Genomic DNA, 57,671 nt, shown 5'->3' on the forward strand with positions numbered 1-57,671 from the left:
GGCGCTGGCCTCCTCGGCGGCGGTCGAGCAGATGGACAGGCGCACCCTGGAAATCGACCGGGTGACGGCGATCATGGGCGAGATTGCCTCCAGGATCAACCTCCTGTCGCTGAACGCGGCGATCGAGGCGGCGCGCGCGGGCGAATTCGGGCGCGGCTTCGCGGTCGTGGCGGACGAGGTCCGCAAGCTCGCGGACCAGTCTTCGAGCTCGACCAAGGAGATCGCCAGGACGGTCGAGCATATCCGCGCCGGCTCGCGGGAGACGCGGGAAGCGATGAGCCGGGTGCTGGACGAGGTCCGGTCCGGTTCGGAGCTCGCGGGCGTCGCGGGGCAATCGTTCCGCGAAATCGCGTCATTGACGGAAAACGTGTCCTTCAAGGTGCAGGAAGTGTCGGGCGTGACGGAGGAAATCAGCGCCAGCGCGGAACAGATCCTGAGCTCGGTGCGCGAGACGGTGTCGATTACCGAAGTGTCGCTTGCGGGAACGAAGGAGATCGCGGTTTGCTCCGACGAGCAGCTCGCCGCGATGGAAGAGTCGCTTCAATCCGCGCGGCAAATGCAGGAGCAGGCCCAGCGGCTGCGGCAGGAGCTGGATTCGCTCGCGGATTGACGAGACGAAGGAGGGAAAAAGCAATGGATTTGGAGCGGCTTGGCGAGCTGTTCGAAGAGCTCGAGCGATTGACCGGCGTGCGGGACATCGCCTGCCACCGGATCGAAGGAGGCCGCCTGCATCCCGTCCTCAAGACGAAAACCGACAAGCTCGGCGTCGAAAAGTGGAAAAGCGTACATGCGGAAAGCCCGGTCTACGTCGAGCGCGACCGGCTGCTTTCCGATCTCGTCCGCGATCCCCGGCCGATTGCCGTGCAGGATGTCAAGAACGATCCGCGGTCGGCGTCGGAGTTTTTCCTATTCGGCATCGACAGCATTTTGATTTTGCCGGTAACGGAGGAAGCGGTCGTCAAAAGCATCGTCCTGGTCGCGTCCATCGGAGAGCTGCATGAATTCACGGGAGAAGAGATCGGTCAGGCGCAGCGGCTGGTAGAAGGATACAGAGAGATATTTCAAGCTTAACGGAGGAGAGTGGGCTCAGATGAAAATCGCGGAAGCCATACTTCGCTATCTGAAAGCAAGCCAAGTCGAGTATCTGTTCGGCATCCCGGCGGGAATTATCGGACCGCTGTACGACTCCCTGATCGATGTCGGCATCGCGCCGATCATCACCAAAAACGAAGCCGGAGCCGCTTATATGGCGGCCCGTTACGCGAGCGTTACCGGCAAGCTTGCGGTATGCGCGGGCGCCGGCGCGGTCGGCGTGAGCAACATGATGAACGGAATCGCCGACGCGAGCCGAGCCAAGGCCCCGATGCTGATTGTCGCGGGCTATATCAACCGCTGGCAGATGGGCAAGGGAGCCATCCAGGAGCTGGACGGCGAGCATATGGTCCAAGCGGTCACGAAGTACAGCGCGACCGTGCTGAACGAAGCCGACGTGCTCGCCGAGCTTGACAAGGCGGTTCGCATTGCGCTCACGCCGCCGTGCGGGCCGGTTTATCTCTCTGTCCCGATCGACGTGCAGCGGGCGGAGGCCGAATGGCCGCTGCCGGAGCCCGCCGATCTTGCCGAGCTGCAGGCGGTAAGGCCCGATCCGGCCGATCTGGAACGGGCGGCCGGGCTGATCGGCCGTTCCGCGGAAGGCCTCATCATGGTCGGCCGCGGGGGCCGGGGCTTCGGCGAGGAAATCATGCGGCTCAGCGAGCGCTTGCAATGGCCGATCATCACGACGCCCGCCGGCAAAGGAGTCGTGCCCGCGGATTTCCCGCTGAACCTGGGCAATTACGGTTTTTCCAGCACGGATGCGGCGTTCGCGCACGTGAATTCTTCTTCCCCTTCCTGCGTGCTTATTTTGGGGACAAGTCTCGGGGAAGCCTCCACCTGCAACTTCAACGAGGCGCTCGTGGCCGGAAGAACGGTGATCCACGTCGACCGCGACCCGAGGGAGCTCGGCAAGGTGTTCAAAACCGATGCGGCGATTCGCGGGGATTTAAAGGAGGTGCTGCCCTACTTCATCGGCAACTGCCGCGGCGCTCGGGCGCCTTATCGCAAGCCGGAGCCGGTCAACGAGCCGTACGCGCAAAATCACACCGGACTTTCGCTCCGCCTTTTTCTCGAGGCGCTGCCCCGCTATATGCCGGCCAATACGCGCTACGCGTGCGATATCGGAGAATTTACGAATTTCGTGCTGAAGTATTTGGAAATTCCGTCGGGCGGCGATTTCGAAATCAATCTGGATTACGGAGCCATGGGGTCGGCGATCGCCGGCGCGGCGGGACTCGCCGCTGCCGAACCGGGCCGTCCGGTGGCGGCGCTGGCGGGAGACGGCTGCTTCTTCATGAACGGCATGGAGATTTTTACCGCCAAGGAGTATCGGCTGCCGGTCGTCTACTTCATCATCAACAACGCCATGCTGTCGTATGTCGAGAGAGGGCAGAAATTCCTGTATAACCGGACGATTCCCGACTACAAGCAGGAGCGGATCTCGATCGCCGACATGATGCGGGCGGCCGGGGTTCGGGCGATGGCGGTGGACAAGCTGGAGGACTTGCGCGGCATTCCGGATTTCGTAAGCGGGCTCGACGGGCCCTGCGTCATCGAAGTCGTGACGGACGGCAGCGAGCCGGCTCCGATTTTGGACAGGCTGAAGGCGCTCGTGAAGTAACGTCGGGCCGCCGGCCTTTTACTTGTTTTAGTTTACGATCATTTACTTCATGCGGAGGGAAAACGTCATGGGAAGCTTTAACATCGAAATGGATCACGCGAACAAAGTGATGAAAGCGGAGGTGGAGGGCACCTTCACGCCGGAGGACGGAATGAAGTCGGTGGAAGCCTATCAACAGAGCATTTCCGCGATTTCCGTTCCGGAGTACGACATCGAGATCGATTGCACAAAGCTTAATGTCAGCGCTCCCGATGCGCTGCCGATTTTGGAGGGCTGCTTCCAAATGTACAAAAGGGACGGCTTTAAAAAGGTGACGCTGCGGCTCGCCAAAAACCCGATCCTGAAAATGCAGCTGTCGCGCATCGCCCGCTCGGTCCAATTGGCCAATTGGGAAATTATCGAGGTTTAAACGACAAATCGAATAGAGAGAAGGAGTGGAGCCGATGGGAGCCGTTCGAATTCGCGAAGTTCGGGTTTATCATCCGTCCAACGAAGTGGACAACGAATATTATATTGAACGCTTCAGGCAAAAAGGAACCGAGGTTGCGGGGCTGCTCCGGGCGCTCGGCCGGAACAAGAGGTTCGTCATCGACAATCCGGCGGAAAACTCGCTGACGATGGCGGTCGAAGCGGCCAAAAGCGCCCTGCAAGGCGCAGGGCTGTCCGCCCGCGATCTGGACCTCATCATCTTCACTTCCCAGACGCCCGAATATTTGCTGCCCAGCAACGCGCTCAAGCTGCACAGCGCGCTGGGGGGAGACCTGAACACGATCTGCTACGACATCAACGCGAATTGCGCAGGCATGCTCGTCGGCGTGGAGCAGGCGAGCCGCTACATGATGGGCAACCCCCGCATCGAGCGCGCGCTGATCGTCGGCGCCGACCACTTTTCCGCGCATACTCCGGAGGAGCCGGTCTATCACTCCAATTTCGCGGATTCGGCAGCCGCCGTCATCCTGGAGGCCGCGGAGGGGACGCGCGGCTTCATCGATTCCGTTTACCAAACCGACACGTCCGTCATCGACAACTCGCTGTTCCCCGCGCGCGGGCTCTCCAATTTGTACCGGGAGGAACTTACGGCCAAAGACGCGCAGGTCAAGTTTACTCCGTTCGACGATTCGGTTTGCGTCGATTCCGCGGTCGATTCGCTGCGGATTTTGCTCGATCGCAACGGCATCGCCAAGGAGGACGTAGGGGGCTATCTGTTCTCGCAATTTTCGCTCGGCAACGTGAAGCTGGTGACGGAGCGGCTCGGCATCGAAGAGGACAAGGTCACCTATATCGGCGACGTGTATGGCTATACGGCCGCCAACAGCCCGTTCGTGGCGCTGTACGAGGCGTTGAAGGCAGGCAGAATCAGCCGGGGCGACTATCTCGTGTTTTGGACGGTAGGCGCGGGCTGGCAAAACGTATCGATGCTGATGCAGTATTGAACCGAGACTTGTGAATGTCGAAGCCCGGGGGCGACCCCGGGCTTTTTGTAATTCCAATCAAGCTGCTGTTTTGGCGGCTTGCAAGGACCTCGCGCTCCTTCGCCGCGAATGCGAAGCCCTTTTCGACCTGTTATAATAGAGCCGATCCATTTCATCGAATTCAAAATAAGGAGTCTGCAACATGTCGCTGGAAATCGAGCGGAAGTTTTTGCTGGCGGAAGCGCCGGACAAGCTGGCCGGGCAAGGCGCGATTCGGGTCCGGTCGAAGCAGCGGATCGAGCAAACCTATTTGGCGCTGGACGAAGCGCAGGAAATTCGGGTTCGCCGGATCACGGATTTGACGACGGGGCAAATCGCGTATACGCATACGTTCAAGAACGGAAACGGCCTGTCCCGGGAAGAAGTGGAATATTCGATTTCCGAAGGCCTTTATTCGCAGCTGATCGCCGCTTTCGGCTTTATTCCTCTGACGAAGACGAGGCTTACGGCCGAGTGGGACGACCGAATCGTCGAAATCGACATTTACGATCAATTGGAGCTTTCCGTCCTGGAGGTCGAATTCGCGACCGAAGAGGAAGCGATCGGCTTTGCGGCGCCGGAATGGTTCGGACCCGACATCAGTTTGGAGAAAAAATACAGCAACAAGACGGTATGGAAAAAGCTTCAGGAAGGGGCAGGCCGGCCGATACCCGAAGCGCCGGGGAAAATGCGCGAAAAACGCTAATCCGGGAAGCAAGGACGGGGGAACGGATAACGTCCGCTTCTTTTTTTTGTCTGAAGAGACAAAGTATCTGCAAAAAGATTGCATTACAATGAAGAAAGTCGGTTGAATCGACGCATGCAGGCGATCCGAATTGCCGGGAGGGAACGACGGAGTGGATGCTGCGCGCCTGGTCAGAACGTTAAATAACCTCAATCGCTTCGGTTATGCGGACGCGGGAATGACCCGTCTGGCCTACTCCCCCGTCGAACGGCAAGCCGTCGCGTATTTTTCCGGGCTTTGCGAGCGGGAAGGGATGACGGTCCGATACGACCCGTGCGGGAATTTGATCGCCCGCAGGGAAGGTCGTCATCCGGAATTGCCGGTCGTGGCCATGGGCTCCCACCTGGACACGGTCGTTCGGGGCGGCCGATACGACGGCGTCCTGGGGGTCGCGGCGGCGCTTGAAGTCGTCCGCAGCCTGAACGATCGCCGCTTGACGACGGATCATCCCGTCGAAATCATCGTGTTCGCCTGCGAGGAGTCCTCCAGGTTCGGCGTGTCCACGATCGGGAGCAAGGCGATGGCCGGCTTGCTGGACAAATCGTCGCTCGCCGTCTTGAAGGATCGGGCCGGGCTTACGCTGGCCGAGGCAATTTCGCAATGCGGGCTCGATTTCGACGGCATCGGGCGATGCGCCCGCGGCAAAGAGGAGATTAAGGCGTTTTTCGAGCTGCATATCGAGCAGGGGCCGATCCTGGAAAATGAAGGAAAGCCGATCGGCATCGTCACCGGAATCGCGGCTCCAACGCGATATGAGGTAACCGTATGGGGACGCGCCTCGCATTCCGGGACGACTCCTATGAACGGCCGCCGGGACGCGTTCCTTGGCGCGGCCGAAATTTCGCTCGGGCTCGAAGCGGCGGCGAAAACGGACGTCGCCTACGGCACCGTGGCGACGGTCGGAGCGTGCGAGGTCAAGCCGGGCGCGATGAACGTCATCCCCGATACGGCGGAGTTGAAGCTCGAAATACGAGGCACGTCCGTCGAATCGAAAAGCAGGGTGTCCGAACGCTTGTTTGAAGTGATCCGAAAGATCGAAAAAACGAGAGGACTCGCAATAACGGTTAAGGAATTGAGCGACGAGCTTCCGACGGCGCTGGACGGCGAAACGACGGAGTCTCTGTGCCGTCTGTGCGAGCGGGAGGGGGTTTCCTATCTGCGGATGACAAGCGGCGCGGGCCACGACGCGATGAACATGGCGCGGCTGTGTCCGACCGGGCTTGTGTTCGTTCCTTCCCATGCGGGCATCAGCCATTGCCGGGACGAATATACCTCGGCGGAGCAGATCGTTTCCGGCGCTTCGTTGCTGGAGCTGGCGGTGCGAAAATGGGCGTGCTCCTCCTGATGAAAAAGAATGGCAAAGGCATCTGAACAATCCTTCAAGGTTGAAGTATAATGATAAATTATAGAACAAGGAGAGAGACGAATGGAAAAAAATGAAAAAGTGAAGGTCCTTTTCAACCTGTTCGAGCTGGTCAACTTTTATTACGAGTCCAGGGACAAGCCGAGCGGCGTCAATTTTTTCGAGGAACTGGACCAATACTGCAAATTGCTTGACATTGACTTTGATGAATTCAAAAAGCAGTTCGGAATCAATACCGGGATCAATTAACCGAACCCGGTTCAGGGCTGCCGATACGAAAACCGAAGGGGCTGTCCCAAAGGTCGAAATTGACCCGAGGGACGCCCCTTTTTGTCTTCTGTCGCGTAAAGTCTACTGGATTTAAAGATATTTTTTTCCATTTATATTTGTGGCTGCCGACAATGACGCCCGGGAAAGCATTCCTTTATGATTGAAATTAGTTAGATTACCTAACGTTAGGAGTGATTTCCATGAAAGGAAGGCCGGAAACGCAAAACTATACGAGCATCCGAAGCGTGACCAAAGGAATTTTGAAGACGGAATACGGCCCGTTCTCCCTGTACTGCTTTTCGATCGCAAACGAATTCGAGAACGGAAGCGCCGCGGAGCATTTGGCGCTGGTGTACGGCGATGAGAAGGAATTGGCGGGACCCGTTCATTACCGCCTGAACTCGGCCTGCATCACGAGCGAAGCCTTTCATTGCATGCGCTGCGATTGCAAATGGCAGCTCGATACCGCGATGGAGCTGATCGCCCGGCAAGGGAAGGGCATTATCACGTACCACGCTTCCCATGAAGGAAGGGGCTTCGGCCTGGCGGCCAAGCTGGAGTCCTATAATTTGATGGACCGGGGGGTCCGCTCGTCGGACGCTTATATTCGAATGGGTTTGGGTTCGGAAGACCGCCGGGACTTTCGGGCGGCGGTGACGATTCTGCGGTATTTCGGCGTAAAGGAGGTCGTAATGCTCGGCAATAACAAGAAGAAAGCGGATGCCCTCAAAAACGCGGGAATCCGGGTGAGCGAAAGATGCTCGCTCATTTATGACGGCAACCTGGAGGAAGTGAAAACTTATTTAAAAGTGAAAGCGAACGACCCCGAGCAGGATCTGTTGAGGGCCGTGCTCTAAGGGAGGAGGGAGTTTGAAGACGATTTTGATTACCGGCGCCAGCGGCGATATCGCCGCGGCTTTAATCTCCTCCCTGAACCCGAGGGAAAACCGAATCATCGGTTTGGACCGGCAGCCTTCCGCCGCCGCCCGGGACATCGAGCTGCATTTATGCGACCTGTCCGATCCGGCGCAGCTTGGCGATTGCCTGAAACGGGCGCGCGAAGAATGGCTTGCCGACGTGGAGGCCGTCGTTCATTTGGCCGGCGTGTATCCGAACCTTCCTCTAGGCTCCTATCCGCCCGAACTGTGGGAAAAGGTGCACGCCGTCAACGTGGATTCGCTGTTCCGGATCGTACAGGCCATCCTGGCTTGCGAAACGACGTCCTTGCGCAATATCGTGATTACCTCGTCTACCGCCGCCAAGTCCGGCAGCCGGGACCCCGCGTACGCATCCTCGAAAGCGGCGCTGCTCGGATTGGCCAAAAGCTTCAGCGTGTCGTTGGCAGAGCGAAGGATAAGAGTGAACACGGTGCTTCCGGGAATTATCGAGACGTCCATGTCCGACGTTCAATCGCCCGAAAGAAAACAGTTCCATATCCAGCGAACGTTGGCCAAAACGATCGGCACCCCGGAGGAGGTAGCGAATGTCATCGATTTTTTGCTCAGCGACAAATCATCCTATTTATGGGGAACGACGATCGAAGTGAACGGAGGAATGACATGACGAACGGGCTGTTGATCGCAATTTGCGGGCTGGACGGAGCGGGTAAAACGACGCAAATCCAATTGCTGGACCGCTGGTTCAAGCAAAGCGGCGAAAGGACCTTGGTGACCCGGCAGCCGACGGACTATTATCGCAAGGACCCCAGGGTTCGCGATTACCTGGACGACGGCAAGTGTCCCGACATTAAAGCGATCGCGCTGCTTTCCGCGGCCGACCGTTTGTGGCAGATGTCCGCGGAGATCGAACCGGCGTTGCGGGAAGGCGTCCATGTGATTTCGGATCGGTATATTTTCAGCTCGTATTCGGTGTTTTTGGCTCGGGGGCTGGATTATTCCTACTTGCAGCGGCTTTACGGCGACATTCGAATGCCGGATTTGACGGTTTTCCTGGATCTCGAGCCGGAAGTTTCCTTGCAGCGGGTGATGAGCCGGGACGGCAAGGAAAACATGAAGTACGAAGAGCGCGGGAGCGAAACGTTCAAGAAAATCCGCTCGAACTTTTACGCGGTGCTTCCGCAGGATTCGCTTATCGTCGACGCATCGAAGCGGCCGGAAGAAATCCATTCGGAAATCGCGCAGCGGCTTGGTCAAATTCGCGAGGCGGGAGTGATGCAAAGATGAAATTGAACGCGTTCATGGAAGGCGTTGCCCGTACGGAGGCATTGGAAAAGCCCGAAAAGCGGGAGCTTTTGTGCGAATGGGTGAGGGAGCGGATCGATTTGCGCGTGGTTCGCGGGTGGCTCGACGAGCTGGTCGAAACCGGCGACCCGGAAACGGTGGGCGACCTCGCGTCGCTCATGGAGCTTCATCCGTTGGGCTTCGAAAAATACGTCATTTGGAAATCGGAATGGAACGGTCCTCGCATGAGACTGCATTATTGGCCGGAAAACAAGTGGCCCTTCGAAAGCATCCACGATCACCGGTTTCATTTTTGCTCGGCCATCCTGTGCGGCAGCTATACCCACGAAAAATACGAAGTCAAAAAAACGGTGGGAGATCAAGTCGAGCTTGAGCTTACGGAAAAAACGCTGATGCGGGCGGGCGACGTTTACTACTTTCCCGCCGGTTCCTTTCATCGGGTCCTCCCCAGCGAAGAATTGACCTTGTCGTTAATCATCCGCAGCGGCGCCGTGCTTCCCTTTTCCAGGGTCATCGATCCGGAAACGAAAATACTCAGGCATGCGCACGGCGCGCAGCATAAATTCGTCCGCAAGCTCGAGCATTTGACGAAAGCGATCTCGCCATTGGTCGAAGCCGACAGCCGGTAGCAAGCGAGGGCTAAAAATGAACCAAGCAACGTTCACGTTCAAACCGCCGAAGGAAACGGATCGCGTCTGCCTGATCGGGTCGTTTAACCAATGGGATCCGGAAAAGGGGCAAATGAAGAAGACGGACGGCAATACGTTCGTGAAAGTGTTGTATTTGCAGGACGGCGACTATCCGTATTTATTCATGACGGACGAAAGCGAGTATTACACGGACCCGGACAACCGGCACAAGGAAAGGAACGAATACGGCGCCTACAATTCCGTATTGCGTCTGGGACGGAGGCCTCCCGATGTCGTTCATCGGCTGGATCGATGGGCGAACGGGGAAGTCGTCTTCAAGGTGAAAATCGCAAGCTCCGGCGGCTGTCCGGCTTCGCTGCGTCTTGTCGCCAACGAAACGGCGGCCTATGAGACGACCGCCTTTCTTGCGGACGAAGAGTGGAGCTATTACCTTTTTCGATTGCGCGATGAAGCGGTCGCACGGTCGGCGTTTACGTATTATTTCCTGTTGGACGGCGAGAAATATGCGGTGGCCGACGGCGTCTCCTCAAGGAAGCCCGAGCCGGACAAACGGTACGTCTACGATCCCGGGCGGCTTGGAAGTTCCCGGGTGCCGGCCTGGTTGACCCGGGCGGTTTTTTATCACATCTTTCCCGACCGCTTCGCCAACGGAAATCTTGAGAACGATCCGGAGCAAACGGAGAGGTGGGGAGAAAGGCCGACGTTGACGAATTATTTCGGCGGCGACCTTCAAGGAGTGATCGACCGGCTCGATTATTTGTCCGGGCTTGGCGTCGACACTCTCTATCTCAATCCCGTTTTTGCATCCCCTTCCAATCACGGGTACGATATTTCGGATTTTTACCGGATCGCGCCCCGTCTCGGCGATGAAAACCTGTGGCGGCAATTGGTTGCCGAAGCCCGCAAAAGGCGGATGCGGATCGTTCTTGACATGGTCTACAACCACACGAGCACCGAATTTTTCGCTTTTCAAGACGTCATGGAGAAGGGGGAGCGCTCCCGTTTTGCCGATTGGTATTATATCGAAAAATATCCCGTTGTCGTTAAGCCTAATCCCGATTATTCCTGTTGGTTCGATTACAAGCATATGCCGAAGCTGAATCTGGATAATCCGGATACGAAAGCTTATTTGCAGGAAGCGACCGCCTACTGGCTGCGCCAAGGGATTTCAGGCTTTCGGGTGGATACGGTCAAGGATATTCCGCACGCATTTTGCAAGGAAATGCGGTCTGTCGTCAAAGCCGTCAATCCGGAAGCCTGCCTGATCGGGGAAGTATGGGAGTCGGGTGAGCCGTGGCTTCGGGGGATGAGTTCGACGGCGTTACCAATTATGTTTTCTGGGGGGCCGCCACCGATTTTTTTGCAAAGCGCGCAATCCCGCTTGAAGTCTTGATCGAAAACCTGAAACGGCAACTGTTCGAATATCCGTTTCCCCATTTGCTTGCGCAGGTCAACCTGTTGAGCTCGCACGATACGGTTCGCTTTTTGTCGGCCGTCGGCGGAAACAAGGCGGTATATTCGCAGGCTTATGCGTTCCTGTTCGCTTATCCGGGAGTGCCGCTCATTTACTATGGCGACGAAATCGGCCTCGAAGGCGGCGCCGATCCCGACAATCGAAGATGCATGATCTGGGACGGCCCCCTGCACGATGAAGGGATAAAAAGCCGTTTCGCCCGGCTGATCGCGCTGCGAAAGCAATATCGTCCGCTTCGGGAGGGGAACGCCGTCTTTCTGGAAGAGCTGGCCGCCAGCCGCATATTGGCCCTGAAAAGGGAGATCCGCGACGAAGAAGTTTATTTCTTTGCCAACGTTTCCGACAACCCGATAACGGTCGATTTGTCTTCCTGCGTCCCGGCGGACAGAAGAACAAGCTTGATCTATCCTTGCGAACGGGAAAATCCGGCCGCCCTCGCGCTCCAAGCGCGCGACTTCGCGTTCGTTTTCGCGAAGCGGCAACCTGAAAGGGGTGTTTTGCTTGAGAATAGAGGACAAATTTTTGATTGAAACGTCAAAGCTGCATCCGAACGAAGCGGATATCCGGGGGATGTGCGCGTCTTCGCTCGACTGGACCTATATTCTGGACCAGGCGTACAGGCACAATACGCTTCCCCTGCTGCATCACCACGTTCAAAACGTCGATTCCGTCGCCGGCCATGTAAAGCTCCTGCTCGCGTCCCACTATCAATTAAAGCAAATTATCGGGGAAAAGAAGATGGACGAGTTCGTCGCCGTGTTGCGGGCTTTTCACGAGCGGGGGATCCGGGCGATCGTCCTCAAGGGAGTTTATCTGGCGGCTTCGGTGTACCGCCATGCGGCGCTACGACCTTTCGGAGATATGGATATCCTCGTGCGAAAGGAAGACGCGGACAGCGTTTTTCGCGTCCTGAAGGCGATGGATTACACCCAAAGCGAATTCGACCGCGATACCGGGGAACAAAAGCCGTTGGGACAGGAGCGGCTGGAGGGATACGAACATGAGCTGCAGCATTACGGCGAATTCAGAAAACGATCGGCGTCGAAACCGGTCGTCAGCTTCAGCATCGACGTTCATCATCGGCTGAATACGATCTTCGACGACTTCTCCTACCCGATCGAGGAGGTCGTCGCAAGAGCGACCCGGGACACGATCGGGGACGTTCCCGTCTACCGGCTGAGCAACGAGGATTTTCTGACCCACTTATGCAGCCACCTGTACTGGCATACGCAATCGCTGCGGGATATTCTGGACGGAAAAGACGCGCAGCTGCTTGCCTACTCCGACATCCGGTCCTTCATTCAAACGCATGACATCGACTGGACGCTCCTTTTCGACCGGGCCGCCGCGACGAAGCTGGACAAAGCGCTGTACTACACGCTGCATCACGGGCAGCAAATCTATGGCGACATCGTTCCGGACGCCCTGTATGAAACCTGGAACCAGGATTACCTGTCCGACATCTCCCGCTCCATTCACGATCGCTGGATTACGAGAAATTCGAAAATCAAAATCGGGAAGTGGAATCAGGATTTTATTGCCCGGCTGTTCAATCCCGAGCGATCGTCGTTCGCCCTGAGTTCGTTTTATGAAGATTATCTGGAACCGATCCTTCATCGCGGCGCGGTTTTAAAAGTCGTTGAGATGGGCGATCCCGACCGGACGTAAACGGGAAAAGGGTGGCGCATGATACGGGCGGAGCATTTGACGAAGGAATACAAGCGCTATATCCGGAAGGAAGGGTTTTTATCCGGCCTCCGGAGCTTGATAAGCGCGGAGCATGAGGTGAAGCGGGCGGTAGACGATATCGGCTTCGAAATCGGAGAGGGAGAGACGGTCGGCTTTATCGGACCGAACGGAGCCGGGAAATCGACCACCGTTAAAATGCTGACCGGAATTCTCGTGCCGACGAGCGGTCTTGTCGAAGTGAACGGAATCGTGCCGTACAAAGACAGAATCGCCAACGCCCGCCAGATCGGCGTCGTTTTCGGCCAAAAGACGCAGCTTTGGTGGGATGTCCCCGTCATTGAAAGCCTGCGATTGCTGCGGGATATTTACAAAGTTCCGGAGCGGCGGTTCAAACAAAACCTGGAGCTGTTTTCCGAGTTGCTGGCGCTCGATGAATTTATGCAAACGCCCGTTCGCCAGTTAAGCCTGGGGCAGCGGATGAAGGCCGATTTGGCGGCGGCGCTGCTGCACGACCCGAGCCTGCTGTTCCTCGACGAACCTACGATCGGCGTCGATATCGTCGCCAAGGAGAAGCTGCGCGCGTTCATCAAGGAAATCAACCGGGAGCGGAAAGTGACCGTGCTGCTGACGACCCACGACATGGACGATATCGAAAAGCTGTGTTCCCGGATTATGATCATCGATCGCGGACAGGTCATTTACGACGGCAGCGTAGACCGGATCAAAAGCCGATTCGGAACGGGCCGGACGCTCGTCGTCGAATTCGAGAACCCGGTTCCCGATTTTGACGTGCCGAACGCCGAACTGGTCCGCAGCGAAGGGAGGCGAAAATGGTTTCGTTTTAACCGTTCCGCCACGTCTCCGTCCGCGCTGATCGCGCAGCTCGGAGCCCGTCATCCCGTCGTCGACCTGACGATCGAAGAGCCGGAGATCGAGGATCTGATCGGCCGAATTTATCGGAGCGGGACCGCAAAATCCGGGGTGATTTGATGAGGCTGTTCCGGTCGTTTTCGCGGCAGGCCTTTCATAATACGGCGGTCTACCGTTTCGATTTTTGGCTGCAGCTCGTCGCCGCTTGCCTGATGATGTACAGCGTCCATTGGGTCTGGAATACCCTGTATGCCCAGAGTCCGCAAGCCTTCGGAGTCAGCCTGCGGCAAATGATCGCGTACGGGATTCTGGGGATGGCGCTCGAAACCGTCTTCGCGCCCGGGCGCGGACCGCAAACGTATATGGCCGAGCAGGTTAAAACGGGATCGATCGATACGGATCTGTCGAAGCCTCTCGATTTCCATTTTCATATGCTGGCCCGCAATTTCGGCGAAACCCTGTTTCGGTTTTGCGCCCTGGTCGTGCCTTCTCTGCTCGTCGGAGCCGCATTTCTCGGATTGCAGCCTCCGCCCGGCTTCGGGAACCTTCTCTTGTTTCTCGTCAGCCTTCTGCTGGGATATTTCGTTTTATTTTCCTTGAACTTTCTCGTCGGCACGGCGGCCGTTTTGACGCTCGATATCGGCAGCGTCAGTTGGGCATACAACGCGTTGCTTCGGTTTTTCGCCGGGCAAATGGTGCCCTTCTGGCTGTTTCCGGACTTCCTTGAGGCGGTTGCCCGCTGTTTGCCGTTCCAGAGCATTTACTATATTCCCATCACCATTTACATCGGAAAGGCGGACGGGGCGGCGGCGCTGGAGGCATTCTGCTTCAAGCCGGCTGGGCCTTGCTGCTGCTGGCCGCATGCAGGCTTGCGTGGAATCGGGTACAGTCCCGACTGATCGTTCAAGGAGGTTAAGCGCATGGCGTTTCATTTTCGGATTTACGCCAGGATGATCCGCATCTCCATGCAGTCCCGCCTGCAGTATCGTTCCGACTTTCTGGCGGGAATCGCCGGAATCGTCATTTTTAACGCCGTCAATATCGGCTTGATCGGCATTATCGTCACCCGTTTCGTCCATCTGAACGGCTGGTCCGTCTGGGAGCTGCTGTTCCTGTACAGCCTGTGGATTCTGGGCCACAGCCTGTACAGCCTGTTTTTCTGGCATTTCAACTCGATGGAAACGTACTTGCTGAAAGGCACCTTCGACCAGTTTTTGATCCGTCCGGTCAGTCCGCTGCTGCAGCTGCTCGGCCGGGAAGTGCAGTATCTGGGAGCCGGCGACGCCGCGGTCGGCATCGCCGGCCTCTCGATCGCGTACGCGAAGCTGGATCTGGACTGGAGCGTATTCGACTGGCTGTATTTCGGGCTGGCGGTCGTTTCCGGAACGGGAATCGAGGTGGCCGTCTTCTGGACGATCGCAAGCCTGGCCTTCTGGACGAAGCGTTCGTTGACCGCGACGTCCGTGATCTGGCGACTGAATTCTTTGGTGCAGCAATATCCGGTCGACATTTTCGGCTCGTGGTTTCGGGTTTTCGTTACCGGTTTCGTGCCGGTAGCGTTCATGAATTACTATCCCTCCCTTGTCTTGCTGGGGAAAGACGGGGACGCCTTCATCCCGTACCTGTCTCCTGTCGTGGCCTTGATCTCTTTGCTGGTCGCTTCGCGGATTTGGCGGCTGGGCGTAAACCGCTATGCAAGCTCGGGAAATTAATGCGAGGAGACCTTATGACTTTATCCAAATTGCAGGTATTGACCAACGAACCGGTCAATTCCCGGTATTGGCATATGATCGTCGACGCATCGGCTTTGCGGGAGGAGGCGAGGCCCGGCCAGTTTTTCAATATCCGGTGCTCCGAGACTTATATTCCGCTTCTGCGCCGGCCGTTCAGCCTGTTCAGAATCGACAAGCGAAGCCGGACGCTCGAGTTCCTCTACCTGGTCAAAGGGCGGGCACGGAACGATTGGCCCGGACGAAGCCGGGCGAAATGCTGGACGTTTTCGGGCCGCTCGGCAAGGGCTTCGATTTGCGGAGCGGCGGCGGCGCGATTCTTTTGCTGGCCCGCGGCGTCGGCGTTGCGACGTTGTCCGCGCTTGCCCAGAAAGCGGCGGAGCGGGGGATCGCCTGCATCACGATTCTCAGCGCCAAAACCCGAGGCGACGTGCTGGCGGAAGAAATGCTGCGAAGTTACGGGGCGGAGGTGCATATCGTAACGGACGATGACGGCAGCAGCGATGTGGCGAACGTAAGGGCGCAAATGGAGGATTTGATCGAAAAGCATCGGATCGAGGCTGCCTACACGTGCGGATCCAGAAGGCTTTCCAGGCTTTTGCAGGAGGTTGCCGCCGAAAAGCGGCTGTTCGCGGAAATTGCGTTGGAGGAAAATATGAGCTGCGCGATGGGCGTTTGTTTTGCGTGCGTTTGCGAAATCAGGGATTCCGGCGGCGCGTTCCGGACGGTTCGGATTTGCAAGGAAGGTCCGGTTTTTCCTTTGGAGCAGGTGGTGCTTGCATGAGCGATCCGTTCGTCGAGCCGTTGCGCCTGGGAGTGAATATCGGCGGGCTCGCGCTGCAAAATCCGGTTATGCCGGCCTCGGGGGCCTTCGGAGAAGGCATGGAAAGCGTCATCGATTTCAACGCGCTCGCCGCGGTCGTTCCCAAAAGCATTACGAAGTACCCGCGAAAGGGGAATGCGACGCCCCGGGTTTGCGAGGTTTCGGCCGGAATGATCAATTCGATCGGCATTCAAAGCCCGGGAATCGATCATTATTTATCCGAAACGCTCCCTTATTACCGAAAATTCGACGTTCCGCTGATTTCGAGCATTTCGGCCGACTCCGTCGCCGAATTTGCGGAAATGGCCGAGACGATCGGCCGCGTGGAATCCGTGGCGGCGTTGGAGCTGAATATTTCTTGCCCTAACCTCAAAGGGGACGGCCGCGCATTCGGCATGGACCCGGAAACGACCCGGGAGGTCGTATGCCGGGTAAAGGAAGCGACCGACAAGCCGGTCATCGCGAAGTTGACCCCGAATGTGACCAGCATCGAAGAGATTGCCCTTGCGGCGGAGGAGGGCGGAGCGGACGGCCTTACCGTGGCGAATACGCTGCTGGCGATGGCGATCGACATCGATACGCGGAAGCCGAAAATCGGCAATCGGATGGGCGGGCTGTCGGGACCCGCGGTCAAACCGATCATCGTGCGCATGATTTACCAGGTCCGGCAAGTTTCCGGGCTTCCGATTATCGGCTGCGGAGGGGTGATGAGCGGCGCGGATGCCATCGAAATGATGCTGGCCGGGGCCAGCGCCGTTCAAGTCGGGACGGCAAGCTTCGTCGATCCGTCCGCCATGCTGAACATTATTCGCGAGATTAAAAATTATATGCAAAAACACCGAATAATAGATATAAACGAAATTGTCGGAAAAGTCGAAACCGGCGGCACGGATCCGTCGCAAATTCATTATTATTGACACAAAGGGACATCGTCGATTGGGCAACTTTGCGGATGTGCTTATCGAGACGGGCAGGCGGAAAAGCAGCGTTCTGGTCGTGGGATTGGATCCGGACGTTCGTTTTTTTCCGGATTTCCTGGCGGAAAGGGCCGGCGGCTCCGCCCGGCGGGCTTCCGAAGCTATTTACGAATTCAATAAAATCGTGATCGATTCCGCGGCCGATTCCGTCATCGCGGTCAAGCCCCAGCTTGCGTATTACGAAATTTACGGAAGCGACGGCATGCGGGCGTTGGAAAAAACGATCGACTACGCCAAATCCCGGGACCTGATCGTCATCAACGACGCCAAAAGAGGAGACATCGGACCGACTTCCGCGGCTTACGCGCGCGCTTTTTTGGGGACGGACCGTTGGCGGGGATATGGTGACCGTAAATCCCTTTCTGGGAACGGACGGCTACATGCCTTTCATCGAAGCCGCCGGGGAGAACGGCAAGGGCGTGTTTTTGCTGTTGAAAACATCCAATCCTTCTTCGGGGAGATCCAGGGAGCGAAGCTGGAAAGCGGGCAGACGCTTTGCCTGGAGATGGCGGAACGGTTCCATCGCTTGGCCGGCCGGACGCGGGGGGTGAACGGGTTTTCGTATATCGGCGCGGTCGTGGGGGCTACTTATCCCGAAGAAGCCCAAATCCTCCGCAAAACGATGCCAAGTTCGATTTTTCTCGTTCCGGGCTTCGGGGCCCAAGGCGGAAAAGCGGAGGATCTGGGGCGTTCTTCGATCAAGACGGGAACGGCGCGGTTGTGTCGGCGTCGAGAGGAATCATTTACTGTTATGCGGACGACCGGGATTGGAAAAAAACGACGGAAGGCGAAATGCGCGGGCGGATAACGGAAGCGGCCGAAAAGGCAAGGGAGCAAATCAATGGCGCCAGGTTTAGCCGGCGGTAAAACGCAACAGAAAGGGACGGGCGGCGAAGCGTCGCCCTGTCCCTTTTTTCATTTGCTTTTCGCTGATTCTCACATTTGATGTTAGATTAAAATGGAGATTCGGACATAAGATTCACGCCATTTTTGTCATTATACACATGCCGAACCAGCATCTTACTTGTTATAATCGTGTTAAATCGATATTTCGATACATAATTGCCATCATTTTCATTCAAAAGGGTGATGTTTATGTAGCCAATATGTTATTGTTTTTAACATAAAAGGATATATATTTGGGAGGGAGTCATATGAAAAAGTTTAAATGTATCGTATTCGGTCTTTTGTCGGCCGTCCTTGTCCTAGCGAGCGGATGCGCCTCCGAACCGGAACGGCCTGCCGCTTCACCCGCCGCGACGCCGGCCGCCTCGACCGCCTCGGCCGAGGAAGCTCCGAAATCCGGCGATTTGTCGGAAACGCTGCCCTCGCCGGAAAAAACGGATATCGCGTTTCGGCTGAATTGGAAGATCAAGGGGGAGTTCGCTCCGTTTTACGTTACGAAAGAACGGGGCATTTTCGAAAAATACGGGCTGGACGTGGAGGTCATGGAGGGGAGCGGTTCGACGCCGGCGCTGCAGGCCGTCGCCCAAAAAAACGACGATTTCGCCGTCGTGTCCACCGTCGAGCCTTCCCAAGGCATCGGGGAAAATATGCCGGTCAAGATGATCGCTTCCTATATGACGAATTCGCCGCTCGTCATCCTGTCGTTTCCCGATAACCCGGTAAAATCGCCGAAGGATCTGGAAGGCAAAGAAATTGCGATGTCGCCGACCTCTACCTTTACGAAGCTGATCGACAAGTTTATGGAAACGAACGAGGTCGATGCCTCGAAGGTTACCCAGGTTCATCTGGAGTCATCCGCCCGCAACTCGGCTTTTTTAACCAAGCAAGCCGACGCGATCGAGGTGTTCTCCACAAACGAGCTTCCGATGTTCGAACAGAAGCTGGGAGTAAAGCTGGAAACGATGTTTGCGAAGGATTACGGCTATAACGTGGCGGGGCTGACGTTGGTGGCTCACAACGATTTTCTTGCGGAAAATCCGAACACGACCAAGCGATTCCTGGCCGCTATCGACGAAGGCTTGAAATATACGATGGAAAACCCGGAGGAAGCGGCGAAAATCATGAAAGAACTGTTTCCCGAAACGGTTGACGAGCAGCTTTTTGTCGATCAAATCCATCGTACGGCCGAATTGCTGGATAACGAAGCGCATCCTTACGGCTGGATGAACGAAGAAAGCTTTGCGGCCACGTTGGACATTCTGGAAAGCACCGCGCTGATCAAGGCGCGCAAGGACCTGTCGGCCTACTACACGAACGATTATTTGCCGGCGCGGTAAACGAACGAATAAGTTTCGGCATTCCGGAAAGGAACATGCTCATGAGTGAAAAACCGATGCAGCTTTTGTTGGAAAAACCGGTTAAACCGGGCGGCTATGTGAAATTGAAATGGAGGCAGGTTTCCCAGGGCATCTCCGTCACCATGACGCTGGCCGCCCTCCTGATCGTCTGGCAGGCTCTCTACTGGGTATTCCCGATCCCCGAGTACCTCGTTCCTTCCCCGTTGCGCATCGCGGAGCGGTTCATTCAGGATTTCGCTTCGTTGATGAGGCATGCCGGGTATACGCTGACCGAAGTGCTGGCCGGATTTTTTCTAAGCGTTCTGATCGGCATTCCCGTCGCTATCCTGATCGTATCGTACCGGTATTTTGCGAACACCGTCTATCCCATTCTCGTAGGCGTCCATTGCATTCCGATGGTCGCGATGGCGCCGCTGCTGGTCATCTGGTTCGGCTACGAGATGAAGACGAAAATCTTGATCGTGTTCCTCATTTCGTTTTTTCCGATCGTCATCAACGCGGTGATCGGGCTGCAATCCATGGACAAGGAAATGTACAGCCTGGCGAGATCGATGAGGGCGTCGAGGCTGCAAATTTTCACCTATTTTCGTTTGCCCAAGGCGCTTCCCAGCATGTTCGGGGCTTTAAGGTCGGCATCACTTTGGCGGTGGTCGGGGCGGTCGTGGCGGAATTCGTGGCGAGCTCGCGAGGAATCGGATACCTCCAGCTGGTGGCGAACTCCCAGCTCGACACGACGTTGGAGTTCTGCGCGTTATTCATCCTTGCCGTCATGGGAATCGGCCTGTTTTATATCGTGCATTTTATCGAGCGGCTGGCGATGCCCTGGCATCAAGGCTTGAAAAGGAGGTCGTAAACATGAGCGGCAAATCGATCGTTCTGGATCAAGTCGAAAAAGTATACGATACCCGGACAGGGCCTTTGCACGCGTTATCCCGGATGTCCTTGTCCCTGGAAGCCGGCTCGTTCGTTTCCGTCGTCGGCCCCAGCGGCTGCGGCAAAAGCACGCTGATGAATTTGATGGCCGGCCTCGATTCGACGCCTTACGGATCGATTCGCATAAACGGCGAGGAAATCGACGGTCCGGTGGACGGCAATGCGGTCGTGTTTCAAAAGGACGTGCTGCTCGATTGGCGCAATGTGATCGACAACGTGCTGCTTCCGCTGGAAATTCAGGGAGTCGGCTGGTGGTCGAGGCCCAACCGGAAGACAAACCGGGAGCGCGCGCAAGAATTGCTCGAACTCGTGGGGTTAAAAGGTTTCGAAAACAAATATCCCTACGAGCTGTCTGGCGGCATGCGGCAGCGGGTGTCGATTTGCAGAGCCTTGATCCAGGAGCCCGAGCTTCTTTTTATGGACGAGCCGTTCGGAGCCTTGGACGCCCTCACCCGGGAGCAGATGATGTATGACCTGTTGAAAATTTTCGCCAAGTACCGGTTTACGTGCATTTTCATTACGCACAGCATCGAGGAAGCCGTGTTTTTATCGGATCGGGTGCTGGTGATGAGCAATCGTCCGGGCCGCGTGGTCGAGGACATTCTCGTCGATCTCCCGCGCCCCCGCAACAGCGATACGCGGATCCATCGGAAATTTTCCGAGCACGTGAACGACATCCGGTCGATTTTCAAGGCGCAGGGTATTTTGTCGGAATTGTAGCTTCGCAAGAAATGGCGAGATATGCGGCGCAAATCGGTTCTTTTCGGTTGCAAAACTTCCGGTTCGAGGGAAAGAAGGTGCCGAATGGGAATTACCGTTAGAGAAGCTATGAAAATCGGAGGACTGACCCGTTGCGAGGTCGTCGCGGGCAAAGACGGACTGGACCGGACGATCGATTTCATTACCGTCATGGAAGTGCCGGATGTCATTCGCTGGCTGAAAGGAAACGAACTGCTGCTCACCAGCCTGTATCCCATCAAGGAAGATGAGGAGGCGATTTCGAGAGTGGCGGATCAACTGAACGAGGTGGGAAGCTCCGCATTGGCCATCAAGACGCGACGCTTTGTCCAGGAAATTCCGCAGGTCATCAAGGACGCGGGGGATCGTCTCCGCCTTCCGATCATTGAAATCGACAACGAAGTTTCCTATCTGGACATTATGACCCCTCTGATGGAAGTGATGATCCGCAAATCGGATCCGGGAAGAGAGCGGCTGGAATCGTTCTTCCAATGGACGACCGAGCTGGCGATGGGGGGCAAGGGAATCGCGGCGCTGATCAAGGCCGTGCAGCAGATGACGGACAATATGATTACGGTAGGATCCGAAATTCCCGCGCAGGAAGCTTTTTTCCAGGGGAGAGGCGTCGAACCGCTTACCCGAATGCAGAAAAAGGAGCTGAAGTCGGCGAAGCGCACGATCCGGATGCAGCGGATGCTCGACGGTCAACCGACGTCTTGCATCGTGACTCCGCTGTTGTTCAATGACGAGCTTTACGGCGATATTACGTGCTGGCAAACCGAGCGGGAGTTTCTGGAGCGCGATTTTCACGTGCTGGACCGGACCATGCCGCTCATGGCGATGGAATTTCTCAAGGCGATTACCAAGTCCGACGTGGATCAGACCTATAAGGACGACTTTTTATCGGCGGTGCTGCACGGGCAAGTTCAGGACGATTCCGGCGTCATCGCGAAAGGGAAGCAGTTCGGCTGGGATTTGACCCAGCATTATCAGATTTTATCGATCGCGATCGAGGAATCGCTGAAGTATCAGGAACGGAAAAGAAGCATGCTGCTTAAAGTCGTCGACCTGTTCCGTTTCGGAGACCGCAAGGCGATCGTGACCCTGCAGAAGGAGCTGATTATCGTTCTCTATCCCCGGAAGGACGGGAACGGCAAGGAAGGCTTGCTGTATCGAAACGATCCGCAAAAAGAGCCTGTCATGCGCGTCGCGGAATCGATCCAGCGCCATTTGTCGGAGGAGTTCGACGACTTGAAAATCACCGTAGGCATCGGCAGATTTTATCCCGGGCTGAAGGGAATTCATCAAGGCTACGCCGAGGCCGTCAAGGTTATCCGGTTGGGAAAACCCATCTGCGGAGAAAAGAAAATCATTCACTACGAAGATTTGGGCGTATTCCGCCTGCTTAGCGAGCTGTGCGATTCGGACGAGCTGGAAAGTCTGTATTCGGAGACGATCGGCAAGCTGGCGGAATACGACTGGATCAGCAATTCCAATCTCGTGCAGACGCTCCAGGAGTATTTCGCGAATAATTGCATGCTGGCCGAAACGGCCGGAAAGCTTTTTATACATGTCAATACGATGAAGTACCGGTTTCAGAAAATCGAGCAAATCACCGGATGCAGCCTGCACGATTCGGAACAACGGCTGCTGCTGCATGTCGGCCTTAAAATACATCAGGTTTTGTTTTCGGACATGCCGTAGCGGCTCCGAATTGTCATTTTTATCGGGCTCGCCTTGCGGTTTGTCCCAAAAAAGAGCTCGATTTTCTCCATTGCCCCCGAATGGAAACTCCTTTACGATAGATTCTGCGATAATGATTCTCATTATTCCAAATGAATCGACTCGATGGGGGAAGCATTCGCCATGAACAGGTTACGTCGTTTCTTCGCCGTTCTTTGCGCGGCGATCGTTTCGAGCGTTCTGCTCGCATCTTGCGGCTCACAGCCGAACAACGCCGCGAATCCGGCAAGTACGGCCGGGGCGCAAGCAAGCGCCTCGTTACCGCCGCAGCAAAGCGCCAGCGCGGAGGCGGAGCTGCAAACGCGAACGTATACGGATTCGAAGGGACATACGGTCGAAATTCCGGTTCGTCCGCAGCGGGTTGTCTATACGGGCGGGGAGCCGGGGGATATTTTGGCGCTTGGGGTCAAGCCGGTCGGGGCCGCGCTCGGCATCATCGCCGAACAGGTGGCTTATCCGGACATGCTGGAAGGGATCGCGGACGTCGGCGATTTGCTCGGCGATCTGGAGAAGGTGGCGGCGCTTGAGCCGGATTTGATTTTGCTGGACAGCGGGGGTTCTTACTATGAGGAGGGAGCCTTCGAGAATTTGTCCAAAATTGCGCCGACGGTGACGTACGACCGGCTGTCAACGAACGAGAGGCTAAGGGTGTTCGGCGATCTGCTCGATAAAAAACGGGGAGCCGAGGATTGGATCGCGGGGTACGAGGAAAAATCCGCAAAGGTCCGGGAGCGGCTCGGGGCCAGTTCCGAAGCGACGGCAACGGTATATCTCCAGCTCGGAACCGACTTGTGGCTGATGGGCGACAGCGGATTTGCCGCCACGCTGTATGGCACGCTCGGCTATGCGCCCGCGCCGAAAGTGAAGGCGGAAATGATCGACCAAAACCAATCGTTCGCCCAAGTGTCGTCCGAGCTTCTGCCCGACTACGCCGGCGATTGGCTGTTCGTACTGACAGACCAGGACGAAACCGCGAGGGCGGCGACCGATTCCTTTGCGAGCGCCGCCGTCTGGAAGTCGATCGCTGCGGTAGAGAACGGGCAGGTGTTTTATATCCCGACCAAATGGAATTTCGACGACGCGATCACGAAAGAGCGGTTGCTCGACGAGCTGCCGGTTATCATGAACAAGTAAGGCCTGATGCAATGGCAAACGGAAGCTTTCAACGATGCGTTGAAAAGCTTCCGTTTTTTCATTAAAATAGGTTTATTGATAATTATTCTCATTGGAGGAACCGGAATGGATTCGATGCCGCCGGATACGAATTCGTCTCATCATTCCCTGCTTTTCACATGGGAGGGAACGTCGTCGTTTCAGGATCCGGCGATGGGCATCGCCTGTCGAACGGCCGCTCATGAGATTTTCGTTTTTGCCGAGGGAAGCGGCTTGCTGAAAATAGACGACGTCCCGTGCGCGTTCCGGCAAGGAACGGCGTTGGTGCTGCCTCCGGACTGCTCGCTGGAATGGGGCTGCCTGGACGGGAACGTCGCGGGCTATCGCGTCGGTTTCCGCGCTTACCAATTGGGGGGAAGGGCGCCGGCCGGGCGGCTTGGGGAATTTTTGCCGTATAAGCGGCCGATCGACGCTTCGCCCGGCTCCCGTCTGGACGGTTTGCTGGACGAATTGGCGGAAACGGCGGAAGGGATGGGGGACGAAGACGGCGTCCAACGCTTCAAAAGGGAAGTCCGGCTGCAGGAGCTGCTTCTGCTGCTGCTGGAAAAGGATCGATCGAACCGTCGATTGGGGAACGGGGATGCGGCATCGGCGGTAAAAAAGACGGCGGCCTACCTTGAGGAACACTACCGGGAAGAGATAACGGTAGAGCGGTTGGCTCGGTTGGCCAACGTGGCCCGCTGGCAGTACAGCGCCTTGTTTCAGGCGGAAACGGGGAAGAAACCGCTCGATTACCTGAACGACATTCGCATGAACCGGGCCAAGGAGCTGCTTCTTCGGACGGACGAGCCGCTCCGGGAGATCGCGCGGAGCACGGGGTTCAAGGACGAATATTATTTCAACCGGCGTTTTCGCCAAACGCTGGGGATTTCGCCCAGGCAGTATGCGAAGCTTCACCGGAGGGAAGAGCGGGATACGACGGCCGGGCCGCTCGTTCCCGCGCCGGCCAAGCCTTCCCGCATCGTCGCCGTCGGTTATGGGCTGGGCGAAATGATCGCATTGGGCATCCGGCCGGTGGGGGCGGATATGACCGTGATCGGCAGGCAGGTCGTTTACCGGAGCGAGCTGCAAAACATCGCGGACGTCGGTCCGCTCGGCGATTTGGCCGCGATTCGGCGGCTGGAGCCGGACCTGATTTTGCACTGCTCGGTCCCGGACGAGTCGATGCGGTCGTTATCCGGTTTGGCACGGACGATTTTTATCGAGAAAAACTGGCATCCTTACGAGCGGCTCAGACGAATCGCGGAATTGTTCGGGAAGACACGTCAGGCGGAACAATGGATTCGCCGCTGCGAAGCCCGTACCGGCCAAATGTGGGCGAGGCTTCGGCCGGAAATCGGGTCGCGGGAGACGGCGTCGGTATTCTTGCTGCTAAGCGGCCAGCTGTACGTCATGGGGCAGCGCGGCCTGGCTACAACGCTCTATCATCCGCTGGCGTTCCGTCCGCCCGTCCGAATCGCCGAAATGATCGAAGAGCAAATTACGTTTCGGAGCATTGCCCTCGAGCAGCTTCCCGGGTACGCGGGGGATCGCGTATTTCTGCTCGTTGGCGAGGATGCGGCTTCCGCTCAAGCGCTCGTCAAGCTTGCGAACAGCGAAATTTGGCTGGGACTGGACGCCGTCCGCAACGGGTTTGCTTACGTGAGCGAGGCCCATTGGAATTACGACGACCCGATTACGAAGGATCGGCTCTTTCCCGTGCTTCCGGTTATTTTGGGTAGGAGTTCCTGAATGAAAAGACGGGTTGTCCCAAGAGGGGCAGGCTGTTATTCGCTGTACGCCCAGCATGGGCGTCATCTTTAGGACGAACTGGATTTGAGGCAGGAATAGTCGGATGAGTTGCCCGCACACAACGAAATCCAAAGCCGCCAAGGGCTATCCCTGTAGTCGCGGGCAGACAGATGACGTTCTTATATGGGGAGGCCTGCGGAATAGGCGAAGTTCCTTCGTAGCGGAAGGGCCGAACCGAAAGGAGAGGGCTGCTTGGCATCCCAGCCGTGATGGACCGATTCCTCCAGCAAGCGCTGCTGCAAGTGATGAATTCGATCTTCGATTCCGAGTTCTCCCCGCACAGTCACGGCTTTCGGCCGGGCAAGCGAGCGCACGACGCCGTAAAAGAAGCCCAAGGCTTACATCCAGAGTGGACTGCGCTGGACGGTCGACGTGGACTTGGAGAAGTTCTTCGATAAGGTCAATCATGACATGCTCATGGCGAGGGCGGCGAGGAAAATAAAGGACAAGCGCGTCCTGAAGCTAATCCGTGCCTACCTAAACGCTGGAGTCATGGTGGGCGGAGTCTGCCAGAAGACCGAAGAAGGGATACCGCAAGGCGGACCGCTTAGCCCGCTGCTGGCAAACATCCTATTGTAAGCTAAACCGCTACACGATGGGTTGGCTAGGCTACTTCCGCCTGGCATCTGCGAAAACCCACTGCGAACAATTCGACCAGTGGATTCGCCGCTGGCTTCGGATGTGTCTGTGGAAGCAGTGGAAACGGGTCCGTACACGTACTCGCGAACTCCGGGCGCTCGGCGTACCGGATTGGGCATGCTTCGTTATGGCCAACACCCGCTCCTACCTACTCGATCGCGGGGGCGGTGTACGGGCCGATATCCGCGTAACCGGATGGTTATCGCGCAACCGCTTCTGCCGCCGCGGCCGGTTGCCGTTTGCGTTCCAGCAGGAAGCCGGCAACGGCGCCGCCCAGCGAACAGAGCGCCAGCGCCGACGCGAGATAAGGCACGTATGACAAACCGGCGTACGTGATGACGACCCCGCCGAGGTAGGCGCCTCCCGCGTTGCCGGCGTTCATCACCGAGTGGCTGGAGCTGGAGGCGAGCAGCGGGGCTTTCGCCAGCGTCATAATGCGCACCTGAACGCCGGGCAGCACGGCGAACGCCGCAACCCCCCATATAAATACGGAAGCGACCGCCAACGCCGAATTCGGAAAGGCAAACGGCAACAGGGCGAGGATGACGGCCAGCGCGGCCAAAACCATGACGGTCGATCCCATCGGCCTCCAGTCCGCGAGCTTGCCTCCGAGCAAGTTTCCGAGCGTAATTCCGATCCCGAACAGGACGAGAATCCAGGTGACGCTTGCTTCCTGAAAGCCGCTGATATCGATCAGAATCGGCGTGATGTACGTAAAGAGCGAAAACAAGCTGGCGCAGCAGAAGGCCCCGGTCAGGAGCGTCACCATCACCTTGCGGTTGAACAAGCCGCGAACCTGGTCGGACAGATTCGACGATTCGCCCGAGCCGATGACGGGGATGAACCTGGCGATGCCCAGCAAGGCGACGACGCCGAGCAGGGCGATGGCCGCAAACGAGGCTCTCCAGCCGAATTGCTGTCCGATGAACGTGCCGAACGGCACGCCGACGATGTTGGAAATCGATAAGCCGGCGAGCACCATCGAGACGGCCGCGGCTCTGCGTTCCGGGGCGACGAGCTTGGACGCCATAATCGTGCCGGCGCCGAGAAACGTTCCGTGAGCGAGCGCGGTGACGATCCGGGTCACGATCAGAAACGGATAGTTCGGCGCGAAGACGGACAGGACGTTGCCCGCGATAAAGATGCCCATCAGGAGCAGCAGCAAAAGCTTGGGCGGAACGCGGTGCGTCGCGACGGTCAGGACGGGAGCGCCGAAAGCGACGCCGAGCGCGTAGCTTGTAATCAGCTGTCCCGCCTGGGGAATCGTCACGTTCAAATCCGCGGCGACGTTGGGCAGCAGCCCCATGATCACGAACTCGGTCATGCCGATGGCGAAAGCGCCGAGCGTCAAGCAGTACAAGGAAAACGGGAAACGCTGTTTTTTCGCCCGCGGTCGGGCGGCGTAAGGCTGTGCTGCATTCATGAGACGGTCCTCTTCCTATCCGTTGAATCCCCGCAGGGGCGGCCTTGTTTTTTTATGTGGCCGCAACAGCACAGTATAGTCTCTATTCGGGAGCCTGGCAAGGCCAAATATTGACAGGGCGCGGGCCGTTTTCGCCGCTGCCGGACGTTTCCCGCGGTTATACGCCAAGCGCTTGCAAGCCGGCCTGGTTCAGCAAGTTCCACGGCTTGTTGTAATGCGGCTGGAAGAAGAAGTCGACGAACCCGAGCTCCTCGATCGTCATCCGGTTTTGGATGCAGACCGACAGCGTGTTGATCGACTGCGTCAAGTCGGCTTTCGAGAGCACCTGCGCGCCGACGATCCTTCCGCTTTCCGCTTCATAAACGACTTTGAGAAGCGCCTTCTCGTAAGCGGGCATAAATTCGGGGCGATAGCTGTCTTCGATTGTGATTTCTTTCACATTCAACCCCGCATCAAGAGCCGCTTGTTCCGTGAGCCCCGTCGAGGCGATGTTGTAGTCGAAGATTTTAATGCCCGACGTTCCCTGGGTGCCCAAATATTTGGTCGTCGGCTTCACCAGATTGCGGGCGACGAGCGTTCCCATGCGGACGGCGTTCGTGGCGAGCGGGATGTAGGCGGCCTGCCCTGTCGGATTGTAGCGGATCGCGCAGCTGTCTCCGGCGGCGAATACGTCCGGCTTGCTTGTCTGCATGTATTCGTTGACGACGATGGCTCCGTTCGGGAGCATGTCGACCTGATTTTTCAGCAGCTCGGTATTCGGACGGAAGCCGATGCAGAGAATGACCATGTCGGCTTCATATTGGCCTTTCGTCGTGACGACCCGGGTCACTTTGCCCGCTTCTCCGCCAAAAGCGGTCACGGTTTGCCCGAGCGCCAGACGAATGCCGCGGGCTTCGAGCTCCGTCTCGACCTTGTCCGTAAATTCCCGGTCCAGGTATTTGAACAAAACGCGCGGCGTGTTGTCGATGACGGTGACCCGCTTACCGAGCTGCTCGAACGCTTCGACGAGCTCGATGCCGATGTAGCCGGCTCCGACGACGACGACGCGTTTCGCGCCGGCCGCTTTTTGGATGATCGTTTGCGCGTGGCCGTAATTTTTGCACAATAAAATGTTTTCAAGCTCCATGCCTTCCATTTTCGGCACGATCGGCCACGACCCCGTCGTCACGACAAGCTTGTCGTATGTGTCTTCGCGGGTTTCGCCGGTCGTCAAGTCGCGCACGCGAACGGTGCGGGCTTCCGTATCGACGGCGAGAACGTCGTGCCGCATGCGGGCGGTTACGCCCAGCTCCGCAAGCTTGCCGGGGTTCGAATAGAAAAGGTCTTCGGCGTTGCGGACGACGCCGCCGACATGCAGGGCGATGCCGCACGAGAGGAAGGAGATGTTGTCGTTCCGTTCGTATACGGTAATTCGGGCTTCGGGATAGAGTTTGGCCATTTGGGTTGCGGCCGCGGTTCCGGCATGGGTGCAGCCGATGACGATGACTTTCATGGGAAGGCCTCCTTTTTGAACGTTGATTGTGAATCATTTCACATATAATCTTATATTGTGATTTAATTCACAATCGTTTGTTGGATTTATCATATTCGATTTTTCGGCAGCTGGCAACCGTTTTTGTGAAAAAAGGCACAAATATTTTTTTTCGGGCCATTCTCCGCCGGTTGCATGGAAGAGGCCGGACGCCGATAATAAATGTAAGGTTTAAACGGACGGGAGGAGACAGCATGGGCGATTTTTATAAGGTTACGTTAAACGGAGATTTCGATTCGGTCGTGGAAGCCGCCATCGGCGCGGCCGTCGCCGAGTCGATTCCTGCAATTCTTTCTTTTATTTTCTCCAATATCGTCGGGATTTTGCTTGTGCTTTTGGCGCTGTTTTTGCTTGCGGCGCTTATCGTGTTATGGCTTAAACGCAACATCGTCAAACGTTGGCTGGACAAGGCGAGGCTTCGGCATCGGGAAGCGTCCGCGAAGCTTGACGGGCTGATTTTGTCGGAAACGTTCAAGGATTTAAATAACGGATTCATTCAGGGGTCGACCCGCCAGTCGCTGGAACGGCTGGAACAGGCGGTGCTCGCGGCCCGCCGGCAGGCGGAGCAGCTGCAGGCGAGGCTGAGCGCGCAGAAGGTCCCGTTTTTTTCGCTGATCGGTCCCCTTCATCGAATCGGCAAATTGAACGCCGAAGCGAACGCTCTGCTTTCGCAGTCGAAGCAGTATGAGCAGGAGCTGGCCGGAACCGAGCGGTTGGCCGGCGATATGAGGTCTTCGGTCGGCGGGGTGCGCCAGAGGGCGGAGGAGCTTGCGGCTCTGCTTGATGCCGTATCGGCGGAAACCGGTTATCCGCTCGGCGAGCTCAGGGCGGCATTGGAACGGGTGCAAGAGGCGATCCGCCAAGCGGAATACTCCGGCAGCTTCGATGCGATGAAGGCGCAGGACGATATTCGCAAAGCGCGGCGGGAGGCCGATGCGCTGGAGCGGAAAATCGCCGAATTTCGCAAAAACGCGGATATTTTCCGGGAAATAAAGCGGCGAACCGAGCGGCAGCTCGAACGGATTGCGGGCGCGCGCGGCCAGGAGTCGAACGAAGTCTCGATCGCCGTCCGGCAATCCAGGGAGATCGTCGGCGTTTTGGAAGAGTCGATGCAGGCGGGAAAAGCGGTCGATCTTCGTGCCGCCGCGGTCGAGCTCGAACAGTTATTCAAGCGGGGATCGGATGAAGGTTGAAGCAAACGCCGAAGTTCACGGATTCCCTCCGATCGCCCTATCGGCGTGCGCCGACCGCAGCTATAAGGTGTTTCGCAAGCTGGAGCGCCAAACGCCGTGAACTTTGGAGGCATAGCGGCTTATGATAGGGTATAAAGATTTGAATAGCGGCCCCATGGGCCGCCAGGGACAAGAAGTTGACAGACTTTTTCGAATAGTTGTAAGATAACAGCATGAAATCCGATTCGAATTCGGCCCGGACGGCGGGCATAAGGAGGGCGCGGCGATGAGAAAGCAAGGAAACGGTTTTCGTTTGCCCGACAACGCGATCATACCCGAACGCGCCTTATGCGGCTTCTGGCGGCCGAGACGAAGTATTCGAACGAGTACGGCCCGAGGAAAGCATGTGACAAGCTGCGTTTCGCTTCCGGTCAGCGCCTGATGGCGCTCCGGGGCGCATGCGCGGCTTTTTATTTTATAGGAGTCAACTTCAAACTCAGGGGTGAAAACGATGAGCAAAAGAAGCAGCATAATCGCCGCGTCCGACGAGATGGTCTTTCAAAATTTGTCGGAAAGCCGTCTCTCCGTCGACGACGTGATGGACCGGATCGTCAAGTTCATGGCCCGGGATCCCCAAAGCGTCTACCATTTCGTCATCGGAACGGACAGCCAGGTGCACCGCGGGCATACGAAGTTCGTCACCGGCATCGTCGTTCACCGTTTGGGCAAAGGGGCGTGGGCATGCTACCGCCAGTTGGCGCTGCCGCGCGAGCTGACGTCGATCAAGGAAAAGCTCACGCTGGAAACGTCCTTATCGCAAAGCGTCGCCCATTGCTTCGGCGAGGAGGCGATCGGCCGGATGGAGGAACTGCTGCTGCCCTATGTTTATCAGGGCGCCATGCTGGAGACGTACATCGATATCGATGCCGGCACGGAGCCGATCGTCAACAAAACGTCGCTTTACGTTCAGGAGATGGTGGAGCGAGTGGAGGCGATGGGCAGCTATGCGCCGAGGGTCAAGCCGGATTCGATCGTGGCGTCGTCCTATGCGAACCGCTTTACGAAAAAGCCCGTGCGCCGCGTCATGTAGCCCCGCTTCGCGTCCCCCGTTTTCGGATTTTTCGTGGTACAATATCCCTAATCAGGTTCCAGTACGAATTGGCGCAAGCGGGAGGTCGAGCCGGTGCAGGATATCGAATTTTTGCGGCACTTTCCCTTTTTCGAGCATTTGGAACGTCATGAGCTGGAAGCATTCGCTGCCCTGTTCGTAACGAAGACGGTCGATAAGGGCACGTATTTGTTTTGGGAAAACGAAGAAGGCGACGAAATGTACCTGATCCGTTCCGGGGTCGTCGAAATATTTCGCAGCGACGAGGATCGGGAAATTATTTTGGCGATCTTCAACGCGGGCGACTTTTTCGGGGAAATGGCGCTGCTCGGGGAAGAGCGGAACCGCTCGGCTTCGGCCCGGACGCTTGCCAAGACGACGCTGTACGCGGTCAAGCGCGAGCATTTTCAGGAACTGTTGAGCGGGAATATGACGATTTATTTCAAAATCCTGAATGCGGTTATGGAACGCCTGCGCGCCGCGAACGAAATGATTTCCGATTTGACGATTACGCATGCGCGGACGAGAATCGCCCGGCTCCTGCTGCGGCTTTCCGAAAAGCGCGACAAGTCATCGGGAGAGGTATCGCTCGGCATGAAGCTGACGCACCAGCAACTGGCCAATATGACGGGCACGGTTCGGGAAACGGTGACGAAGGTGCTGTCGGAAATGCAAAACGAGGGGCTGATCCGGATCGTCAATCGGGAAATCATCATTTGCGAGCTGAACAGGCTGAAGAAAACATCCGGACTGTAACGTTCAAAAATTGCCCCCGCACAACACTGTTTGCCCGGACTGATTATTGAGGTTTGCGGCAATACTGTTTCTCTAGACCCACACGCATTCTGTCCTTTACGATAGAAAGACAGATTACCGGCGGACGGGTGGAGGAACAATGGAAAACACGTACAACAATTTAAAGCAAGGCGAAAGAGGCGCCTGGATCAGCATCCTGGCCTACATCTTCCTCTCCGCTCTCAAGCTGTTCATCGGGTATATCGCCTTGTCCGAAGCGCTTTGGGCGGACGGGCTGAACAACGCGACGGACATTATCGCTTCGGTCGCCGTACTGATCGGACTTCGCATTTCGCGCAAGCCTCCGGACGCGGATCACCGCTACGGCCATTTCCGGGCGGAAACGGTCGCGTCGCTCGTCGCTTCTTTTATTATGATGGCGGTCGGACTCCAGGTTCTGTTTCAGGCCGTCTCCAAATTCCGGGTCCAATCCTACGAATCTCCCGACATGATCGCCGGCTGGACGGCCATCGGGTGCGCGGTCGTCATGTACTTCGTGTACTTGTACAATATCCGTCTCGCCCGCAGAATCGGAAGCGCCGCGCTGACGGCGGCAGCCCAGGACAACCGCTCGGACGCGCTCGTCAGCGCGGGGACGTTCGTCGGCATCGTCGGCTCGCAATTCGGATTGCCGTGGCTCGACCCGCTGACGGCGCTTGCGGTCGGGCTGATCATCTGCAAGACGGCGTGGGAAATTTTCCGCGACAGCTCGCACGCCCTTACGGACGGCTTCGACGCCGCCGAGCTTCAGGCGATCCGGCAAACCGTCCGCGGCATAACCGGCGTCAAAAAAATCATCGACGTGAAAGCAAGGGTTCACGGAAACAACACGTTCGTCGACATGACGATCGCGGTCGAGCCGGAACTTAACGTAAGCGAAAGCCACGCGATCACGGAAAAGATCGAGCGGCGCATGCTCGAGGCGCACGGCATCGCGCATGCGCATATTCATATCGAGCCGTTCGAATCCGCCGCGAAATAAGCGGGGTTCGAACGGACTCGCTTCAGTTGAGGGACTTGGCGGGCTTCGGCGACCAGTTGATAAAGATGGCCTCGAAGACGGGAATCCTTTTCAACAAAAAATGCGCGGCTACGGGAATGAAAATGCCCATTAACGTGAACTCGACGAGGTTAGGCTGGATATGAAAAGCTTCGTTGACCAGATTGTTAATCGGAAAGTGAAGATACATAACGGTCATGGTCATGCCGCCCAGTTTGACCATGACGTTATATTTGGGACGGATGATTTCGCACAAGCAATAGCTTAAGGCGAAAAGAACCAATAAGCACGAAAGCGGAATGAGCAGCGCGAAGACGAAATTTCCGTACACGTTGTATTTCATGTCCATTCGAAAATCGATCGCCCCGGCGTGTTTAAGCAAAACGAACGCAACGGACCCGGCCAGCGCCAACAAGGGGATCCCAATTTTTTTGATCGAATTTACGATGATATCTTTAAAATAGTATCCGATCGCGTAATAGACGAGGGCAAGCGGCACGACATCCGCATTCCACGGAACGGACAGCGCGGACCAATCGACAACGAACGAAAGTACATAGCATGCCGCAACGATCGCAAACTGGACCGTTCTCGGATATCTGGATATAAACGCGAAAAGCATTTGGGTCAAAAAAAGGCAAGTGATGAACCAGAAAACCGCAAAGCTTCCCTTCAGAACGTCTCCCCCGTACAAAAGCAGTCCAATATTTTCGAAAAAGATTCCGAAATCGAATTTGTCCTTGATCAGGATCAGAAGCGCGATAACGACTCCGTATGCAAAATAAGGAATCATCAATTGTTTGGCTCTTTTCAGAGACCATTTTTTGAACGCGTCGCCCTGAACGGGTTTAAATAAAAATCCGCTGACCATAAAGAAAAGCGGCATGGCAACCCAGCTCAAATAAGGATTGATCCCGTTATCGCCCGAATGGCCCATCACGACAAAGATGATACCCAGCCCTTTTGCGAAATCGATCCATGCTTCGCGGTTTTTAACCATAAAGTGGCACTCTCCTTTTTTGATACATATTGTATCACTAAAACGGAAGGCGTCCAATCGTTTTATGTTAAAAATTTGCGTATATGGAATTGTCGATTGTTCATAGCTGGACATCCAAGCAAAACAGGTTGTTTTATCGAAAGCTCCGGAATTTCATTTTCCGAGTTCCCTTGTCTTCTCAAACATATTAACATTATGATGTAATAATCTTTTTGAGGTAATAAAAAAAGGGGGGATCGGTTGAAACATTGGCTCGGGCGGTCTCTCAGACGAAAGCTGTCGTTTCTGTTGATCGTTTCCATGATTGGGCCGATCGTGCTTCTCGGTTATTTTTCCTATCATACCGCGTCCTCGGTATCGGAGGAAAAAGCCAAGCTCTCGGGGATGAATATTCTTCGGCAGCTCGATACGCAATTTCAGCTTATGGTCAAGGACGTCGAAAACCTGTCCATTTTCCTGATCGGGGACGATGACGTCCAACGCTATTTGAGCGCGCCGCAGCGCAACGTCGTGCTTCGCACTTCCATCATCGTTTTTTTGACCAATCTCGTATTTTCCAAAGATTATATCGCCGACATCCGCATCGTTCCGGACGACGACAAGGAGGCGATCGCGTACTCCCAGACGCCGGGAGCCCGGCAGCCGGTTGCCCGAGAGGAGGCGGAGAGCTTCGCCGGCCGGGAGGATAAAACGTGGTCGCTCGCCGCGCAGCTTTCCGGGGCTTCCGGGGCGGGACAAACGATGACGCTGAGCCGGCCGATTCGCAGCACGGACCACTACGCCACGATCGGCCATTTGACGATCAGCCTGAATCGGGATGCCTTGACTCGAAGCCTGCGCCGGTCCGGGATGGAGGGGGGAGGGTACGTGCTTCTGCTTGACGGGCAAAACCGGGTGATCGCGGGAGACGGCCCGGCTCCGGGAGCGCGGATCGAGGAACGGTTTCCCGGGGTAAGGCTCGACAAGGCGTCCGGCGGGTTTCTGAATTACGGCGACGGAGACGGAAAAATGACGCTGATGGTTTACCGGATGCCGGGCGTCGATTGGACGCTGCTCGGCGTCATTCCGTTCAAGCAGTACAGCAGCGAGAACCAGCATTTGCTTCGGCTGACTGCGGCCGTCGTCGTTTTGGAGGGGCTGATTCTCGCCGGCATCATTTTGTTTCTGACCGCCCGAATTACGCAGCCGCTTCGCCGGCTCGCCCGATTTTTGAAAACCGGCAACCCGGAGGAAGAGCTGCCGATGCTGCCGGCTCAAACCGTGGACGAGGTCGGGCAGCTCATCATGAGCTACAATCGGCTGAGCGGCAGGATCCAGCGGCTGACCGAACGGGTGAAAGAGAACGAAGCCCGAAAAAAGGAGGCGGACCTGCTCGCGTTGCAGGCGCAAATCCATCCCCATTTTCTCTATAATACGCTGTCGTCGATCCACTGGCTGGCGATGGCCAACCGCGAACACCGCATTGCGCGGATGGTCGGGGCATTGAGCGATTTTTTGCGCTTCAGCCTGAACGACGGCGAAGAGTACTGCACCGTCGGGCAGGAAGCCGCGCACGCTCAAAGCTATGTGCGAATCCAGTCCGACCGCTACCCGGACGAATGGGAAGTCCGGTTTGACATCGACCCCGATTGTGAGCGGGGAATGATGCTGAAGCTGCTGCTTCAGCCCCTGATCGAAAATGCGATTCGGCACGGCGTGCTTCCGAAAGAAGGAAAAGGCAGCATCGAGGTGAGCATGGCCCGCGACGGACCGTGGCTGCGCGTCATTGTGCAGGACAACGGGGTCGGAATGGACGAAGAAAAACTGGAGCGGCTGCGGGCTTCGCTGGAACGGGAGCCGGAGCGGTCGCCGGACAAGCCGATCGGCGGGGGCTATGGCTTGCGCAACGTTCATCGCAGGCTTCGCATGCATTATACCGGCAATCCCGGACTTCATTTGGAAAGCTGGGAGGGGCTTGGGACGAAGGCGGCATTCACGATACCGATATTCGAGGTGACCGACGATGAAGCTCATGATCGTTGACGACGATCCCCACATCCGCAACGGGCTGGCCAAGGCAATTCCGTGGGAGGAGCACGGCTTCATGCTGCTGGACCCGGCTTCTTCGGCCGAAGAGGCGCTAAGCCGATTTCCCGGCGAGCGGCCCGAGATCGTATTGACCGACATCGAAATGAAAGGCATCACCGGCCTCGAGATGGCGGCCCGAATGAAACGGAGCGCTCCGGCTACGGAAATCGTCGTGCTCTCCGGCTACGGTCAATTTTCTTACATGCAACAAGCGATACGCGAAGGCGTCGGCGACTATATATTGAAAACGAGCGGTCCGGACGAAATCGTCCGCGTCGTCCTGAACGCGAAGCGCCGCCTGTTGGACAAGGCCGGGCGTGACCGCGACGGAGCTTCCGGCGTCCTTGCCAGCGGGGCGCTGGAGGAGTTGCTGTTCCACGATCATCCGCCCGATTACCGCTTGCCGAATGAACTTAAGCGGCTGTTCGACGGGATGCGGCCGCCATCCGGCGGCCGGGAGCTGCTTCAGGCGATCGTCGTTTCCGTGAAGCGCCAGGACGAGCGAATGTCGGCCGGTTTTTTGCATTTTACGATTCGAACCCGTCTGCAGGAGCGGTTCCCCTCCGTCGCGCTGCGCTACGGAAAGCGGATGCTCGTTGTGCTGAGCCGGTCCGAAGAGCGGGAGGACGACGACGAGTTGAGGAGGTCGTTCGCCGAGCTGGAGAAGAAGCTCGGTTGCCGGCTGTTCGTTTCTGCCGGCTCGCCGGTCCGGCGGCCGGAGGAGCTGGCCGTCTCCTTCCGGGAGGCGGAAACGGCTTCCCGCTACGGGTGGTTTCTGGATGACGCCGGATTCGTGGCGTACGCTGCGGTTCGCGGACGCAAAGGCATCGATCCGGTTTTCCCGAAGGAGGAGGAACGGGAGCTCACGCGACTCATCCGAAGCGGCGACGCTCGGGAGCTTCGCGGCATGGCGGAGCGTCTGTGCGCCCGGATCCGGAACGACCCCGACGCGACGCCGGATTCCCTGTACGCTTACGCGCAAATGCTGTTGACGGCGGGTTATCGCTGGCTGGAGCGAACCGCCGCCTCGTACGGAAAAGCGCTCGGGAAGGAACGGATGCGGCTTCCTTCCCCCGAGGAGCTGCTGGCGGGACCGGCGAACGTGCTGGGCGATCTACTGGCATCGATCATGGACCAATACCTGGAGCTCGGTTCCGGCACCCATCATTATATCGCCGAGGCGATTGCCTATGTCCGGGAGAATCTGGGCCGCAACGTCTCCCTCCAGCAGGCGGCCGCTCACATTCACGTCAACCCGAATTACTTGAGCGACCTGTTCAAACGGGAAACGGGCACGAACTATATCGAATTCGTGACGAAGGAGCGGATGGAGCGAGCCAAGTCTCTTCTGTCCGGTTCGAACGACAAAATCAAAGACATCGCAAGAAGCGTCGGTTACGAGGATATCAAGTACTTTACGGGGCTTTTCAAACGCCACACGGGACAAACGCCTTCCGAATACCGCGGCAAGTTCTGAATTTTCACCCCCTCGGCTCTGAACTCTCTCCCCTTATGCCCGGGAGAGAGTTTTTTATAATAGAAGAGGAAAGCCAACACAGGGAGGTTAAGAAACATGACAAAGAGGTTGAAAGGTTTCGTTTCCCTCGTTTTATTAGGGGCGCTTCTGGCCGGATGCGGCAGCTCGGGCTCGAACGGCGGGGAAGCGTCGGCCCCGGCGGGTTCTTCGGACTCGGCAAGCGCGGAAGGCGGGGAGAGGGTATCTCTCTCCATCTGGCACAATTACTCGGGCGACGACTTGCGCGCCCAGACGGTGCGCCGGCTCATCAGCGAGTTTCAGGAGGAGCATCCCGAAGTCTTGCTCGATTCCCAGCCGATTCCGACCGATTCCTATCGGCAGCGGATCCAGACCGTAGCGGCCGCCCGCGAGCTTCCGGACGTGTTCCTTTCCTATTCGGGCAGCTTTACCGACGAATTTCAAAAGGCGGGCCTGATCCAGCCGATTACGGAGCTGCTTGACGGCAACCAGGAGTGGACCGACGGTTTCCTGCCGGGAGCCTATGATATTTTCACGTACGATGGCGAAGTATATTCGGTTCCGGTGGCGATGTCGGCGACGTCGTTCCTGTTCTATAACAAGGAGCTGTTCGAGCAAAACGGCCTCGCCGTGCCGAAAACGTGGGACGAGCTGCTGGCCGCGATCGAAGCGTTCAAGGCAAAAGGCGTTACGCCGATCGCGATGGGCAATCAGGCGCCATGGGTCGCTCAATCCACGATGTTCGGCGTCATGGCGGACCGGCTCACCGGCACGGAATGGTTCATGAACGCGAAGGACGGCAGCGGCGCGTCGTTTACCGATCCGATTTTTGTCGAGGCGCTAGGCTATTTCAAGCAGTTGTCCGACGCGGGCGCGTTCCAGGAAGGCGCGAACAGCCTGGACAATACGCAGGCGGAGCAATACTTCATCCAGGGCAACGCCGCGATGATTATGAACGGCGCCTGGTCGATCAGCAACTGGGCGGCATCCGCTTCGGAGGAAGCCCTGCAGAAGGTCGGAGTCGCCGTCTTCCCGACGCTTCCGAACGGCAAAGGCGAGGCGAACACAATCACGGGCGGTCCCGGCGGCGGCTTCGTGCTTAACGCGGAAGCGGAAGGACGGAAGCGGGAGCTGGCGATGGAGCTCATATACAAGCTAAGCAGTGCGGAAGCGCAAAAGGCGGTCGCCGAAAGCAATTCGATGGTGATGTACGACGTCGACATCGACGCTTCGAAGGTGACGCCGCTGTTCAACGATGCGTTTGGCTTGGTGAAGACCCTGTCGTTCAGCCCGGTTTACGACCTTTACTTGTCCGCTGCCGGCGGCGAGGCGGTCAACAACGGCCTGCAGGAGCTGATGCTGGGCGGCGATCCGGCGGCGGTTGCGGAAAAAATCCAGGCGGCGCAGGCGGGCTCGGCGCAATAGACTCGCTAAAGATCCGAAAGGGACGGACATCCGCATCCGGCAGGATGCGGATGTTTCATCGCCCGGGCGCCAACGCCCGCGCGAGAAGGAAAGGAGGCGTCCATGACAAACGCCGGACGTTTACGGGCTTTTATTTTCGCGTGTTTGGCTCCGACCTTGATCGTTTACGGGCTGTTTGCGGTCGTTCCGATCGCATGGTCGGCCTACTACGGATTTTTCGACTGGAGCGGAATCGGGGACCCGAAATTCGCGGGATGGGCCAACTATGCCGCCGTCGTCCAGGAGCCGCTGTTCTGGCGAGCCTTGAAAAATAACATCATCATCGTCGGCGCCTCCATCTTCGGACAGCTGCCGATCGCGCTCCTGCTCGCGATTTTGCTGAACCGGAACTCGTGGTTCGGCAGGGCGATCCGGTCGGCCGTCTTCATGCCGATGGTGCTTTCGACGGTCGTCGTCGCGCTCATTTGGAAATACATTTATCATCCGCAGATCGGCGTCCTCAATTACGTGCTGAAGGCGATCGGCCTGGAATCGTGGGCCATGCCGTGGCTGTCCGATCCCGCCATCAACATGTACGCGGTGTCGATTCCGGTTATTTGGGCCAACATCGGTCCTTATCTGATTATTTTCATTTCCGCGATCCAGAATCTTCCCTCCGAGGTGGACGAAGCGGCGCGGCTGGACGGGGCGACAGGCGCGAAGAAACTCGTTCTCGTCACGCTGCCGATGATTTGGAACACGATCAAGGTGACCGTCATCATGTGCATCGCCGGCAGCTTGAAGGCGTTCGACCTGGTGTTCGTCATGACCCACGGCGGTCCGGCGCATACGACGGAGCTGCTGGCCACTTATATGTACAACAGCACGTTTGCCGTTTACCGGTACGGGTACGGCTCGGCGATTTCGACGATGATCGTTCTGGTCAGCGCGGTTCTCATTTTGCTCAGCCAACTGCTGATGACGCGTAAAAGCCAATGAAAGAAGGGGGACAGCGAAAAATGAAGCAAGTCATAACCGAACCCGCACCCGCGCCCGTTTCGGGCAGCGCAAGAAAGGCGATTTTCGCCGCCGGGCGGTGGATTCGCAACCTGCTTTTGGCCGCGTACGCCGTGCTGACGCTTTACCCTTTGTACTGGCTATTTATCAGCGCGTTTAAAACGAACGAGGAATTTTTCAACCGCCCTTACGCGTTTCCACTGGAGCCGGTTCTGGCCAATGTAACCCGCGCCTGGGAGCTGGGGGGATGGGGCGGGCGATGGTGAACTCGATGATCGTGACCGCGGCGGCGCTTGTCCTTACGCTGCTGCTCGCTTCGCTTTCGGCCTTCGTGCTGTCCCGTTACAGCTTCCGCTCCAAGGGGGCGATTATGTCGTTTTTGCTTCTCGGCATGCTCATTCCGATCCACAGTACGCTCGTCCCGCTGTTCATTATGCTAAACCGGCTCGGAATGCTGGACTCCTATTGGGCGCTGATTCTTCCGTATACGGCGTTCGAGCTGTCCATCGCGGTGTTTCTGATGGCCGCGTACATGTCGTCCATCCCGAAGGAAATCGAAGAGGCCGCGCTGATCGACGGGATGGGCTACTGGAGCGTGCTGTTCAAGCTGATGCTGCCCCTGTCGCTGCCGGCGATGGCGACCGTTGCGATCCTGGCGTTTCTCCGCTATTGGAACGAATTCGCCTTCGCGCTCGTCTTCATCAACACGCAATCGCTCAAAACGCTGCCGCTCAGCCTGTCGCTGTTTTCCGACGGGTTCGGCACCGATTACAGCCTGACGATGGCCGCGATGGCCGTCGCCGTTATCCCGACGATCGTCATTTATTTGCTTTTCCAGGAGCAAATCATGAAGGGCATGGTCGCGGGGGCGGTCAAAGGCTGAGCGCCTTCCGCGATTCGCGCGACCGGCTGCAGGGGGATGGACGGCAGGACATCGCGCCCTTTTTGTCGAATGATCACGGTAAACCGAGGAAGCCCGGAACGCTTGCGTCCGGCTTTCCGACGATAGGATGTGACCGATTTGATATGGGGGTTAAGCGTCCTGCTGTTTCTGCTTGCCGGTTTGGCCGAAATCGGCGGGGGCTATCTGGTCTGGCTCTGGCTCAGGGAAGGGAAGCCGCTCGGCTACGGAATCGCGGGCTCTCTCGTTCTCGTGCTGTACGGCATTTTGCCCACCTTGCAGAAGTTTCCCTCGTTCGGGCGGGTCTATGCCGCCTACGGCGGGGTTTTTATCGTGATGGCCGTGCTGTGGGGGTGGCTGATCGACAAAAAAACGCCGGATGCTTACGACTGGCTGGGCGCCGCGATTTGTCTGGCGGGGGTCGCCGTTATTCTGTGGGCGCCGAGGCATTGACGGCGGTTGTTCATGTCCGCGACCGTCCGATCTCGGTTCGCGTCTTTACGTCGGACCGATCCGGTGATTCTTCCCTGCAGACGGGGTCCACTTTATTTTCCTTGACGCAGCGGCAGCGCAACCGTAAATTCGGTTCCCTCGCCCGGCCTGCTGCGCACGGAAATCGAGCCGCGGTGCATGTCCGCGATTTTTTTCGCAATGGAAAGGCCGAGACCGCTGCCTCCCGCCGAACGGGTCCGCGACTTGTCCGCTTTGTAAAAGCGCTCGAAAATGCGCGGCAAATCCGCGTCGGCGATCCCCGGCCCCGTGTCGGCGACGCGGACGACCGCCCGATCTCCTTTGCGCGCGAGAAAAACGCTGATTTTGCCGCCCTCGGGCGTAAACTTGACGGCGTTGTGGACGAGGTTCACCCATACCTGGCTCATCAGCATCTCGTCCGCGACGATGTCGACGGCTTCCGCGTACACGTCCATGTCGATGTTTTTGGCTTCCCATTGCGGCTCGCAGGCGAGGATGACGGCCGTCAGCTGTTTGTCGAGCCGGTAAGGCGCCGGATGAAACGGATGCCGGTCCGAGTCCAGCACCGCCAGCTTGAGCAGATTGTCGCTGAGCTTCGACAGGCGGGCGCACTCCTCCTCGATGACCGTCAAATACCGCTGCCGCTGCTCCGGATCCAGACGATCGTCCTTCAGCGCCCTGGCGAACCCGCGGATCGACGTCAGCGGCGTCCCGATTTCATGCGAAACGTTCGAGATAAACTCCTGCCTCAGCTCCTCCATCGCCTTCAGGTTCGCCGCCATATCGTTAATGCTGTCGACGAGCTGATGCAGCGGATGCTTTTTCCGCTGCCTTCCGTTCGGTTCGCCGAAGCTCTGCTCGATATTGACGTGAAAATCGCCCCGCGAAATGCGTCTGATCGCCTCGATCAATTCCGTCCAAAAAACATGCTCTTTGGATCGGATAAACCGGCCCAAAATCGCCGCCCCGAAACCGAAAATAAGAAAGCCGAGCATGGCGTTGACGATCAAGGCGAACAGGCCGTGAGGTTCCCAGCCGACTCGCGAATAGATCGCCGCCGTCAAATAGAACGCCGCGGTCCAGCTCAGGAGCAGCGCCGCGAAGAAGAGGGAGACTTTGATCGCGATGTGGACGAACAACGGAACCCCCTTCATTCCGGCACCTCCAGCCGATACCCCAGGCCCCGGATCGTGCGGATCCGGAAGCCGTGCCGCTCTTCCGGAAACCGTTCCCGAAGCCGTTTGATATGCACGTCGACGGTTCTTTCGTCGCCCTCGTAATCGTAACCCCAAATTTGCTCGATCAGCTGATCGCGCGTAAACGTTTTTCCGGGGTAGCCGGCCAGCTTGAACAGCAGCTCGAATTCCTTGAGCGGAAGCGTAACCTCCCGATCGCCGACCCGGCACTCGAACGTATCGCGGCGCAGCGTCACGTCTCCGATCTGCACCGTCTGCAAGGCCATGATGCGGTATCGCTTCAATAACGCCTTGACGCGAGCGACGAGCACCATCGGGTCGAACGGCTTGACGAGATAGTCGTCCGTGCCGAGCTCGAAGCCTTTTACGATTTGCGAAGGCTCGCCTTTGGCCGAGAGCATGAGCAGGGGCAGGTCGGCGCGCTCGCGCAGCTCGCGGCACAGTTCCCATCCGTCCATGACGGGCATCATAATGTCGAGCACGACCAGATCGGCCTTCGCGTCGTCGAGCATGCGCAAGGCGTCCAGCCCGTTCGCGGCTTCAAGCACGGCAAAGCCTTCCAGCCGCAAAAAATGTCCGACCAATTCGCGGATATGCGGATCGTCGTCGACGACCAATATGCGGGTCATTCCGGTTTCCTCCCATTCAATCTGCCGTTAAGCGCCGGGCTTGGGCAAAAGGTTCATCCGACCGTCCTATCTTATCTTTTACGTCCGGCGCATATAAGCGCGTACGGTGAGCGGCGCGAACACGGCCACGACGACGGCGGCGCCGATCAGGGAAACGGCGAAGTCCGATCCGATCGTTCCGGCGTTGGCCAATTCGCGCACCGCGTTGACCAGATGCGAAACCGGGTTGACGCTGGCGAACCAATTCAGCCAATCCGGCATCGTCTCGACCGGCACGAATGCGTTGGAGACGAAGGTAAGCGGGAACAGGACGATCATCGAAATCCCTTGAACGCTCGAGGCCGTGCGCGCAATGACGCCGAAAAACGCGAAAATCCAGCTGATCGCCCAGGCGCAAGCGATGACGAGCAGCGCGACGACGGCGACGAACCCCAATCCTCCGTCCGGCCGGTAGCCCATGACGTATCCCATGGCGAACGTCAGCACCGTCGCAATTGTATACCGGATCGTGTCCGCCAGCAAGGCTCCCGCGAGCGGGGCGATGCGCGCGATCGGAAGCGACTTGAACCGGTCGAACACGCCCTTGTCCATATCTTCCCGCAGTTGCACGCCGGTGACGACCGAGGAGGTGATGACGGTTTGGACCAGGATGCCGGGGATGATCACCGGCAAATAATCGAGCACGTTGCCCGAAATGGCCCCGCCGAAAATATAGGTGAACATCAGGGTGAAAATGATCGGCTGAATCGTCACGTCGAAAAATTGTTCCGGCGTCCGGCGGAATTTCAGCAGGCCGCGATAGGCCATCGTGAACGAGTTGCGGACCGACTGGCCGAAGCTCGCGCGTTTTTTCAAGGGGCGGCCGGCCCCGGGATTCAGAGCTGCGCTTTTCATCGGATGGCCTCCTTCGCTTCGTTCGTTTGCTCGTGCGCTTGCTGTGCGTTATCCTGAACGCCTTGTCCGGTCATGGTCAGAAAAACCTCGTCGAGCGTCGGCTTCTGAACGCTCATCTCCGCCAGCCCGATTCCCGCCGCGCGGATGGCGATCAGCAGGTCGGCGACTTTATCGGCGTCCGTCATGGGCGCCGTGAAGGTTCCGGTTTCCGCCGAAACGCTCGCCTCGACCTGAAGCGCCTGTTCGATGATGCGGCGGGTTTTCTCGCCGTGGAGCGGATTTTGCACGCGAAGGTGCAGCGTCGACGTGCCGACCGAAGCCTTCAGTTCATCGACCGTGCCTTCGGCGACGACGCGGCCGCGATCGATGACCGCGATCCGGTCGGCCAGCTGATCCGCCTCATCGAGATATTGCGTCGTCAGCAGCACGGTCGACCCCGTCTTCACGAGCCTGCGGATCGTTTCCCACATCTGGGCCCGCGTGCGCGGATCCAGCCCGGTCGTCGGCTCGTCCAGAAAGATGAGCGGCGGCTGCGCAATCAGGCTTGCCGCGAGATCCAGCCGGCGGCGCATGCCTCCGGAGAAGTTTTTCAACGGCCGCTTCGCCGCTTCCGTCAAGCCGAATTCCTCCAGCAGCTCCGCCGTCTTTCGCCGCGCTTCGGCGCGTCCGAGGCCCAGCAGCCTGGAGAAGACGACGAGGTTTTCGACGGCGCTGAGCGATTCGTCGACCGAGGCGTATTGGCCCGTCACCCCGATCAACTGCCGGACGACGTGCGGCTCTTTCGCCACATCGTGCCCGAAGATGCGGGCCGAACCCGCGTCCGGCCGAAGCAGCGTGGCGAGCATGCGGATGGTCGTCGTTTTGCCCGCTCCGTTCGGTCCCAGCACGCCGTAGATCGTGCCTGCGCGCACCTGCAAATTCACGCCGTCGACCGCGCGCTTGTCGCCGAACGTTTTGACGAGGCTGTCGGCTTCGATCGCCCACACCCCGTTATTGGAACCCTTCATTGTTTCTCCTCCCTTAACGGATGGTTTAGGGGATCGTAAACGACGTTTATGAACTGAATATGAATTGAAGCGTGCGCGGGCCGCGTACCGCTTGGCGGGAAGGAGGGCGAAAATTTCGCCCTTAAAGCGGGCAGCCTGCCGCGCGCCGGGGAATGAAGGCGAAAATTGCGCCCATAACGCGGGCAGCCGGCCTCTCGCCAGGGAATGAAGGCGAAAATTGCGCCTTTGGCAAGACCGGCGCTTACACCTCCCGACGAGGGAGGGCGAAATGATTTTGAACGGAAAGGTAGCGAAGATGACGAATCGATATTCGTGGGATGTAGGCGGATGAGAAGGCCCGACGCCTGACTGACAAATTCGGCGCCTCACCCGGCCAGAAGAGGTTAACGGAAAGGCACAACGCCGTCGAGCGGCAGTTCGCCGAAACCGCGAAATGTGACGACGATGGCCGCGAAACTCGGAACATGCCGCTGTATTTGGACTTTCCCGTGAGTCACGGGTATTATACCCAAGCAACGGTTTGCACTTATGGCAAACCCGGTACTCACCTGTCGTAAAGCGACTGTTGCAAAGATAATGGAAACGCTCGGACGTTCCAGCTTGGTGCGGGAATCGAGATTTGTATGATAAATCATACAAATGACATCGCGAAGGCGGCAAAATACGGGAGTTTGTACGAAATATCATACAAAAGCGTGTGCGAAACCGCCAAATGCGGTGGATTTGTATGATAAATCGTACAAATGACATCGCGAAGGCGGCAAAAGACGGGAGTTTGTACGAAATATCATACAAAAACGTGCACAGCGCTGCCAAATGCGACGACTTTGTATGATAAATCATACGGGTACATGGACAGGCGGAAGGTTGGAGCGAATTGCGCTCCCGCACGATGCGCGAGGCTCCGTAATGTTACAATAGAGGATGCCAGGCACGTTGGTTTATCGACCATCGATATAAAAATTCGAGACCGATCTACAAGGTCATAGGAACTTTTGGGGCGCAAGGAGCGGGATCGCCATGGAGAAACGGGTGCTGGTCGTGGACGACGAGCAGAGCATCGTGGGCGCGTTGGCGTACGCGCTGCGCAGGGAAGGCTATACGGTCGAAACGGCGAACGACGGGGAAGCGGCGCTCTCGAAAGCCGCCTCGTTCCGGCCGCACGTCATTTTGCTCGACGTCATGATGCCGAAGCTGAACGGCTACGAGGTGTGCCGGAAGCTGGAAAATCGGCAGGGCACGGGCATTATTTTGCTGACCGTCAAAAACGATATCGTGGACAAAGTGCTCGGCCTCGAACTCGGCGCGGACGATTACGTCACGAAGCCGTTCGACGTCCGCGAGCTGCTCGCCAGAGTGAAGGCGCTGGCCAGACGGATGGAGCATGCCGGCGGCACGGAAGCCGATCGCGAAGAGCTGGTCGCCGGGGAAGTCCGTCTCAGCAAGACGGAGCGGACGTTAACGGTCCGGGGCCGCCCGGTCGAGCTGACGCCGAAGGAATTCGATTTGCTGGCTTACCTGCTCGGACACCCGGAACGGGTATTTTCGCGGGAGCAGCTGCTTGATCTCGTATGGGGCATGGACTACGCGGGCGGAACGCGGACGGTCGACATCCATATTCAAAGACTGCGCAAAAAGCTGGGCGAGGCGAATCAGCATTTGCTGCAAACCGTATACGGCGTCGGCTATAAAGGCACGGGGACGGGCGGCGGAGGAGAACGGCCATGAAGGGCGCCGGAAAGCCGGAGCGCAATGCCGGAAAAAAGCGCAGGTTCAAGCTGAGCCTTAAGGTGAAGCTGAGCGTGGTGCTGGCGCTTTTGCTGCTGCTCACCGTTCTCGTCATGAGCGAGCTCGTGCTGCGCGGAATCGAGAGCAACCAGCGGCGGCAAACGGAAGCCGAGCTTTCGCGTTACAGCCGGGCCGCGGAGCAATACGTAAGGCAAAGTTACTACAGTCTGGAAAATCCGCTGACGGACGAGGAGTTCATGACCCAGCGGGGACAACGACTCGCCCTCTACATTACATCGCTGAACGGCATGCAAACGTACTTGTACGACGCGTCGGGCCGAGAGGTGGGCAATTCCTTGCCGGGCGTCGGGGACAATGACGTCGCGGACACGCTCGGCTTTGCGCTGGACGGCGCGATCGCTTACGAGACGTCCGGCGATTCGCTGATTTACTTTTCGCCGCTGCGGGTGGAGGATCGGATGATCGGGGTCGTGCGGCTGCAATATTCGCTAAAAAGCTCGCAGGATTTTTTGGAAACGATCCGGGAGCTGTTCCGGACCGCGGGCATCGTCGTTTTCGCGGCGGGGTTCGTCATCGGCTATTTGTACTTCCATCGCATCGCTTCCTTGATCGGCAAGCTGCGGAAAGCGTCGCAGCAAATTCGTACGGGAAGGTATCTGCGGGCGATTCCGGTCCGCCGGAGGGACGAGCTCGGGGAGCTTGGCGAGGATATTTATTTTATGAGCGGGGCGATCGAGGAGCATATCGAGCGGCAAAAGCAATTTATCGGCAACGTGAGCCACGAGTTCAAAACTCCGCTTACGTCCATCAAAGCCTACGTCGACTTGCTCGATCTTTACCGCGACGATCCGCAGCTTGCGGCGGAAGCGGCGACGAGCATCGGCAAAGAGACGGAACGGCTGTACGAAATGGTGGAGAAAGTGCTTCGGCTGTCGGCGATGGAAAAGTACGATTTCGACCAGCATGCGGAGCGGGTCGACCTGAAGGAGCTGCTGGAAGAGCTCTGCGGCCGGATGCGCGGCAAGGCGGAGCGTTACGGCGTCGAGCTGCTGCTCGAGCTGGAGGAAGCGTCGTGCTGGGCGGATCGCGAAAGCCTCGTTCACGTGTTTATCAATCTGATCGACAACGCGGTTAAATATAACGTCCCGGGCGGAAAAGTTCGGGTGCGCTGCCGAATGGAGAAAAGGGAAGCGCTCGTTCGGGTGACGGACACCGGAATCGGCATTCCGTTCGAAGCGCGGGAAAAAATTTTTGAGCCGTTCTATACGGTAAGCAAAGACCGCGCCCGCAGCTACGGCGGCACCGGGCTGGGCCTTGCGCTCGTCCGGGAGCTTGCGGAAAAGCAAGGCGGCGTCATCTCCGTGTCCGCCCCCGATTCCGGGCCGGGAACGGAAGTCGAGGTCCGTTTGCCCGTTTCGGCAAAAAAATAAAGTTTTTACAAGTTGGAAACAATTCGAGACGGCGCCGATACAACCTTCCGTTAAGATGAACTCATCGACAAGGAAAGGGGAGCAATTCGCATGCAAAGAACAAACAAGAAAATCGCCTCTATCGGCGCCGTCATCAGCCTGGCGCTCGCCGTCGCGGCCTGCTCGGGAGGAAGCGGGGAGGAAAACGCGGGGGCCCGGCAAACGATCGAGAAACCGGATAAAACGATTACGGTCGTCGAGACGCCCGCGCCGGCCGCGGGACCGATCGAGGTCGCGAACATCAAAAACGTCGAGGGCATGGGCAACGGGTTTCTGACCGAGGATTCCCTTCTCGTCATGAAGCCAAATCCGGACGTCGAGCCGATCCAGGTGGAAGGGTCGACCCAGCCGCCGAACAATCTGTACGCGTACGATCTGAACGCGGGTACGGCCGAGGCGGTAAACCCGGAAAGCCAAAACCAGAATTTCGCCGTGCTGTCGCCGGACGGAAAGCATCTGTTTTACAAGCAAAATTACGAAGAATCCGCGCACGGCTTCATTCTGAACATGGAAACGAAAGAAAAGGTCGCGACGGGCGATTTCCTCATCGAATTCGGCGACGCGCAATGGCTGGACAATTCGACCGTCATGTTCCAGACGATGGAAGGGGCGCTCGTCGCCTCGGATACGGAGGGCAACGCCGAGGTGCTGTTCGAAGGCCCGGAAGACGCGCGCATCGTTTCGGCGGCCAAGACGGACGAAGGCCTCTTTTACATCGCCGGCGAGAAGCTTTATTTTCGGGCCGACGGCGGCTCGGAGCCGGAAGAGCTGTCCGATTCGGCGGTGACTGTCGCCGCGTCCCCGGACGGCAAGCAGCTGGCGCTCGTCCGGAAAGCGACGGAAACGACCCGCACGCTGTATATCGTCGATCCGAAGGGCAACGAGCTGCTCAAGCTCGGCACCGCCACGCAAGTATTCGGCGTTGCCTGGTCGCCGGACAGCACGAAGGTCGCTTACAATCTTATTTCCGAAGACGGGGGCGAAGGCGGCATCATCGTCGCCGATACGCTGACCGGCGAGGCGACCGAGCTATCGGTCGACGTCCAGAGCGCGGCCGCCACGCTCCGCTGGAGCGCTTCGGGCAAAAAGCTGCTGGCGACGACCTACAAGGAGGAAGGATTCGTCAGCTACGTCATCACGCTGAAATAAAGGAAAGAGGCCGTCCGGCGAGGACGGCCTTTCTTTCTTGCCGTGGATGGACAGTTGTTCGCGGCATTTACCTAATGGCAAGCCAGATGACGACGACAAAGACGAAAACGAGCAAAATAAATCCGGTCAGCCATAAGACGGCTTTACGTCCTTCCACGCTGTCACCACCCTGATCCGTTGTCCTCTGATTATACCAGCAGAGCGGAGACAACGCACACGGGCGTTACCAGCGCACGAGGGAAAAGGCCAGCTTGTCGGTCAGGATCGGGAACAGCTCTCTAACCGAACCGATGAAGGGGGTGGGCTGAATTTTGCCCTTCGGGCTTGCGATATTGAGCCAGAAGCGGTTGGCCCGAAGCTGCAGGAACAGGGCGCGCAAAGCCTCCTCGTCGCCTTCCAGCGAGTAAACGACCAGGTGGGTATCGTGCACCCGCACTTTCAAATGCTCGAATTGACCGGCGCGAAGCGCCTGCTGCAAAAAGCTTTGCGACAATTGAAGCGAGAGATAAACCATGCCGAAGCGACCTCCCGAATGAAGGAATGGCCGATTTCTCGTTCAAGGGGCTCGTCATGTGAAGGTTGAGAGGATCGGTTCAATATCCGTTTTTATACCTGCTTTATAGGAATCATCTTATCAAATTTACAATTAGGGAAAAAGAGGGAAATATGACAAAAAACCAAGAACGGATTATGATAGGATAAGCGCGCCAGCGGAAAAGATGACGACAGGCGCACGCTTCGATTCGGTTCAAGGAGGCGCTTATGATCCATATCGGACTTGCGGGCTGGGGGGATCACGACCGGCTGTACGATCCTTCCGTCAAAGCAAAAGATAAATTGAAAGCGTACGGAAGCCACTTTCCCGTCGTCGAAGTGGACAGCTCCTTTTATGCGATCCAGCCGAAGGAGCGCTTCGCTCGCTGGGTGGAGGAGACGCCGGAGACGCTGCGCTTCGTCGTGAAGGCGTACCAGGGAATGACCGGGCATCAGCGCGGCCAGCCGCGCGCCGAGGCGGGCGGAACGGAGGCGATGTACGAGGCGTTCCGCGAATCGCTGGAGCCGGCGTTTGCGGCGGGGCGGCTCGCGGCGGCGCTGTTTCAATACCCTCCGTGGTTCGATTGCACGAGGGAAAACGTTCAGCAATTGCGGGAGACGAGAAGGCGGATGAACGGATTTCCCTGCGCGCTCGAGTTCAGGCATCAAAGCTGGTTCGCGCCGGAATTCCGCGAGAAGACGCTGGAATTTATGGAGGAGCAGGGCTGGATCCATAGCGTGTGCGACGAGCCCCAAGCGGGAGCCGGGTCCGTTCCGACCGTCCTGCGCGCGACCGATCCCGACACGGTCGTCGTTCGCATGCACGGCCGCAATGCGGCGGGCTGGCAGGCGGCCGGCGCGCCGAACTGGCGGGAGGTGCGCTATTTGTACAAGTACGGCGAGGAGGAGCTGGACGAGTGGCGCGTTCGTCTGGAACGGCTGGCGGAAATGTGCCGGGACGTTTACGTCATTTTCAACAACAACTCGGGCGGGGACGCCGCCGCCAACGCGAAGCGGATGATGGAGAAGCTCGATTTGACCGCTCCCGACGGGAAGCGGCCGAACGATCCGCGCGGCCCATTCGCCGAATCCGGGGAGGAGCCTCCCGAACAACTGAATTTATTTTGACAACATCGCATAGAGGGAGCTAGTCGCAGAGTGAGCATAGCCGTACGTCTTCGAGGTTTCAATATCGGGTTCTTTTCCTTGTTTGCGCTTTTTATTTCGTTTCTTCCCGTTTACGCAAGCCAAATCGGCATTTCCAAAACGGAAATCGGCCTCATCCTCGGGATGGGCAGCCTGATCAGCATCGTCTCCCAGCCGCTTTGGGGCATCGTTTGCGATAGAACCCGCACGATCAAAAAAGTCATGCTCTTCATCCTGACGGTCTCCGTCATCGCCGGAACGCTGCTGTTTCAATCGCGGGAGGCTTGGCTTTTCGCGCTGTTCGTCGCGATGATGAATCTGTTTTTCATGCCGTCGGACGCGCTGGTCGAAAGCCTGAACGTGCAGACGGCGCAGCGGGTCGGCATCAGCTACGGTTCCATCCGGACGTTCGGGGCGCTGGGCTACGCGTTCACCTCGCTGGCCGCGGGAACGTTTCTGCATGCTTTCGGGATGGGCAGCCTGGCCTGGATTTTTCTCGGCTTCGGACTGGTTACGCTGCTGCTGGGCTTAAGCATGTCGGACGTAAAAGCTTCCTCCAAGCCGATCGCTTTCGGGCAATTAAAGACGTTTATGCTGGACCCGCGCATGCTGGCCTTCTTCGCTCTCGTATTTCTGGTGGCGCTTCCCCATAAAATGAACGACATGTACATCGGCCTCTACATCGAGGAAATGGGCGGCAATGTCCGACATACCGGCATGGCGTGGTTTGCGATGACGCTGTCGGAGGCGCTGTTTTTCGCCCTGAGCGCCAAGCTGATCAAGCCCGGCAAGGAATTGGCGGTCATGGCGGTCTCGGCCGGCATGTACTTGGTTCGCTTCGGGCTGAGTTCGCTTGTGACGGAACCGCTGCCGCTCGTCGCCATGCAAGTCTTTCAGGGGGTGACGTTCGCCCTGTTTTACGTGGCGGCGATCCAATATCTCCATTCGATCGTCCCCGAGCAGTGGAAATCGACGGGGCAGACGGTGATGACGGTGCTGTTTTTCGGCATATCCGGCATCGTCGGCTCGTCGGCGGGGGGCTGGCTGATGGAGCGCCTCGGCGGGCAGTCGCTGTACCGGATCATGGCCGCTCTCGCGGCGGTGGCGTTCGTATACGGATTTTATTTGTGGAAAAAACGGCTCCGGCCGTCGCCGGCCGACGCTTGAGCGAACAAGCAGGCGGCGGGCGACGGCCGGAGCATGGGGCAGACGGCAACGCGGGCACGGACGGCACGAGCGCGGGCAGGGCCGCTAGCGTCTTTCGCTAATGGCCCTGCGGACCGCCGCGGGTTATTTCGCCCTGCCGGATGCGGCGTCGCGCGGGACCATGTCCTTGCGCCGGTACACGCTCAGCATCAGGCCGACCGCCGCCAGCTCCAGCACCTGGTTCAGGCCGCCGTAGGCGATGAAGGGGGGAGCCGAGCTATGGGGAGGCAGCAGCTCGAACGTCATCAGCAGGCTCAACGCGAACTTGCCGGCGATGACGGAAAACAACCCGATCACGAGCGAGGAAGCGAACGGGTCGGCCGTTTGCCTGGCCATGCCGAAGATGCGCGCGCCATACAGCAGCAGAATCGCCGCAAAAGCGATGCCGGCCGCCCAGCCCAAGCTGTAAATGAAGTAGGTCAATACGTTTTCGCTATACGTATAGGGAATGTTTTTCAACGTCGTCCCGAAGCCCTGTCCCCACCAGCCGGCCGAGGAGATGGCATCCAGACTGCGGTTCGAGTAAAAATCGGCCAGCTTCGGATCGGAGTAGTAACCGAAATACGTCCTAAGCCGGTCATAATAAAGAGCAAGCTTGCCGGACAAGGCAAACAACGACGGCATACCGAACGCCGCGATCGCCGGAATCGCGACAACCAGCGCGCCGTAAGCGGCAGCCCGTTTCCAACGTTTTCCGACAAGCAGCAGGACGGTGACGCAAATAAAATGAACGGCAAACGTCGTCGCCGAACCGCAGCTCAAGTAAAGAATTCCCGGAATCGCATAGTAAACGATGAAATCCTTGGCGAAAAAGAAAGCTTGTTCCCGAAGAGAACGGCGGGGTTTCCGTTCCTCCAGGCTAACCCGTCCGGCGATGGCCGCGGCGAAAAGGTAAAGGGCCAACGTCGGGGCGTGCAGGGTGAAAGGGCCGAGCGAAATCCAAGCCTTGCTCCCGTTTACGACCGTCGGTCCCCACAACCACGCTTGCGGCAGAAGCAGCAGAACGGAAGCCGCCCCGTACAGCGGCCTTATCCACCCTTTGAGTTTGCGATAATCGGCAAAATAGAGCAGAAGCAACAGGCCGAATCCGATAACGGAGAACATCGCCTTGCGGACGGCAAAAGCCATGCCGGAAATCCGCTGATCGACGGCGCTTAGCTGGATGCCGAGCATCGTCACGATCCCGATCCCGACCAGAAGCGCGGTCAGCAGGAGGACGCTCCACTCCGTTTTGGGCTTATGCACGCTGTGCAGATGCTTTCCGATTCGCTTCGGATCGCCCATCGATTCGATCGCAAGCCGGACGGCCTCCTCTTCGGAAACGCCTTCGCCGCGCCTTGCGGCGATCGCCTCCTCCAAATGCCCGCCGATCTCCAGACGGATCTCCCCGTGCATTTCCTTCGCCTTCACTTGCGAGCACACCTGATCGAGAAACGCCTCTACCCGCTCGTTTCGGTCGAGCGCCATCAGGACGCGCCCCCTTCCCCGAGCACGCGGTTGACCGTCGCGCTGAAAAGAGACCATTCCCGTTTCCGCTCCTCCAGCTGCAGGCGGCCCTGATCGGTGATGCGGTAATATTTGCGCTGGCGGCCCCCTTCGTTGTGCCAGTACGCCTCCACCATCCGTTGCGCTTCCAAGGCGTGGAGAATCGGATAAAGCGTACCCTCCTTCAGGTTGAATACGCCGGCCGACAGGCGTTCCAGCTCCTTGACCATCTCGTATCCGTACATTTCCTTGCGGTCGAGAAGGGTAAGCACGAGAATGACCGTGCTGCCTTTCATCAGTTCTTTGCCGATTTTCATCGAAACCTCCGCCTTATGCATCGATAATCTATGTATCGAATATCTAGGTATATTTTAATCGCGAAACAAAGCCCGGTCAATAGCCAAAACGAAGATCGAAACACCGGAGGGCGACAGGCGAGTCGCCGGGCAGGCAGGATTCGGCGCTTCTTTGTCGAAACATTTAATGTTCGCGCGAATAAGCGGCTTCAATCCCAACGAAGACTATTTCTGCGGCATTTATAAAATGCAAGGAGGAAGCACAGTGGCCTACAACAGCATAATCGTTCGCTTGGAACTGAATCATTCGCTCATTCACTTCGGAGACGTGGCTTCGGCCATCGGACGGGCGGGCGGGGACATTACGTCCATCGACGTCATCCGCTCGGGGCAAGACGTTTCCGTTCGGGACATTACGGTACATATAACGGAAGAAGGGGAATCGCAGGTCGTCGAATCGTTAAAAGCGCTGGACGGGGTCCAGTTGATCAACGTGTCCGACCGCACGTTTCTGGCGCATTTGGGCGGCAAAATCGCCATTCAGCCGAGCTTGCCGATCCGCAACCGCGACGATTTGTCCAGGGTGTATACGCCCGGCGTCGCCCGGGTGTCGGCGGCGATCCATGAAAATCGCGACAAGGCGTATTCGCTGACGATCAAGCGGAATACGGTAGCCGTCGTCACGGACGGCACGGCGGTGCTCGGCCTCGGCGACATCGGGCCGTACGCGGCGGCGCCGGTCATGGAAGGGAAGGCGATGCTGTTCAAGCAGCTGGCGGACGTCGACGCTTTTCCGATCTGTCTGGACACGAAGGATACGGAGGAAATTATCCGGACGATCAAGGCAATCGCGCCGATTTTCGGCGGCATCAATTTGGAGGATATCGCGTCTCCGCGCTGCTTCGAAATCGAAACGCGGCTTGCGGAGCAGCTCGATATTCCGATTTTCCACGACGATCAGCACGGAACGGCCATCGTCGTCATCGCGGGACTGCTGAACGCGCTGAAGGTCGTCGGCAAGCGGATCGACCAGGTTCGCGTCGTCGTGAACGGCATCGGAGCGGCCGGCGTCTCGATATGCAAAATGCTGCTGGCCGCCGGCGTCCGCAGGCTCGTGCCGGTCGACCGCGAAGGCGCGATCGTGCGCGGCGGCTCGTATTCGGACCATCCGATGTGGCACTGGCTGTCCGAGCAGCCGCAGGTGGAGGCCGAGCCGGGAACGCTGAAGGAAGTGATCCGGGACGCGGACGTGTTCATCGGAGTGTCCCGCGGCGGGGTGCTGAATGCGGAGGATGTCGGAAAAATGGCGGCGGACCGCATCGTTTTCGCCATGGCGAACCCGCATCCGGAAATCGACCCCGAGGCGGCGCTGCCGATCGTGCGCGTATTTGCGACCGGGCGGAGCGACTATCCGAACCAGATCAACAACGTGCTCGTGTTCCCGGGCATTTTCCGCGGAGCGCTGGATTGCCGGGCGCGCATCATCAACGAGCCGATGAAGCTGGCGGCGGCCCGCGCCATCGCTTCGGTCGTGTCGGCGGGCGAACTGAACGCGCAGTATATCATACCGAGCATTTTCAACGAGCAGGTGGTGGCCAAAGTCCGGCACGCCGTCATCGAAACGGCAATATTGACCGGCGTCGCCCGGCGCACGCCGCCGGATTTCCGGTAATTTCCGAAGCCGGCATCGCCATGCCAAAAAAATCAGCGCCGTCGCGGCTGCCTTTTCGGCGGCACAGCGTTCGGCGCTGCTCTGCTTTTCCGTTTCGGACGATTTGCGTTTGCGGCTTGCGCTGCCATCGTCCCCGGAGCGCTTCGGGACTTAAGAGCCCGGAGCGTTCTTCTTTTTGGCGTGCTTTTTTGCTTTTCGATTTGCTCATGCGGTTCACGCTCCCGTGAAAATTTCGGCGAGGCGGCGCGCGGCCGCCGCCGACCCCAAGTATACGCTAAAACGCGGAAGATTGTAACAGTTTGCGCACAAAACGCCCTCGAAGGCGATCGGCGGACCCCGCGGTACTATTCATTCCCGACCGAGTACGTTATAATTCGATAGAAGCGGCCGCCGCTTGAACATTTGAATGATTTTTCAGCCAGTTGGTGCCTTGTCCGGACAGGAGGTCCGCGTCAAGGGTAAAAGGGAAGCCGGTGAGAGTCCGGCGCGGTCCCGCCACTGTAACCCGGAAACGACCCCGACGATGCCACTGCTTCCGATGGAAGCGGGAAGGCCGGGGGGAAGCTGCAAGGCCGGGGAGCCAGGAAACCTGCCAGCTGCGCTTAGCCAACGGAATCCTTCGCGGAAAGGATCGGCTCGATCAGGATACGCCAAGACGTTGACGCCCCTGTGCGCAAGGGGTGCCGTTCGTCTTTAGCCTGATTTGCTGACCCTGCTTCCGATAGACGGAGGCAGGGTTTTGTCGTGCAGCGACCGGTTGGAAGTTTCGAAGATTCATTCATCGCTCAAGCGCAGTCCTCGAAATCAGACAGAAAGGATTGTGGTAGTGCAATGAAGAAACGTTATTTGTGGGGGTTCGCCGCGTTGTTGCTGGCGGGGTCGATTTTGGCGGGCTGCGGAAGCTCGAACGGGGAGGGCGGCGCGTCGGGCGAAGCGTCGGCAAGCGCCTCCGCGAGCGCATCGCCGAGCGCTTCGGCGTCGTCGGCGCCGGAAGCGTCCGACAGCGGCGAAGCGAAGCAGACGCAATATCCGCTGACCGTTCAGGACGCGACCGGCGAGTCGTTTACGTTCGAACAGGCGCCGCGGCGGATCGTGTCCACCTCTCCGGCGGAGACGGAAATTTTGTTCGCGCTTGGCCTGGGAGAGCAGGTCGTCGGCGTGTCCGATTTCGACAACTATCCGGAAGAGGCGACGACGAAGGATAAAGTGGGCAGCATTACGAAGCCGAACGAGGAAGCGATTATCGCCCTTCAGCCGGACCTCGTCGTAACCGGCATTTCGATGCCGGAGGACGTGCTGAACAAGCTGCGTTCGCTCGACCTGGTCATGTACAAAACCGATCCGAAGTCGATCGACGACGTGATGAACAACATTTTGCAAATGGGCATCATTACGAATCGCCAGCAGGAAGCGGAGGCGCTCGTCGCTTCGATGAAGGAAGACGTCGAGCGCGTCGCCGCGGCGGTGGCCGGCGTGGCGGAAGCCGACAAGAAGAAGGTGTATGTCGAGTTTTCCCCGGGCTGGTCGGTCGGCAAGGGAGAATTCATGGACGAGCTGATCACGCTGGCCGGCGGCATCAACGTGGCCGGAGATACCGAGGGCTGGAACCAAATCA

53 protein-coding genes, 2 pseudogenes and 1 riboswitch (2 of these 56 running past the window's edge) are annotated in these 57,671 nt (G+C 57.8%); of the genes and pseudogenes, 45 read left to right on the plus strand and 10 right to left on the minus strand.

What is annotated here, in order from left to right:
- From JW799_RS14840 to JW799_RS14975, 28 genes and pseudogenes are all read left to right on the plus strand, one after another.
- Nucleotides 1-610, plus strand: partial view of a methyl-accepting chemotaxis protein gene (locus JW799_RS14840; protein ID WP_205430471.1) — the 3' end only. 680 nt of this gene lie to the left of the window's left edge; the window shows 610 of its 1,290 coding nt (coding positions 681-1,290); its start codon lies off the left edge, out of view; it ends in the stop codon at nt 608-610.
- Nucleotides 611-633: 23 nt separating this feature from the next.
- Nucleotides 634-1,071, plus strand: a complete 438-nt coding sequence (locus tag JW799_RS14845; RefSeq protein ID WP_205430472.1) for a GAF domain-containing protein — start codon at nt 634-636, stop codon at nt 1,069-1,071.
- 19 nt (nt 1,072-1,090) lie between these two features.
- Nucleotides 1,091-2,716: a thiamine pyrophosphate-binding protein gene (locus tag JW799_RS14850; RefSeq protein ID WP_205430473.1), complete on the plus strand. Its 1,626-nt coding sequence runs from the start codon at nt 1,091-1,093 to the stop codon at nt 2,714-2,716.
- 67 nt (nt 2,717-2,783) lie between these two features.
- On the plus strand, nt 2,784-3,125 hold the full coding sequence (locus tag JW799_RS14855) for a hypothetical protein (RefSeq protein ID WP_205430475.1): 342 nt from the start codon (nt 2,784-2,786) through the stop codon (nt 3,123-3,125).
- A gap of 34 nt (nt 3,126-3,159) precedes the next feature.
- Complete coding sequence (locus JW799_RS14860; protein ID WP_205430477.1) at nt 3,160-4,149, plus strand: ketoacyl-ACP synthase III; 990 nt, start codon at nt 3,160-3,162, stop codon at nt 4,147-4,149.
- Between the two features lie 181 nt (nt 4,150-4,330).
- The gene (locus tag JW799_RS14865; protein WP_080834726.1) at nt 4,331-4,873 is read left to right on the plus strand and encodes a CYTH domain-containing protein; all 543 of its coding nucleotides are present in this window, start codon (nt 4,331-4,333) and stop codon (nt 4,871-4,873) included.
- Nucleotides 4,874-5,024: 151 nt separating this feature from the next.
- The gene (locus tag JW799_RS14870; protein ID WP_205430478.1) at nt 5,025-6,257 is read left to right on the plus strand and encodes an allantoate amidohydrolase; all 1,233 of its coding nucleotides are present in this window, start codon (nt 5,025-5,027) and stop codon (nt 6,255-6,257) included.
- Between the two features lie 81 nt (nt 6,258-6,338).
- Nucleotides 6,339-6,524 carry a hypothetical protein gene (locus JW799_RS14875; RefSeq protein WP_080834722.1) on the plus strand — a complete coding sequence of 62 codons (186 nt, stop codon included), beginning with the start codon at nt 6,339-6,341 and terminating at the stop codon, nt 6,522-6,524.
- Between the two features lie 221 nt (nt 6,525-6,745).
- Entirely contained in the window at nt 6,746-7,402 is a 657-nt protein-coding gene (locus JW799_RS14880; protein ID WP_205430479.1) for a GTP cyclohydrolase II, read from the plus strand.
- Between the two features lie 13 nt (nt 7,403-7,415).
- A complete protein-coding gene (locus tag JW799_RS14885) occupies nt 7,416-8,108 on the plus strand; it encodes an SDR family NAD(P)-dependent oxidoreductase (RefSeq protein ID WP_205430480.1) in 693 nt (230 codons plus the stop codon).
- A complete protein-coding gene (gene tmk, locus JW799_RS14890) occupies nt 8,105-8,728 on the plus strand; it encodes a dTMP kinase (protein ID WP_205430481.1) in 624 nt (207 codons plus the stop codon). Before JW799_RS14885 ends, tmk begins: the two co-directional genes overlap by 4 nt.
- Complete coding sequence (locus JW799_RS14895; protein WP_080834715.1) at nt 8,725-9,375, plus strand: hypothetical protein; 651 nt, start codon at nt 8,725-8,727, stop codon at nt 9,373-9,375. The genes tmk and JW799_RS14895 overlap by 4 nt, the downstream gene beginning before the upstream one ends.
- A gap of 16 nt (nt 9,376-9,391) precedes the next feature.
- Nucleotides 9,392-10,789, plus strand: coding sequence for an alpha-amylase family glycosyl hydrolase (locus JW799_RS14900; RefSeq protein ID WP_205430482.1), 1,398 nt, complete (start codon nt 9,392-9,394; stop codon nt 10,787-10,789).
- A complete protein-coding gene (locus JW799_RS30425) occupies nt 10,690-11,400 on the plus strand; it encodes an alpha-amylase family glycosyl hydrolase (protein WP_205430483.1) in 711 nt (236 codons plus the stop codon). The genes JW799_RS14900 and JW799_RS30425 overlap by 100 nt, the downstream gene beginning before the upstream one ends.
- Nucleotides 11,393-12,538 carry a nucleotidyltransferase domain-containing protein gene (locus tag JW799_RS14910; protein WP_205430485.1) on the plus strand — a complete coding sequence of 382 codons (1,146 nt, stop codon included), beginning with the start codon at nt 11,393-11,395 and terminating at the stop codon, nt 12,536-12,538. Before JW799_RS30425 ends, JW799_RS14910 begins: the two co-directional genes overlap by 8 nt.
- Nucleotides 12,539-12,556: 18 nt before the next feature.
- Nucleotides 12,557-13,549, plus strand: coding sequence for an ABC transporter ATP-binding protein (locus tag JW799_RS14915; protein ID WP_080834710.1), 993 nt, complete (start codon nt 12,557-12,559; stop codon nt 13,547-13,549).
- Entirely contained in the window at nt 13,549-14,328 is a 780-nt protein-coding gene (locus tag JW799_RS14920; RefSeq protein WP_205430487.1) for an ABC transporter permease, read from the plus strand. The genes JW799_RS14915 and JW799_RS14920 overlap by 1 nt, the downstream gene beginning before the upstream one ends.
- Before the next feature lie 21 nt (nt 14,329-14,349).
- Complete coding sequence (locus tag JW799_RS14925) at nt 14,350-15,141, plus strand: ABC transporter permease (RefSeq protein ID WP_080834708.1); 792 nt, start codon at nt 14,350-14,352, stop codon at nt 15,139-15,141.
- Nucleotides 15,142-15,391: 250 nt separating this feature from the next.
- A complete protein-coding gene (locus JW799_RS14930) occupies nt 15,392-15,943 on the plus strand; it encodes an iron-sulfur cluster-binding protein (protein ID WP_240353294.1) in 552 nt (183 codons plus the stop codon).
- Complete coding sequence (locus tag JW799_RS14935; RefSeq protein ID WP_080834706.1) at nt 15,940-16,899, plus strand: dihydroorotate dehydrogenase; 960 nt, start codon at nt 15,940-15,942, stop codon at nt 16,897-16,899. The genes JW799_RS14930 and JW799_RS14935 overlap by 4 nt, the downstream gene beginning before the upstream one ends.
- A 19-nt stretch (nt 16,900-16,918) precedes the next feature.
- Nucleotides 16,919-17,767: an orotidine-5'-phosphate decarboxylase gene (gene pyrF, locus JW799_RS14940; RefSeq protein WP_205430489.1), complete on the plus strand. Its 849-nt coding sequence runs from the start codon at nt 16,919-16,921 to the stop codon at nt 17,765-17,767.
- Nucleotides 17,768-18,113: 346 nt separating this feature from the next.
- On the plus strand, nt 18,114-19,202 hold the full coding sequence (locus JW799_RS14945; protein ID WP_080834702.1) for an ABC transporter substrate-binding protein: 1,089 nt from the start codon (nt 18,114-18,116) through the stop codon (nt 19,200-19,202).
- A gap of 41 nt (nt 19,203-19,243) precedes the next feature.
- Nucleotides 19,244-20,062, plus strand: coding sequence for an ABC transporter permease (locus JW799_RS14950; RefSeq protein ID WP_240353295.1), 819 nt, complete (start codon nt 19,244-19,246; stop codon nt 20,060-20,062).
- Between the two features lie 16 nt (nt 20,063-20,078).
- A complete protein-coding gene (locus tag JW799_RS14955) occupies nt 20,079-20,876 on the plus strand; it encodes an ABC transporter ATP-binding protein (protein ID WP_080834700.1) in 798 nt (265 codons plus the stop codon).
- A gap of 84 nt (nt 20,877-20,960) precedes the next feature.
- The gene (locus JW799_RS14960; RefSeq protein WP_080834698.1) at nt 20,961-22,598 is read left to right on the plus strand and encodes a PucR family transcriptional regulator; all 1,638 of its coding nucleotides are present in this window, start codon (nt 20,961-20,963) and stop codon (nt 22,596-22,598) included.
- A gap of 162 nt (nt 22,599-22,760) precedes the next feature.
- Nucleotides 22,761-23,771 (plus strand): ABC transporter substrate-binding protein, encoded by a 1,011-nt coding sequence (locus JW799_RS14965; protein ID WP_205430491.1) that lies wholly within the window; start codon nt 22,761-22,763, stop codon nt 23,769-23,771.
- 105 nt (nt 23,772-23,876) lie between these two features.
- Complete coding sequence (locus JW799_RS14970; RefSeq protein WP_205430493.1) at nt 23,877-25,541, plus strand: helix-turn-helix domain-containing protein; 1,665 nt, start codon at nt 23,877-23,879, stop codon at nt 25,539-25,541.
- A 248-nt stretch (nt 25,542-25,789) separates the two neighbouring features.
- A pseudogene (locus tag JW799_RS14975) lies at nt 25,790-26,382 on the plus strand (reverse transcriptase domain-containing protein); the annotation flags it as partial.
- Between the two features lie 57 nt (nt 26,383-26,439).
- Here JW799_RS14975 and JW799_RS14980 read toward each other — a convergent pair.
- Entirely contained in the window at nt 26,440-27,663 is a 1,224-nt protein-coding gene (locus JW799_RS14980) for an MFS transporter (protein ID WP_205430494.1), read from the minus strand.
- Between the two features lie 157 nt (nt 27,664-27,820).
- Complete coding sequence (locus tag JW799_RS14985; protein WP_205430495.1) at nt 27,821-29,155, minus strand: FAD-dependent oxidoreductase; 1,335 nt, start codon at nt 29,153-29,155, stop codon at nt 27,821-27,823.
- A 233-nt stretch (nt 29,156-29,388) separates the two neighbouring features.
- Here JW799_RS14985 and JW799_RS14990 point away from each other — a divergent pair, with 233 nt between their 5' ends.
- The 4 genes from JW799_RS14990 (at nt 29,389) to JW799_RS15005 (ending at nt 33,251) form a co-directional block, all read left to right on the plus strand.
- Entirely contained in the window at nt 29,389-30,387 is a 999-nt protein-coding gene (locus JW799_RS14990; RefSeq protein WP_205430496.1) for a hypothetical protein, read from the plus strand.
- A gap of 490 nt (nt 30,388-30,877) precedes the next feature.
- A complete protein-coding gene (locus tag JW799_RS14995) occupies nt 30,878-31,456 on the plus strand; it encodes a ribonuclease H-like YkuK family protein (RefSeq protein ID WP_205430497.1) in 579 nt (192 codons plus the stop codon).
- Nucleotides 31,457-31,549: 93 nt separating this feature from the next.
- Nucleotides 31,550-32,230, plus strand: coding sequence for a cyclic nucleotide-binding domain-containing protein (locus JW799_RS15000; RefSeq protein ID WP_205430498.1), 681 nt, complete (start codon nt 31,550-31,552; stop codon nt 32,228-32,230).
- Nucleotides 32,231-32,369: 139 nt separating this feature from the next.
- Nucleotides 32,370-33,251: a cation diffusion facilitator family transporter gene (locus JW799_RS15005; protein ID WP_205430499.1), complete on the plus strand. Its 882-nt coding sequence runs from the start codon at nt 32,370-32,372 to the stop codon at nt 33,249-33,251.
- Nucleotides 33,252-33,273: 22 nt separating this feature from the next.
- Here the strand turns inward: JW799_RS15005 and JW799_RS15010 are convergent, their stop codons facing one another.
- Nucleotides 33,274-34,269: an acyltransferase family protein gene (locus JW799_RS15010; RefSeq protein WP_205430501.1), complete on the minus strand. Its 996-nt coding sequence runs from the start codon at nt 34,267-34,269 to the stop codon at nt 33,274-33,276.
- 240 nt (nt 34,270-34,509) lie between these two features.
- On the opposite strand from JW799_RS15010, the gene JW799_RS15015 reads away from it, so the two are divergent.
- From JW799_RS15015 to JW799_RS15040, 6 genes and pseudogenes are all read left to right on the plus strand, one after another.
- Nucleotides 34,510-36,291 carry a cache domain-containing sensor histidine kinase gene (locus JW799_RS15015; RefSeq protein WP_205430503.1) on the plus strand — a complete coding sequence of 594 codons (1,782 nt, stop codon included), beginning with the start codon at nt 34,510-34,512 and terminating at the stop codon, nt 36,289-36,291.
- Nucleotides 36,272-37,813 (plus strand): helix-turn-helix domain-containing protein, encoded by a 1,542-nt coding sequence (locus JW799_RS15020; protein WP_205430505.1) that lies wholly within the window; start codon nt 36,272-36,274, stop codon nt 37,811-37,813. The genes JW799_RS15015 and JW799_RS15020 overlap by 20 nt, the downstream gene beginning before the upstream one ends.
- A 96-nt stretch (nt 37,814-37,909) precedes the next feature.
- A complete protein-coding gene (locus JW799_RS15025; protein WP_205430507.1) occupies nt 37,910-39,256 on the plus strand; it encodes an extracellular solute-binding protein in 1,347 nt (448 codons plus the stop codon).
- A gap of 102 nt (nt 39,257-39,358) precedes the next feature.
- Complete coding sequence (locus JW799_RS15030) at nt 39,359-40,234, plus strand: carbohydrate ABC transporter permease (protein WP_080834678.1); 876 nt, start codon at nt 39,359-39,361, stop codon at nt 40,232-40,234.
- Nucleotides 40,235-40,254: 20 nt separating this feature from the next.
- A pseudogene (locus JW799_RS15035) lies at nt 40,255-41,135 on the plus strand (carbohydrate ABC transporter permease).
- A gap of 141 nt (nt 41,136-41,276) precedes the next feature.
- Nucleotides 41,277-41,606 carry a YnfA family protein gene (locus tag JW799_RS15040; RefSeq protein WP_080835509.1) on the plus strand — a complete coding sequence of 110 codons (330 nt, stop codon included), beginning with the start codon at nt 41,277-41,279 and terminating at the stop codon, nt 41,604-41,606.
- Between the two features lie 92 nt (nt 41,607-41,698).
- Here the strand turns inward: JW799_RS15040 and JW799_RS15045 are convergent, their stop codons facing one another.
- The 4 genes from JW799_RS15045 to JW799_RS15060 all read right to left on the minus strand — a co-directional run bounded on the left by JW799_RS15045 (nt 41,699) and on the right by JW799_RS15060 (nt 45,350).
- Nucleotides 41,699-42,778: a sensor histidine kinase gene (locus JW799_RS15045; RefSeq protein ID WP_205430508.1), complete on the minus strand. Its 1,080-nt coding sequence runs from the start codon at nt 42,776-42,778 to the stop codon at nt 41,699-41,701.
- Complete coding sequence (locus tag JW799_RS15050; RefSeq protein ID WP_080834674.1) at nt 42,775-43,449, minus strand: response regulator transcription factor; 675 nt, start codon at nt 43,447-43,449, stop codon at nt 42,775-42,777. The genes JW799_RS15045 and JW799_RS15050 overlap by 4 nt, the downstream gene beginning before the upstream one ends.
- A gap of 78 nt (nt 43,450-43,527) precedes the next feature.
- Nucleotides 43,528-44,343: an ABC transporter permease gene (locus tag JW799_RS15055; protein WP_205430510.1), complete on the minus strand. Its 816-nt coding sequence runs from the start codon at nt 44,341-44,343 to the stop codon at nt 43,528-43,530.
- A complete protein-coding gene (locus JW799_RS15060; RefSeq protein ID WP_080834671.1) occupies nt 44,340-45,350 on the minus strand; it encodes an ATP-binding cassette domain-containing protein in 1,011 nt (336 codons plus the stop codon). The genes JW799_RS15055 and JW799_RS15060 overlap by 4 nt, the downstream gene beginning before the upstream one ends.
- Before the next feature lie 1,020 nt (nt 45,351-46,370).
- Here JW799_RS15060 and JW799_RS15065 point away from each other — a divergent pair.
- The 3 genes from JW799_RS15065 to JW799_RS15075 all read left to right on the plus strand — a co-directional run bounded on the left by JW799_RS15065 (nt 46,371) and on the right by JW799_RS15075 (nt 49,717).
- Complete coding sequence (locus JW799_RS15065) at nt 46,371-47,078, plus strand: response regulator transcription factor (protein WP_205430512.1); 708 nt, start codon at nt 46,371-46,373, stop codon at nt 47,076-47,078.
- The gene (locus JW799_RS15070) at nt 47,075-48,529 is read left to right on the plus strand and encodes a sensor histidine kinase (protein WP_205430515.1); all 1,455 of its coding nucleotides are present in this window, start codon (nt 47,075-47,077) and stop codon (nt 48,527-48,529) included. The genes JW799_RS15065 and JW799_RS15070 overlap by 4 nt, the downstream gene beginning before the upstream one ends.
- A gap of 90 nt (nt 48,530-48,619) precedes the next feature.
- The gene (locus JW799_RS15075) at nt 48,620-49,717 is read left to right on the plus strand and encodes a hypothetical protein (RefSeq protein ID WP_205430517.1); all 1,098 of its coding nucleotides are present in this window, start codon (nt 48,620-48,622) and stop codon (nt 49,715-49,717) included.
- 223 nt (nt 49,718-49,940) lie between these two features.
- On the opposite strand, the gene JW799_RS15080 is transcribed toward JW799_RS15075, so the two are convergent.
- Nucleotides 49,941-50,231, minus strand: coding sequence for a hypothetical protein (locus JW799_RS15080; RefSeq protein ID WP_080834660.1), 291 nt, complete (start codon nt 50,229-50,231; stop codon nt 49,941-49,943).
- A gap of 248 nt (nt 50,232-50,479) precedes the next feature.
- Between JW799_RS15080 and JW799_RS15085 the strand changes: the two genes are divergently transcribed.
- Together JW799_RS15085 and JW799_RS15090 are read left to right on the plus strand one after the other, a co-directional pair.
- Nucleotides 50,480-51,379 (plus strand): DUF72 domain-containing protein, encoded by a 900-nt coding sequence (locus JW799_RS15085; RefSeq protein WP_080834654.1) that lies wholly within the window; start codon nt 50,480-50,482, stop codon nt 51,377-51,379.
- 30 nt (nt 51,380-51,409) lie between these two features.
- Complete coding sequence (locus tag JW799_RS15090) at nt 51,410-52,564, plus strand: MFS transporter (RefSeq protein ID WP_205430519.1); 1,155 nt, start codon at nt 51,410-51,412, stop codon at nt 52,562-52,564.
- A 123-nt stretch (nt 52,565-52,687) separates the two neighbouring features.
- Here JW799_RS15090 and JW799_RS15095 read toward each other — a convergent pair whose 3' ends face one another.
- Nucleotides 52,688-54,070, minus strand: coding sequence for an FtsW/RodA/SpoVE family cell cycle protein (locus JW799_RS15095; RefSeq protein ID WP_205430522.1), 1,383 nt, complete (start codon nt 54,068-54,070; stop codon nt 52,688-52,690).
- A complete protein-coding gene (locus tag JW799_RS15100; RefSeq protein ID WP_080834648.1) occupies nt 54,070-54,405 on the minus strand; it encodes a PadR family transcriptional regulator in 336 nt (111 codons plus the stop codon). Before JW799_RS15100 ends, JW799_RS15095 begins: the two co-directional genes overlap by 1 nt.
- Before the next feature lie 244 nt (nt 54,406-54,649).
- On the opposite strand from JW799_RS15100, the gene JW799_RS15105 reads away from it, so the two are divergent.
- Together JW799_RS15105 and JW799_RS15110 are read left to right on the plus strand one after the other, a co-directional pair.
- Nucleotides 54,650-56,056 (plus strand): NAD-dependent malic enzyme, encoded by a 1,407-nt coding sequence (locus JW799_RS15105; protein WP_080834644.1) that lies wholly within the window; start codon nt 54,650-54,652, stop codon nt 56,054-56,056.
- A 406-nt stretch (nt 56,057-56,462) separates the two neighbouring features.
- Nucleotides 56,463-56,667: riboswitch (cobalamin riboswitch) on the plus strand.
- Between the two features lie 220 nt (nt 56,668-56,887).
- Nucleotides 56,888-57,671: the 5' portion of an ABC transporter substrate-binding protein gene (locus JW799_RS15110; protein WP_205430523.1), read on the plus strand. The gene runs 248 nt beyond the window's last position; the window shows 784 of its 1,032 coding nt (coding positions 1-784); its start codon is at nt 56,888-56,890; its stop codon lies beyond the right edge, outside the window.

Source organism: Cohnella algarum (assembly GCF_016937515.1).
GTDB lineage: Bacteria > Bacillota > Bacilli > Paenibacillales > Paenibacillaceae > Cohnella > Cohnella algarum.

What these genes read in the sequence shown, in the direction of transcription:
- JW799_RS14845 (WP_205430472.1), top strand. Translation starts at nt 634, where the DNA reads ATGGATTTGGAGCGGCTTGGCGAGCTGTTCGAAGAGCTCGAGCGATTG.
- JW799_RS14850 (WP_205430473.1), top strand. Translation starts at nt 1,091, where the DNA reads ATGAAAATCGCGGAAGCCATACTTCGCTATCTGAAAGCAAGCCAAGTC.
- JW799_RS14855 (WP_205430475.1), top strand. Translation starts at nt 2,784, where the DNA reads ATGGGAAGCTTTAACATCGAAATGGATCACGCGAACAAAGTGATGAAA.
- JW799_RS14860 (WP_205430477.1), top strand. Translation starts at nt 3,160, where the DNA reads ATGGGAGCCGTTCGAATTCGCGAAGTTCGGGTTTATCATCCGTCCAAC.
- JW799_RS14865 (WP_080834726.1), top strand. Translation starts at nt 4,331, where the DNA reads ATGTCGCTGGAAATCGAGCGGAAGTTTTTGCTGGCGGAAGCGCCGGAC.
- JW799_RS14875 (WP_080834722.1), top strand. Translation starts at nt 6,339, where the DNA reads ATGGAAAAAAATGAAAAAGTGAAGGTCCTTTTCAACCTGTTCGAGCTG.
- JW799_RS14880 (WP_205430479.1), top strand. Translation starts at nt 6,746, where the DNA reads ATGAAAGGAAGGCCGGAAACGCAAAACTATACGAGCATCCGAAGCGTG.
- tmk (WP_205430481.1), top strand. Translation starts at nt 8,105, where the DNA reads ATGACGAACGGGCTGTTGATCGCAATTTGCGGGCTGGACGGAGCGGGT.
- JW799_RS14895 (WP_080834715.1), top strand. Translation starts at nt 8,725, where the DNA reads ATGAAATTGAACGCGTTCATGGAAGGCGTTGCCCGTACGGAGGCATTG.
- JW799_RS14900 (WP_205430482.1), top strand. Translation starts at nt 9,392, where the DNA reads ATGAACCAAGCAACGTTCACGTTCAAACCGCCGAAGGAAACGGATCGC.
- JW799_RS14915 (WP_080834710.1), top strand. Translation starts at nt 12,557, where the DNA reads ATGATACGGGCGGAGCATTTGACGAAGGAATACAAGCGCTATATCCGG.
- JW799_RS14920 (WP_205430487.1), top strand. Translation starts at nt 13,549, where the DNA reads ATGAGGCTGTTCCGGTCGTTTTCGCGGCAGGCCTTTCATAATACGGCG.
- JW799_RS14925 (WP_080834708.1), top strand. Translation starts at nt 14,350, where the DNA reads ATGGCGTTTCATTTTCGGATTTACGCCAGGATGATCCGCATCTCCATG.
- JW799_RS14935 (WP_080834706.1), top strand. Translation starts at nt 15,940, where the DNA reads ATGAGCGATCCGTTCGTCGAGCCGTTGCGCCTGGGAGTGAATATCGGC.
- JW799_RS14945 (WP_080834702.1), top strand. Translation starts at nt 18,114, where the DNA reads ATGAAAAAGTTTAAATGTATCGTATTCGGTCTTTTGTCGGCCGTCCTT.
- JW799_RS14950 (WP_240353295.1), top strand. Translation starts at nt 19,244, where the DNA reads ATGAGTGAAAAACCGATGCAGCTTTTGTTGGAAAAACCGGTTAAACCG.
- JW799_RS14955 (WP_080834700.1), top strand. Translation starts at nt 20,079, where the DNA reads ATGAGCGGCAAATCGATCGTTCTGGATCAAGTCGAAAAAGTATACGAT.
- JW799_RS14960 (WP_080834698.1), top strand. Translation starts at nt 20,961, where the DNA reads ATGGGAATTACCGTTAGAGAAGCTATGAAAATCGGAGGACTGACCCGT.
- JW799_RS14965 (WP_205430491.1), top strand. Translation starts at nt 22,761, where the DNA reads ATGAACAGGTTACGTCGTTTCTTCGCCGTTCTTTGCGCGGCGATCGTT.
- JW799_RS14970 (WP_205430493.1), top strand. Translation starts at nt 23,877, where the DNA reads ATGGATTCGATGCCGCCGGATACGAATTCGTCTCATCATTCCCTGCTT.
- JW799_RS14980 (WP_205430494.1), bottom strand. Translation starts at nt 27,663, where the DNA reads ATGAATGCAGCACAGCCTTACGCCGCCCGACCGCGGGCGAAAAAACAG.
- JW799_RS14985 (WP_205430495.1), bottom strand. Translation starts at nt 29,155, where the DNA reads ATGAAAGTCATCGTCATCGGCTGCACCCATGCCGGAACCGCGGCCGCA.
- JW799_RS14990 (WP_205430496.1), top strand. Translation starts at nt 29,389, where the DNA reads ATGGGCGATTTTTATAAGGTTACGTTAAACGGAGATTTCGATTCGGTC.
- JW799_RS14995 (WP_205430497.1), top strand. Translation starts at nt 30,878, where the DNA reads ATGAGCAAAAGAAGCAGCATAATCGCCGCGTCCGACGAGATGGTCTTT.
- JW799_RS15005 (WP_205430499.1), top strand. Translation starts at nt 32,370, where the DNA reads ATGGAAAACACGTACAACAATTTAAAGCAAGGCGAAAGAGGCGCCTGG.
- JW799_RS15010 (WP_205430501.1), bottom strand. Translation starts at nt 34,269, where the DNA reads ATGGTTAAAAACCGCGAAGCATGGATCGATTTCGCAAAAGGGCTGGGT.
- JW799_RS15020 (WP_205430505.1), top strand. Translation starts at nt 36,272, where the DNA reads ATGAAGCTCATGATCGTTGACGACGATCCCCACATCCGCAACGGGCTG.
- JW799_RS15025 (WP_205430507.1), top strand. Translation starts at nt 37,910, where the DNA reads ATGACAAAGAGGTTGAAAGGTTTCGTTTCCCTCGTTTTATTAGGGGCG.
- JW799_RS15030 (WP_080834678.1), top strand. Translation starts at nt 39,359, where the DNA reads ATGACAAACGCCGGACGTTTACGGGCTTTTATTTTCGCGTGTTTGGCT.
- JW799_RS15045 (WP_205430508.1), bottom strand. Translation starts at nt 42,778, where the DNA reads ATGAAGGGGGTTCCGTTGTTCGTCCACATCGCGATCAAAGTCTCCCTC.
- JW799_RS15050 (WP_080834674.1), bottom strand. Translation starts at nt 43,449, where the DNA reads ATGACCCGCATATTGGTCGTCGACGACGATCCGCATATCCGCGAATTG.
- JW799_RS15055 (WP_205430510.1), bottom strand. Translation starts at nt 44,343, where the DNA reads ATGAAAAGCGCAGCTCTGAATCCCGGGGCCGGCCGCCCCTTGAAAAAA.
- JW799_RS15060 (WP_080834671.1), bottom strand. Translation starts at nt 45,350, where the DNA reads ATGAAGGGTTCCAATAACGGGGTGTGGGCGATCGAAGCCGACAGCCTC.
- JW799_RS15065 (WP_205430512.1), top strand. Translation starts at nt 46,371, where the DNA reads ATGGAGAAACGGGTGCTGGTCGTGGACGACGAGCAGAGCATCGTGGGC.
- JW799_RS15070 (WP_205430515.1), top strand. Translation starts at nt 47,075, where the DNA reads ATGAAGGGCGCCGGAAAGCCGGAGCGCAATGCCGGAAAAAAGCGCAGG.
- JW799_RS15075 (WP_205430517.1), top strand. Translation starts at nt 48,620, where the DNA reads ATGCAAAGAACAAACAAGAAAATCGCCTCTATCGGCGCCGTCATCAGC.
- JW799_RS15080 (WP_080834660.1), bottom strand. Translation starts at nt 50,231, where the DNA reads ATGGTTTATCTCTCGCTTCAATTGTCGCAAAGCTTTTTGCAGCAGGCG.
- JW799_RS15085 (WP_080834654.1), top strand. Translation starts at nt 50,480, where the DNA reads ATGATCCATATCGGACTTGCGGGCTGGGGGGATCACGACCGGCTGTAC.
- JW799_RS15095 (WP_205430522.1), bottom strand. Translation starts at nt 54,070, where the DNA reads ATGGCGCTCGACCGAAACGAGCGGGTAGAGGCGTTTCTCGATCAGGTG.
- JW799_RS15100 (WP_080834648.1), bottom strand. Translation starts at nt 54,405, where the DNA reads ATGAAAATCGGCAAAGAACTGATGAAAGGCAGCACGGTCATTCTCGTG.